The sequence below is a fragment of the Actinoallomurus acanthiterrae genome, from assembly GCF_054775715.1.
Genome location: NZ_BAAHCO010000001.1, coordinates 7,822,681 through 7,878,676 on the forward strand (window position 1 = coordinate 7,822,681; position 55,996 = coordinate 7,878,676).

Consider the following 55,996-nt stretch of genomic DNA (forward strand, 5'->3'; position numbering starts at 1 on the left):
AGCGCGATCGCCGCCGAGGTGGAGTACGAACCGTCGGCGAGCTCGATCCGGTCACCCGGCTGCGCCTGTTTGACCGCGCTCTGCAGCGCGGCCACGGACGAGACCGAGATCACCTTCGTGGGCGCGGGCGCCGCGCCCGCCGGACGTTCGGCCGGGGCGGCGACCGCCCCGATCAGGGTCAGCGCGGTGATGACCGCCGCATGCCGGTTCAGTGCCATGAGGACCGCCTTGAGGGGAGCCGGAATTCGGCATGGTTTTACATCCACCATCACCGGCCGTCAAGACATACACCCGATGTATCGGTCGAGAATGTTCGGATGACAGGTCGATCATCGCAGTTCGCAGGCAGGTCGACGCCCGTTTACATCGGATCTATTGTTCGCCGCCGCGCACTAGGGCTGAGCCGATGCGGGTGCGTCGGTACCGGATCTCGTGGCGATGCCGCTCCCCCACGACGAGGCCCGCCTCGCGAAGCACCTTGATGTGCTCGGACACCGTGCTCGGCGCCAGCGCGTGCCGGTGCGCGAGCCACGTCGTCGACGTGGGCTCCTGAAGGGCGGCGAGCAGCGTGGCGCGGGTCCGGCCGAGGAGCCGCTCGAGCGCAGCGGCCGGGGATCCGTGCATCGGCTGCCAGAGACCGCCGAGGCCGCGCGCCGGGTAGGAGACGGTCGGCTGCCACGGCGGCTGCGTGATCACGATCGCCTCCTCCCACTTGAACACACTGGGCATCAGCAGCACGCCGCGTCCGGCGAGCTCAACGTGCTCATCGCCGCCGGGGTCGCGCACGAGCGTGTCGCCGGTCCAATGCAGCGTCTGGTTCAGATCGGCGAACAAGTGGTCCAGGCCGCCCTCGGCCAGACGTCGCGAGCGGTACGAGATGTCGGCCTCCAGCAGCGCCCGCACCCGCGGCCACACCGGCTCGACGAGCGCCCGCCACGCGGCCCGTACCAGGTTGGTGAGGAAGCTGAGCACGTCCGCCGGGTCGCCGAGCAGCAGCCTCCCCAGCTCACTCGCCTCCGCGCCCGGGGTCTCGCGTAGCGACATCTCGATCTCCTCCCGCACCACCGGCGCGGGCGTCGTGGCGATCCGGGTGAGTTCGGCCTCGATGTCCGAGGACGGGCCGATTGGGGGCGGGGCGAGGAAGTCGGGCGTGTAGCCGCGGCGCGGCTGAAGCATGGTGATCGGCCGCAGGTCGAGCGTCCCTTGGCGCGAGCGAGCATCCTCCAGCCAGCGCCGGTGATGCTGCCCCGGACCGTCCGGACCGGTCGCGACGCGCACCGCGGCGAGCGTCTCGAACACCGGAGAGTAGGCGAACCGGCAGCGCGCCAGGTCGGCCGGGCCGAAGCCGAGACTGATGGCCATGGCCGCCTCCTCGTGCTCTCCCGGGGCACGGATGATTCGGTCCCGCCCGAATGACTGGTGGCGATCCTAGCCGCCCGCCACGATCGACCACGTCGCCCGACGCCGGTCGACTCCCCTGACGATGAGAAGGAACATGATCATGCACGACGTCACCGAACTCGCCGACCTGCACGCCGACGTCAACCGCCGCGCCGCCGCCATCTTCGCGGTCGTCGACGACTACGAGCAGGAGGACGCCTTCTTCGCCGAGATCGACGCGCTCGCGGCACAACTGCCCGCCGGCGACGCCGACGGCCTGTTCCACCGAGCCTGCGCCCGTGACACCTGGGGCCACTCGGACCTCGCTGTCCCGCTGTACCGCGAGGCCCTCGATCGCGGCGGCCTGACCGGCGAGAACCGCCGCCGCGCGGTCATCCAGCTGGCCAGCTCCCTGCGCAACATCGGCGAGACGCAGACCGCGCTCGCGATGCTCGAGGCCGAACGCGCCCACGGCTCCGACCACCTCGACGACGCCCTGGCCTGCGTGACCGCGCTCTGCCTGGCCACCCTCGGCCGGGAGCGCGAGGGCCTGTCCATCGCCCTGGTCGCCTTGGCCAAACACCTGCCGCGCTACAACCGCTCCATGGCCAACTACGGTCGAGCCCTGCTCGAGAGCTGAACCGGCGAGCCCGGCCCGGCATCTCCGCTGTGGGTGGCGAGGAGTAGTCATCGGGCAGTTGGTCAGGCATCCCGCTTTGAGGGGGAGAGCCCGACAGGTACCAGGAGGCCGCTTCCGAAGAATCGGAAGCGGCCTTTCATCTGGCCAAAGGCGAAAAGATCACCGAGCATCCGTAAAGACACCGACGAACCAGACCGCGACCACCGCCGAGGCCTCTCCTGCCGGTGGCCCGTCTCCGTGACGCGGAGCCGCCCTGGTGTGATCCACCAGGAACGCGATCTCCCTCCACGCCGACCTGCCGCGCTTGAAAGCATGGACACCCCTGTCGGTGGAGGAGGACATTCTGGACGTGCTGCGGTTCGTTGGTGAAGGACTTCCGCAAGCGGTGTCTCGCCGAAGACGGGAAAATACCGGAGCAGCGGCGCGGAGAGGATGACCGGGTGCGGGTGTTCAACAGACGGTTCGCCACGGCGACCAGGCGGCTCGGACACGCCAGGACCGCGATGCGGCTGGCCGGGGTGTACGCGCTGGCCGACCTGGCCGACGACTGGGAGGACGGCCGGCAGACCTGCATCGACGAGCTGTGCGCCTACCTGCGGATGCCCTACGAACCACCCCCGGAGGCCGGACCTCCGACCGCCGAACAGCTGGCGTTCGGCGGCAGCCAGGAGGTACACCACACCGTCATCTCGACCATCGCCGCACACCTGCGCGACGACGCTCGGGTCTCCTGGCGAGGCCATGACTTCAACTTCACCGGTGTCCGCTTCGACGGAGGCGACTTCAGCGGTGCGGAGTTCTCCGGCGGCACCGTCGACTTCCGCGACGCCGTGTTCTCCGGCCGCACCCTCGACTTCACCGGCGCCGTGTTCTCGGGCGCCACCGTCGACTTCACCGGCGCCAGGTTCGCCGGCGCCTCCATCGACTTCACGGGCGCGACGTTCTCCGCCGGCACCGTCCACTTCGTCGCCGCGGAGTTCTCCGGCGGCACCGTCCACTTCGGCGACGCGACGTTCTCCGGCACCACCCACTACTTCATCACCGCGGTGTTCTCCGGCGCCTCCATCGACTTCACCGGCGCGACGTACTCCGGCGGCACCCTCGACTTCGCCGGTGCGGAGTTCTCCAGCGGGACCGTCCACTTCGGCGACGCGGCGCTCTCCGGCGGCATCATCGGCTTCACCGGCGTGGAGTTCTCCGGCACCACCGCCCACTTCAACGACGCGACGTTCTCCGGCGGCACTCTCGACTTCACCGACGCGACATTGTCCGGCGGCACCCTCCACTTCACCGACGCGGAGTTCTCGGGCACCACCATCGTCTTCACCGGCGCGAAGTTCTCCGGCGGCACCGTCGACTTCAGCGACGCGACGTTCTCCGGCCGCCGAGGCGGCCTCGGCAAGGACATCGCCACGGATCCGCCCGCGGGGCTACTGCTGCCTCCCGCATAGCCCCCGCGAGATCACGTGCCGATGATTCACGCCGAGGTCGCGATCAAGCTGGAGGCCACCCGTCGCGATCCCCAGGGCCCGTGGCTAGCCGAGTAGCAGGTCAGCAGTCTTAAATGCATTCCACGCTGGCGGTCACATTAAAGCTGGACGGTTCCGGACTTACCGTCACGCCAGGGTCCGTTCGACACTCGCTGGCTCCGAGCCGTAACTGTCATACGGCTTCCATCGACCTCGTGAGTAGCGTCGAATGCCCCTCTGGCCTGCGGTTAAGGCATCTCGGCGCTTCTCGTTGCTTCGTGCATGATCACATGGTCATGTGCCCTGGATCGTCCTTGTCCAGCAGCGCGAGGGCAACCACTTCGGCGCGAGAAAAATTTGGAATGGAGAGGAAAGGCCTGGAGGAGCGAATGGATTACATTCACAATACGAGCATAGAAGTAAAACAAGAGATTGATGCACTAGAATCTGAACTGGCGAAGCTTGGAGCGCCAAACGAAAGTGTTGCTGCTGCCGAACATGCGAATAAAATCGAATTGCTTAAGCAGCAGCTTTCCGCTCTCACCGAAGAGTCTACGGCCATTAGCAAGAGTGTAAAAGATACCAGGCAGCGGGTTGATGAATTTGAGGAGAGGATGAAACCTTGGAGGGATAGATTCACTTCCGCTAAGTCTGTCCTTGACTTTCTTGGTTCGTCTAAGGTTCAGCGTGCTGCCGACGAAGTGGCGGGCGCCTTCTTTGGGGTGTGGGATGGAGCGGACTTCCGGATAAAGCTCCAAAAGTTCGTTATTGCGGCGCGCAAAGACCTGGGTACTGACTGAACGCCTGCGAAGGTGCAATCGGCGATTCCAGTAACTGCGGAGGGGCGGGCACGATCTTTGGCCGGCGGCCTGCCTTGGGGTGGGAGCCCGGGGGCACTCAAGCTGTCCGGCGATCTCGGGCTGGCTTGCCTGCCCGCGTCTACCCGAGTCGTGCCCCCGGGCTTAGGGACTCGCCCCAAGGGAGGTAGGTAAAGATCATGACCGCCCCGGCCGCGCGCGGACACCTCGGCCGGAAGCCTCCCGACGGCGCGCGATGCGGTGGCCGGCACCTGGTCGCCCAGCTCGTCATCCGGCTCTGTGCTGCTGTACCGGATCAGGCGGCCCTGGAAGTCCCCGCTTTCCGCGCCAGCCGACCGGCTGTTTGCCTGGCGACCGGCGTGCCCCAGCTAAGCCGGTCGCCGTGGCGCCGTGTTCGCCGGCCACGCACCCTCCGGGAGCGGAAGATGCGGCCGACGGTCCCGTGACGGCCCAGAGCACGCTGCTCTGACCAGCGACGTTCTCAGACGTCGTAGAACTAATGCGGCGGAACGACGGCCTGTGATCTCTCGCTCAGCTGATCCGCTGACCTGGTGGGATGCCGTCGTTGGGCTGTCGTTGTTGGTCACCGTCGAGTGTCCTTCCACGGCCCGGCGACGGCCCGAGAGCTCGAAGCCGTTCGAACCGGCGCTTCGATCACACTCCCTCGGCCATGGCGATTGCGCCGACTCACCATGGTCTCGGCTGGTGCGACACCTAGACTGTAGGAAGGCTGCATGGATGCTCGACCAGCATGAGGAGGACACGGTCGCGGATGAGCTCAGGTGAGCGGCCTCTCAGTGAGGCCAGGTACTTGACCGTGGCCGAGGTGGCTGCGGTCATGCATGTATCTAAGATGACCGTCTACCGTCTTGTGCACTCAGGGGAGCTGCCTGCGATCCGAGTAGGGCGATCCTTCCGCGTCCCCGAGCTGGCCGTACATGACTACCTGCGTGAACAGGCCGCCCAGGAAGTCGGCGTGACAGGCCGCGGACCGGCCCGCCACGCGAACGCCGGCCAATCGTCCGTCGCACCATCAGGTGCAACAATCGCCCATTCAACTGACCTAGCTCCTACGCCACGAGAGATCCCGCTCGACACGGACGTAAGCTTCGCTGTCGTCGCTCGTCAGGCCGTCGACCGTGATCAGATCATTTACCTGACTGAACACGGCGAGCGACTCGCAGCCGTGGTGCCGGCCGACGTCGCCGCCGAGTTGAGCAGGCTTGACAGCGATGAACTCGCCGAGCTACTCGAAGAAGTCCGGGACACCGCTGCTGCACGCCGCGGGCTGGAGTCCATAGCGGCAGGTGAGCCCGTGATTCCTTGGGAGGACGTCCAGGCCCGGCTGGAGCTGTGAACATGGCGGCGGCTTACAGCATCGCGGTCCGAGCGAGCGTAGAAAAGCAGTTGGCGGCATTAGACAAGCCCGTACGGCGCCGCGTCGTGTCGGCCATTACTGCACTGGCGACCGAGCCACGGCCTCCCGGAGCCATCCCCCTAAAGGGTGCTCCCGGGGTCCTCCGTATCCGGGTCGGGGACTACCGAATCATCTACAGCGTGGATGACGCGGAACTTATCGTCCTAGTCATTGATGTCGGCCACCGGCGGCAGATCTACAGAGGACACTAACGCTGACCCGGTATGGCCAGTTCGTAGCGTTCAGACCGACGCTTTGATTAGGCGCCCTCGACCCAACCGCTGGCGACGCACTACAGAGACCCGCTTGACCGGCGTTGTTATGGCGTGGTGTATTGAAGCTCGCCGTCCTGTTGCACGGACCATCCAGTCGGCCATGAGGAAGGTCGAATGTCTTCAGGCTGTTTTCTGTCCTGATAGGCAGATATTGCCGCGTGAAACGAAGGCTTTATCGAGAATGTCGTGTTACCGAACGAGGCGCTACTAGAGAACCTCACGCATACAAATTCGGCGCCGCCGGAAAAAGTAGTGCCACCGAAACCGGCAAGGCCCGAAAACCTGGCGCCATCAAATATCGCGTCGCCGGAAAAAGTGGCATGCTCAAACCAGGCATCACCGGAGAACGTTGCGTCTGCGAAGTCGGCATTTCCGGAGAAAGTTGCGCTTCCGAATGCGGCCGAGCGAGTAAACGTTGTGCAGTCGAACCTGGCCGTGCTGGAGAAGGTTGTGTACCTAAATCCGGCGATATCGTAGAACGCTGCGCCCCCAAATCCGGCCATGCGGGCGAACCTTGCAGACTCGAATGCGGCTCTGCCACAGAATTTTACGTTGCCGAATCCTGCCAGGCCAGAGAACTTTGCATCCTTGAACTCGGCTCTCCGGGAGAACGTCGCCATCTCAAACCAGACGTCACCAGTGAACGTTGCGTTACCGAATGTCGCGTGGCCCGAGAATATCGCGTCCGCAAATCCCACGTCGCTGCGAAACATTGCTCGGCCAAATTCGACGTTACTGGAGAATTTTATAGTAGCGAATCGGGCTGGGCCGTCAAATGTCGCGTTTCGGAAGTTTGCCTCGCTGGCGAATGTTGCGTCTTCAAATGAAGTTATTCCCCAGAAATCCGTGCCTTCGAATCGGGCATCGCCGACGACGCAGTCTTGAAAGTCGAAGTCAACGAGGGCTGCGCCAGATAGGTCGATACCAATATTGGGCCAGAACGCCGTCTGGATAGCATGCGCCCTCTTGGAATTGTATCGGAGATGCTTGGTAAGTATTCGTTGTGCAGTTAGTCTTACCTGCTTTTCGCCAGATGTATCGATGGGAGCGTCGACGGGGACATGCGCCTCTATCGCTCGGTTGGTCTCGGCGGCTTTGTAGCGACGGTGGTGTTCGCTGATTGAGTCGGTACGCGAGGCGGATGGATCGGTTTCCTCGTGCCCTGAGGTATAGGGCATACGAAGGTAAGCGCAGAGGACGTCGATGACCGTCTGACGCATCTGGGGATTGTCTTGGGCGACCCGTTCCAAGGCGTACAAGCCAGCGAGTCGGACAGCGGCCTGGTCACTACCGAGTTGGTCAGCCGCCTTGGCGTACAGGTCGGTGATGCGTCTCTCGATAGCGTCCATGTCCGAGAGTGCGCTGACCCGCTCCTGATGCTGTTGGCGGCGGAACGCTAGCAGCAAGCCGGCAGCGGCGCCGACGCCAGCACCAGCAGCCAGGCCTGTGCGAACGGCATCGATGCGAGCCCTGGCGCGATCCGTCGCGGTTAATGCCCTGTCGGCTTCGTGGAGCAGCCACGGAGTCGTGATCGCGATCGCGGCGACGACGGCGAAGGCGGCACCGAGCATCCACCAGAACGTGGACCTACCAGGCCCAGAATTGACGGGCAGGCTACCAGCGGCGCGGGTCCTGCGGCGTAGCCAACTCATGCCTTCCTCCTTCATCCGCCGCGCGGTCGGAAGGTGTACGCGGCGGCGTACCGTCTGTTAGACGGTGTTATCGGAGGATCGGTGGCAGCGAGCTAGCGGCCGAACCAGCCTAGGCCGGATGCGGCCACTTGATGGGTATCGACGTCTGCGGGCAACATCGTCCAGCAGCCACCGTAACGCCGAGCGGACGAGGTTCCGCATACCAACTCACAATTCGTTCACCAAGCGGGGCTTTTTCGGGCTGGTAGCCGGGCGCCCGGCGTTTACGAGGTACCGTTTACGAAGTACCTGATCCGCGCGAACTGGCGTTTGTCCGGTTCGTCGTGTGAGGAGGGCCCCCGCGCCGCCCGGGCAGGCATTGACGCGAGGGCCCCTGCTACCGGCCCTGGTCCCTGCTCCTCGTCAGGAGCGCGGACCGGGGCCGTTGCCGTACCAGGTGATCAGCGACTCGATCAGCAGCCTCAACAGCTGCGTCCAAAGCCGCCAGTCGTCGTACGGCTGCGATCGCCGGTGTTTACCGGCCATCGGCATCACCTCCATGGCCACCCGCGCTGCAGGGGCCGATCGGACGACCGACCTCAGGCGGAGATCGGCCGGCCGACCATCCACTCTGGTCGGCCGGGCCCGAACCGGCCAAACGGATGGGTGGCGATGCGAGAAAGACCGTACATGAACTCGGCACCCCGTAACGACAAAATGCCAATAATGGCGAAAGATGGAAAGTGTTGGCGATGAGCTATGTGAGGCCCGACCTGGCGCTATGACGCCATCAAGCCTTCTGATTTTCTAGATCCGTATACGTATCTAGTGATACACGAAAAAGGTGATGTCACTAGTGCCGTATACGTAATGGCTCAAGGAACGGTGACCAGCCCGCCATGACGGCCACCCAACTCGGGCACCTTGCGCCCGTCACCACCACCGGCACTGGCTCCAGCCCTGTCGTCGGTCCCACCCCCGCACCTGCGCCGGACATCACTCCCGCCATCCTCGACACCGGCGACGAGACCGGCGTGGGTGCGGGGGTGGTGTTCGGCGCTGACGGCCTGCCCGCGGGCTATACGACCCCGGACGGATACGAGACCAGTTCGGACGGGGTATGGGCGCTCAAGACCGTCAAGGGCGAAGAGGTTGCCATCCGGATCGCGTGGGCGCCGCTGGTGATCCTGCGGGTCTTCATCGACCCGGCCGGGGACCAGCTGGTGGAGCTGGCGTGGACCGACCGGGGCCGGACCGTGCGGCGGATCGTGCGGCGGATCGTGCCGCGCTCGGTCGCCAAGTCCGGCAAACGCCTCGTGAGCGCGCTCGGCGATGCCGGCCTGCCCGTCATCGAATCCGACGCCCGCGGCGCTGAACGGTGGCTGGCCGCGCTGGAGGCGTGCAACCGGGACGTGATCGAACGCGTGCCGCTGGCGCGCTGGCTCGGCTGGCAAGACGACGGCACGTTCGTCACCTCCCAAGACACCCCCCGGCGCGTCGAAGTCCGCTACGACGAACAAGCCCCCGCGCTGGCCTCGCACCGGCCCGGGGGCACGTTCGAAGACCGGCAGGCCGTCATCAAGCACATCCAGCCCTACCCGGTCGCGCAGATGGCCCTGTACGCGGGCCTGGCGGCGACGCTGCTGCATCCGCTCGGGCTGGACTCCTTCACCATCGACTTCTCCGGCCGCTCCACCCGCGGGAAGACCACCGGCGCGATGGTCAGGCTGTCGTGCTGGGCCGACCCGACCGAGAAAGGCGACGGCATCTCGTCCTGGCGGACCACCATGCTCGCCGTCGAAAAACGCCTCAACCTCGTCCGGGGGCTGCCGGTGGTGCTGGATGAGACCCGGGTGGTCAAGTTCCCCGAACTGGTCGACCAGGTCCTGTATCAGGTGCCGAAGAACCACGGCACCCCGCGCGGCGGCGGCTGGCCGTCTGGGCTCCCGTGGCGGACCATCTTGATCTCCACCGGGGAACAGTCCGCGCTGTCGTTCACCACCCACCAGGGCGCCGCCGCCCGCGTCCTGGCCGTCCAGTCCCCGCCGTTCGGCACCGACGGCCCCGACTCGGCCGCCGCCGCGATCGCCGTACGCGACGGGCTCGCCGAGCACTTCGGCACCGCGGGCCCTGAATTCGTCGCCCGCCTGGTCGAGGGCTTGGCCAAGCCGAACGGGCTGGAACGGTTGATCGCCCGGCACAAGGTCCTCACCGGGACCTACCGCGGCTCTACCGACATGACCGCTCGGCGCGCTCCCATGGTCGCCGCCCTCGCGTTGGCCGCCGACCTGGCCCATCACTGGGGCATCGTCCCGGTCCCTCCACCGGATGAGGAGGTATGGATGCGCCTGTTCACCGCCGTCGATCCCACCGACAACCGCCCCGAGATGGCTCTGGACGTCATCCGCGAGTACATCGCCTCCCGCGGCCAGGACCTGTGGAAGCCCCACACCATGGACGACCAGCCCCACGGCGGATGGATCGGCCGTGAACTGACCATCGACGGCAAACCCACTGTCGGCCTGCTGCCCGAAAAGCTGCGGGAAGCGCTCAGCCGGGCGGGCTACGAGTTGGCCACCGTCGTGCCCGGCTGGCGCGAGATCGGCGCGCTGGTCGACGACCCCAAGTACAGCCCGCCGCCACGGTCGGGGGGACGAACCCCACGTCCCCCTCAACGATCTTGCATCACCACAAGTCACCGCCATATCCCCGGCCGATCCGGCAGGGGGACGAGAACCGGCCGAACACAGAGCCCGTTTTTTCGCGCCACCACCGGCCACCGCCACCCCGCGTGACCACACCACGTCGGTCGCGGGGGATGCCTCCCAGCCCGCACCCGCGCCAGACGGCCACCGTCCGCGCGCCACCGACCCATCACCGCGCGCGGGCATTAGGCATCCCCCGCGCGCCGATCCCACCGTCCGTACAGCCGCCGCCCTGCCCAGGGCAGCGCGCGGACCATTCGAAGGAAGGCCCCCGGAATGAGCGTCCGGTTCATCGACATCTTCTGTGGCGCGGGAGACCGACGCCCTGCTGAGCCCGCCGTACATCGTCGAGGCCCACGGCGGAGGCTCGACCGCACGCCCGACACCCGCTGGCCACCATCACCGCAGGCGGCAATCACCACGGCCTGGTGACCCCCGATGACCGGATCACCTGGGGCGACGGCCACGGCCTGGTCATCCCGTACCGGCGAGGGAAGGCCACGACCACCACGACCCCACCGCACACCGTCGCGACCCTCGACTCGGCCTGTGCCGCCCGGACAAGGCGGTCGACATCTGCGACTTCCGGTTCCGGATGCTCCGGGCCCGCGAGCGCCTGCGTGCCCAGCGCTTCGACGACTCCTACATCGTCACCGGCACGAGCGAGGAGCAGACCATGCAGGCCGGTAACGCCGTCTCGGCCAACGTCGCGCACTGGATCGGCACGAAGATCACCGAAGCCCTGCCATGACCGGCCATCGAATCTGACGCGGTTCATCCGCGCCCCGCCGACTCCACCGCTCCAAAGGAGCCGCCGCATGAGCACACCCACCCAGCCCCAACCGGGCGCACCACTCGCGTCCCACCTCGACCCCGACCGCAGGCCGATGATCGCCCCGGCGAACTGGGCGGCGACGAACGGGGCGACGGAGGTGGGGGCGATCCCGGCGAAGGTGTCGGTGAAGGCCCGGCCGATGGTGACGGCCCGACGACGCGTCAGTCCCCTCTCCTCCGGCACAGGAGGTATGCCACGACCAGAACGACGGTGAGGGAGCCGTCCCAGCCGACGATCGTTGTGGCCTCATCGACGCCGCCATGGATCGCGTACGCCACGCAGGTAATGGTCAGCGCCGCCTTGTTCGCGACCACGACGCCCCAGACGGCGCCATGAACACCTGGGCGCAGGGCGAGCAGTACGAAAAGCGCGGCGCACAGCATCAGCCCGTACATGCGCCACGTCTCCACGACGAGGACGGAACCGTCGGCCTTGAGGACGTCCGACAGGGCGGCAACGCTGGCACCGACCGCCTCGAAGGCAGCGAACCACATCAGCCCACGACCGATCCGCGGCGCGATGGCGGAATGAGGGACTTTGGCGGCTTCCATCGCTCTCCTGTTGTTATGTGGCTATTACCCCGGGAGCCTACGGTGGTGATCTCGGCCCTGCTGGGAAGTTGAGACATGGCGCGGGTCGTCGCGGTCACCGCTCTGGGGGCATCCGGCATTCGCTGTTCGGACGCCGAGCGGGGGCAGCAGTCTCTGCTTCAAGAGGCATTCGCCGAAGGCAGGATCGACCAGAAAGAGCTCGACCTGCGAGTGCAGCGCGCCCTGAGCGCGAAGACGCGCGACGACCTGGCTTTCATTCTCCGGACACGACCCGGTGCCCTCCGCGGAGACGGTTTCGCCCGGCCGGAAAGGTCTGAGCGGGTCGAACTCCGGGTGTGGCCGGACCCGTCGGTGCTAGCGATTTCCGGTCGTTACTCGGCCGGTAACGCCGTCTCGGCCAACGTCGCGCACTGGATCGGCACGAAGATCACCGAAGCCCTGCCATGACCGGCCATCGAACCTGACGCGGTTCATCCGCGCCCCGCCGACTCCACCGCTCCAAAGGAGCCGCCGCATGACCACACCCACCCAGCCCCAACCCGGCGCGCCACTCGCGTCAACCGACCCCATCGGACCCCTCTCGGGGTTCGGGGAGCTGGCCGACGTCTTGGCCGAACGGCTGTATGACGACGCCCACGAAGGATGCGAGACCACCGGCTGCCACGGCACCCCGCGGACCCACTACGACGCCTACGCGCGCGAGCTCCTGGCGGTGATCCTGCCCGTCCACCGCGAGCAGATCGCCCACCAGATCGAGACGCACGGGCTGCCCCTAGTGGCCGACTTCGTCCGCGACGCGAAGTGACCGCCGCGCCGATCTGCCGCCGCTGCCGCTACCCGCTCACCCCGATCCCCCGGGCAGACCGAGCACCCGCTGTGCTCCCTGACCGACACCGGGATGGATCCCCCCAACCGCCTTCGGCGGCCACAGCGGACCGGCAACGGCGACACCGCTCCGACTCGCACTCGAGATGGCCGCCCGCGGCTGGTACGTACTGCCGCTATCGGCGGCCAGCAAACGCCCACTCGGCAACTGCCCCGCGTGCCGGGACCGCAACGGCCGGCCACCACACCGGATCGAAGACTGCCCGTGCATCCCAGCCGGAGCCTGGTGCCACGGCGTCCGCGCCGCCACCCTCGACCCCGAGCGAATCGCGACCTGGTGGCAACACGAGCCCGACGCGATCCCCGGCATCGCCGCCGGACCCTCCGGGCTGGTCCTGCTCGACATCGACACCCACGCCGACACCCCACCCGCTGACCCGGCCACCGGCCTGCTGCCCGGCATCGACCTGACGGCCGAACCGATCTCAAACGCCGTCTGGACAGACGCGAGCGCCTTCCGTGACGGGCGGGACACCTTGCGGCTCCTCGCCCGTCTGCGAGGCGGAGAACGGCCCTGGCCCACCGACCCGGGCCACCGGCCGGTCACCGTCACCACGCCGTCCGGCGGGCGGCACCTGTGGTATCGGGCACCCGCCGCCAATCTCCGCCAGGCGCTCAGCCCACACAGCATCGCCTGGCAGGTCGACATCAAGGCCGGCTGGTCCTACGGCATCGCCCCCGGCGCCACCGCGACCGCCGGGCGCTACCAGATCACCGGCGGTGATCCTGCCCACCCCGGGCTGCTGCCCGGATGGCTCACCCGCGAAGTCCTCCGCATCGCCGCAGCACGCGACCACCGTCCAGCGCCACCGCTGCCTCGGCCCCGCCCGGCCCGTACCGGTGCCCGCGGACCGGCCGCCTACCTCACCACCGTCATCAACCGCGGCGCCGCCGAGCTGGCCGCTCTCACCGACGGCCGACAACGCGCCCTCGCCGCACTCGCCTACCAAACCGGCGGACTCCTCGAATGGTCCGGCCTGGCCCACGACCAGACCACCGAACAACTCATCACCGCCGGAACCGCGGCCGGCCTCCCGTACAACCTCGCCGCCCGCATCGTCCACCGCTCACTCACCCGCGGACTTGATGACCCGCTGCCGGAACCCGGCAGTTCACATCGCTGATCACCTTCGAACGGCCCCGGCGAACAGGCCGCCAAGCACACCCGCCGGGGCCGTTGCCCCTCCGGAAAGGAGCACGTCCATCATGACCGTTGTCACCGTCGATGCTCAGCGGGTTCTCACGAAGGCGCTTTATCGCGTCGCGGAAGCCAGGGAAATCTTGTCCCTCAGCCGAAGCACGGTTTATGAGCTGATTCGCTCTGGCCGCCTTCGCACGGTCAAGGAGGGAGGCGCGCGTCTCGTGCCCGCCTCAGCGATACAGGACTACGTGGCGCTGCTTGAGCGCGAAGCGGAGGACGCCCGCTGATGACGAAGAGGCGAAGCCGCGGGGACGGCGGCCTGCACTGGGACGAGAGTCGGCAACGCTGGATTGCGTCCGTGACCGTTGGCTACACGCCGGGCGGGAAGAGGATCGTGAGAAAGGCCAGCGGGATGACCAAGACGCAGGCCAAGGAGAAGCTCAAGCAGATCATTCGCGACCACGAGGACGGAATCGCGATCACCGGCCACAACTTCACTGTGGGCGACGCCGTCCGCGACTGGTTGAACTTTGGCCTGAGCGGTCGCGATTCCGACACCATCGAGAAGAACCGCATCATGGCCAACGAGCACGTGATTCCGGCTCTCGGAGCAAGAAAGCTCCGGGAACTGTCGGCTGATGACGTCGACAGGTGGTTGGCTGACAAGGCGAAGGCGCTCAGCACGCGGAGTCTGCAGGAGATCCGCTCGATCCTCAAACGCTCCGTCGCGCGGGCTCAGGCACGCGACAAGGTGAAGCGGAATGTGGTCCTCCTCTGCGAGGTGCCGAAGGGCCGTGAAGGCCGGCCGTCCAAGGCGCTCACACTCCCCCAGGCTGAGGCGCTTCTGACCGCGGCCGAAGGCACCTCAATGGAGGCGTACATCGTGCTGTCCCTGCTGATCGGTGCGAGGACGGAAGAGCTCCGGGCGCTCACTTGGTCGCACGTCGACCTCGACGGGAGACGGGACATTCCCGGAACGCCGCCGCTGCCACCCTCGATCATGGTGTGGCGTTCGGTCAGAGCAAGCGGCGATACCAAGACCAAGAAGTCGCGCCGAACCCTCGCTCTGCCGAACCGCTGTGTCGACGCCCTGAGGCGGCATCAGGAACGGCAGGAGGTTGCGCGGAAGGCCGCCGGCGACGCCTGGCAGGACAACGACCTGGTGTTCACGACGCGGGTAGGCACCGGCCTCGACGCGTCCAATGTCCGGCGGTCCTTCCGCCGGGTGGTCAAGGCGGCCGGGCTGAACCCGAAGGACTGGACGCCAAGGGAACTCCGCCACAGCTTCGTGTCGCTGCTGTCCGACGCCGGCGTCCCGATCGAGGACATCTCTCGTCTGGTGGGTCACACCGGGACCACCGTGACGGAGACGGTCTATCGCAAGCAGATCAGACCCGTTCTGCTCGAAGGCGCCCAGGCAATGGATCGCATCTTCCCGAACGGCGATCAAGCGCCATAGTCACTCAATTAGTCACCCGAGCAGCCAAAAGGGCCGGTTCCTTGATCGGAACCGGCCCTTGAGCTGGTGGGCGATACTGGGTTCGAACCAGTGACCTCTTCGGTGTGAACCAGATTCGGTCAATCGATCTTCTCCCTGGTCGACAGGGTTCCAAGCGGGGCGCCTCTCACCTGCGATTACGTCCGGTGGAGTCGCGGTGAGTCTGAGGGAGCCTGAAAGCGTTGGCTCCCAAATTGGCTCCCGTGGCTCCCCTCCCGGACGGGAGAGGAGCCCCTATGGCAATCGAGATCAACGAAGACCAGATGGCCCTCACGGTCGACGGCCGCGAGGTCGCCACGGCGAATCGGACCGGAGACCAGTGGACCGTTACCACCTGGCCGGTCCCCCTCTCTTGCAACCAGGCGATCACAGCGCTGACCCTGGCCGAACGACTCGCCTACGGATACGGCGAGGACGATCCATTCGTCGCCTCCTGGCGCGAGGAGCTGGCCCATGCTTGACCGCATCATCCGGGCCATCACCGCCCTCGCCGTCATCGGCGTGGCCGCGGTCGCCGCTGTCATTTCCTACCGGCACGCCTACGAACTGGTGCGCTCTCACGGCGAGTCGGGCACAACCGCCCGACTCGTACCGCTCACCGTGGACGGCCTCATCTGGGCAGCCTCCATGGTGGTGCTCGACGCCAACCGGCGCACCAAGGCTGTACCACCACTGGCGCTGTGGAGCCTCGGAGCCGGCATCGTGGCGACGGTTGGCGCCAACCCGGCGCACGGCGTGGGACACGGGCCGATGGGTGCCCTGGTCAGCGCCTGGCCCGCCCTGGCTCTCGTCGGCTCCTACGAACTACTGATGATGCTCATCAGAAACGAGCACCGACCCTCTACCGAGAGGGCTACGCACCAGGCCGTGAGCCAGGCCCCGCCACCCGTCGACTTCGACGTACCACCCACGCCATCAGGTGTACCGACGCTGGAACAGGTGGTACGGACGCGATACAGGGCCGGCGATAGCCAACGAGCCATAGCCCGTGCGCTAAAGATCGATCGCCGCAAGGTCAAACGGATCGTCGAACAGACGACATGAGGTTCAGCCCCGCACCATGGCATGGTGCGGGGCTGAACCCTTCACGCGCCGCGAGCAGCGCCCGCCGACGGCACGATTCTCTCGATATGCCCCCTCATGAAGAGTCTGGCTTCGGAATGATGGCCTCAGGTCAAGCGGGAGGTATGGAAGCGATGACGCGGTCGTCAACGGGTGGGGCGGCTACGTCCGGTGGCGTCGGCCATGAGGACCGCTGCTGGGCATGGCTCGCGGCTCATCTACTGACCGAGAACCGGCTCCCAGCGTGGGCCTCTGGCCACCGCTTGGTGGGCGTTGGTAGTCAGACGGCCCGGCCCGTCGACGATGTAGGCGCCCTCACTGACAACGGTGGGTGGTTGATGGTGCAGGCCAAAAAGGGACTCAAACTCAGTGAGTCGCTTGATAGCCCGCTCGCCGAGGCTCTGGCTCAGGCTGTAGAGGTTGTTGCTGTCGGTGTGCCAGACCAGCCACCCCATGGACCGCAGCTTCGGAAGCTCGAGCCCAGTCTTGATCGAGTGTTGATACTGGCGGATGAGCGGGCGCCTGGAACAGTCAGCCGATCGCTGGCGACTGTGACCGAACGACTCCGGACATGGCCTGACGCCGTCCCACTGGTCGAAGCCGTCGCAAGCAAACCCGAGGCCGAAGCCAGGGATGTGCTTTTCGCGCACCTTCGGCGGCTTTGGGAGGAGCGCCAAGATGAGCCAGCGGATGATGCGGTCCTTCGGTGCCTCCTTCGTCCGCTTGTGGTTCGTGCTTTGAACCTGCGCGATGACGGTGAGCATTACTTGTCAGCTCAAGTGATGCTCCGCGATTTGCTTCTCAACGAGGAGAGAGCACAGGATCTCTGGCAGGCGCTAGTCGGTGTAGGACACGGGCTGGCCGAGAAGCAGTCCTGGCTGGACCGCGATGGGCTGGTCGCTGAGCTCGAAGCTCAAGGGTTCCAGCTCAAGCCTGTCACCAGGCTGAGAAGCGACGTCGACCGCTTGCGGCATGTCACCTCAGATAACATCGCCTCGCTGTCGAGCACCGCTGCCATGACTACCCCTGAAGGGCCAGTGCGGCTACTCAGAGAGGTTGGGACAGCCCTGTTCTCTGCCGAAGGCAGCCTCGCGGTGACCGGTGAACCTGGTACAGGCAAAACCGTGCTGCTCTACGGCCTTGCGACCAGTCTCGCGAGCCAACACAAGGATGTTGTACTGCTGACTGCGGAGAACCTGCGGGCCACGTCAGGGCAAACCCGAGATGAGTTGAATCTTGGGCACGATCTGAGGGAAGTCTTGCAGGGTTGGCCTGGTACCCAGCCTGGCGTCCTGCTGCTGGACGGGCTCGACCAAACCCGCGGAGAAGACCCATCACAGTGGCTGCCCCAACTGACGCAGCAACTCAAGGGGAGTCGTTGGCGGATCGTGGCCAGCATCCGGCGCTTCGACCTCCGGAACGGCAGACGGTGGCGAGCCATGTTTCGCGGCGAGCCGGTGGAGACCGAGTATGCAGATGCCAGCTTGACCGGCATACGTCACCTCCTCGTGGGTGACCTTCGCCCGGCCGAGATGGAGCGCCTTCTTGTTGCAAGTCCTGCGCTCGCCGCACTCATCAAAGCTGCAGGTGCGCGCCTTCGGCGCCTGCTAGCTAACCCATTCAACCTGGATATCGCCGCTCAACTCCTTGCTGATGGCGCCCTTGTAGAGCCTGGACATATCGGTAATCGTCTCGACTTGCTCGACTGCTACTGGCAGGTGCGAGTCGCTCAATTCTCAGCTGCTGCTTACGAACGACCTCAAGCACTCGCGCGGGTAGTCGAACAAATGCTCACCGCTCGCCGACAGCAGATCGATAATGTTACCGATCCCGCATTCACCAATTTTGGCCGCGCTCTGAGAGATCTAGTAAGCGATGGCGTGCTTCGTGAACTACCACGTAGGATCGGTCAGCCACAGCCACCGATCGCCTTCGCCCACCCCGTGCTTTTCGACTATGCCGTTGCAATCCTCGCCCTCGGCGACGTCTCCACCGGCGAAAGCCTCGCTGACCGGCTCGATGAGGATCCCAACCTGGCGATGGTCGTGCGGCCTAGCCTCGACTATCGGCTCGCGATCGCGTGGCGCGGGGATCCGACAAGGCAAGAATTCTGGCAGCTTGCATTGCGGCTCACCGCGGCGGCCTCAGGACATCAGTTGGCGGCTGCGGCAGCCGCCACCGCATGCAGCCGAGAGCTAAGAACGACAGATGACCTGAGTCCGCTAATCGATGCGTGCCTTGGAGCCACCCTTGCAGACGGCCCGCAGTGGAGCAAAGAGGATGCGCACCGGCTGGCATTTTTGGTCGCGGCCGCTATCAGCGGCTCGGATACACAGAAGGAACTTCTCGACATATTCACGCCCTTTGCCGGTCGCATCGCGCAGGCGGCTAAGATCGCCTACGATGCCGGCCTTGCTTTGCTGGCAGCCCAGCTACTCGACCGTGCAGCGTCCACACAATTGCCGTTGCCAGATACGATAGCTAGCACCTGGTGGACACAAGTCTTCGTCAACTGCATGACGGTGGCGCTGAAGGATCCAACGGATCCGCGAAGCACCCAGCTCGCACACATCGCAGCTCGACCTCTTGCATATGCAGCCACCCTCGACGGTGCAAGCACGGAAGCACCCGTACGGTCAGCAATTACTCCATCAGCGCTGCGCGCATGGGGCACCAAGGTCGTTCATTGGCTCATCGATCGCCTTCCGGAAGTTGCGGCAGAAAGCCCTGACCTTGCAGTCGAGATTGGCGCAAGCGTCTGGGAATACGAAGAAACGCGAGACCAAGTCACAAATATCACGAACAGTCAGATCCTGGGACTTACGAGCACTGTGACCCAGGATTTGCACCACGCTCGCTGGAGCGTCTGCGAGAAACTTCCCGACCTCGCGACCATCAACCTCGAAGCGACTGCGAAGCTGATCGTCCGTATAACTAATACGCCGCAGATGTTTCCATTCAACGACACACCCGCATCTCACGAGAGACCACATGTCCGATACGGCCAAACTCTGAAGTACGCAGGAGGACTCGCCCATCTAGAAACAGCGGTGAATTCCTTCATTGATCGATTCGAGTTGCAGGCTGCGCAGGTCGGCCCGCGAGAGAACGAGGTTAGCACAGAGAAGCATCATCTCCAGGAGATTGTAAATCTGTTGATCGCCCAACTCTCGCATGGTGAGGTATGGCAGCTCTTGCTCTATCGGGCCGCAACGGCCGAATCGCCAGCGCTAGCCGAGCTCCTTGCGCCCGCATTGGGGATCGCCCTATTCGGATACAGCAAGACCCGAAAACCTGCAGGGCTCCTCGCAGCCCGCCTATCGCCGCTGCTCGCCCCGGACGTACACCGGGCCATCGAGACCGCCATCCTCTACGCAACCAGCGCCGATGGTGATGAGATCAGCGATCCGAGACTCAAGGAGTGGCGACAGCGCGACCGTGACACGCTACTCAGCGCACTCGACCGGGACAAAATCGTCACCTCTGAGGCGCGCCACCATCTCGAGGAACTCACAAGCAGCGGTCGCGAAATTATGCCACTTCCTACAACCTCGCCGGCTGCCTGGAACGACGAGGAAAGTAGCTGGTTCGAAGATCGCCAGACCAGCCTTCCCGGCGAGCGTAGCTTGATCGATAGAATCTCTGACGATGTCACGCAGGCAATCCAGCAAACCGGAGATCGAGACGAAGCCGTACGCGCAGAGGGCTGGGAGCGACTAGCCATAAGCTGGCAGACACTTCGTCAGGAACTCGCCAATAGTACCGATCAAAGCAACGCGGAAACAAGTAAATCTCGCCTCGTCAACGGCGCCAAGCGGCTCGCGCAATCTCCACTAACTCGGCCTGAAGAGGATTTGGGCCAGCATGTCTTTGCCGCTCTTCGCGAGGCGCTCCCTTCTGCTACCAACCCTCCCGCTCGGGACGAAAATGATTGGAACTCGACGGGTTGGGTCGTAACCACCACGACGGAAGCCGTGGAAGGCCTCATATATCTGGCGCGACGAGCCGATTGGCAGGCCATCCATGGAAACGCGCTATCGACAATAGTAAAGCGCTACTTGGACTCCCCAAATCCAATCTACCGGATTCTGAGCACCGAAGCGATTAGCAGCATATTCCCGGAAGCGCAAATACTGGAAGAACTTACGCGAAGACTATCCACCGAGCCCGACCCTCGAGTGCTTACTCAACTGATACTTGTCTTGGGCGCTTATAGGCAGGCGAAACCGCTCGATGTTGACCGCGTTATGCAACAGATCGCCTCTGAGCCACAATGGGCTATTATCACGACAGACGCCGCAACTGACGGCACCCTAAGGAATGACGACCGGACAGAGATCGCCGTGCACCTGATCGTCATTCTTGCGGTTACACATGGCACGCCATATGCGCATAATACAGCGCACGCATGGCTCTCCCTGCCGATGGAACATACTCATCGCGCAGAGCGGGCACCAGCCTGGCTTCGCTACTTTCTCAATCCACCTGACATAGCTGAGACAGAAGCTCAATCACGAGCATTTGAACTACTGACACTTCCCCTGAATTCAATAAAGAAGACTTGGGCGGAACAACTAGTAGCAGAATCAGCTAACGTCGACCATTTGAGGAACGCTCTTAAGGTCGCCCATAACGTAGTCCAGGAGATATACTTCGCTAGTGGTGCAGTAAAGGGCAAAAACGAACCCACCGAAGAACCCTTTACGCCAGGATTGGAAAGGTTCTCCGAACTAGCTCTTCCACTTTTGGAGGAGTACAGCGACATACATCATCCTCAGGTTACCCATTACATTATTCAGACCATAGACCACATAAGTCATTTTGCGCCGAAGCGGGCACTGCTCGCCGCCATGCGAGCTGCAAGCGGTGACCAGGGCTACGCTCAAGAATCCTTGGCCCTCAATGCGGTCCTAAAGCTTATCCAACGCTATCTAGCAGATCGACGTGCGCTCATTGTTGGTGACAGGGAATGCACAACCGCAGTGAGGAAGCTGCTTGAAACCTTCGTCCGCGAAGGCTGGGAAGAAGCAATCCGTTTCGCGGAAAACCTAGAGGATATGTTCAGCTAAGGAGAATGTCATCCCGGACGGCCCAGGTCATAGTGGAAGCGAAACGCCGTCCACCGTTCGGTCTCCACCCGCGCACGGCGCAACCCCAGCACCGAGGCAACCTCCGACTTCAGATTGTCGTAACGGACCTTTCCGGTCGGCACCCCGCCCAGCACGCGAAACGCATGCTCGTGGCCCTCGAAGAACGCCTCCTGGCCACCCGACAGCGAGACCCGCTGCACCGCCTTGCCCAAAAACGACAGCCGGAAGCAGAACAGGAAACACTTGATCTCTTCCCCGGCCAGACGCACCACGACCTCACCGAAGTCGACCTCCGCCTCGGCCCCCGGCCGGTGCCCTGCGGCACGAACGCCTCGGCAGGAGCACGGCCCGCCTCCGCCCTGATCTGCGGCTTGCGCTCCGCGATATAGGCCCGGACCACGGGATAGGACATATCCGACATCCCGTACTCGTCGATCAACCGATGATAGATCCGCGTGATGCTATGCCGCTGCTTGCGCGGCGCGTCCAGGTCCACCCGCAACATCTCATCGATGGCAGGCTTGAACCGGTCCAGCTTCGAGCCCCGAGGTGGCAGCTTCTTCCGCGACTCAGGCCACGCCGACGACAGCGCCTTGACGATCGTCCGTCGGCCCACACGGTACTTCCGCTCTATCGCACGGCCCGACATCCCAGCGCGGGCATCTCGGCGGATCGCGGCGTACAGTTCGACCTTCGAAGGGGACATGAGGACGCTCCTCGACTACGGGACGCATCCAACATTTCACCATACGTCACAGGGTGCGGTCGAAACTCACGAACAACGACTCCACCGCAACACAGCCGCGGTCACACGTGACGAGCAACTGCGGTCAACTCTCGAGCATGTAGCCAGGCTTCCCAGTGCGTGATGTCTCACTGCATCACTCACGCTCATAGGTAGATGGCATGTTGTGGTTTTTTGGATTGGCGCGGCGGTTAGCGCGGTAGGAGTGGTGCATGGGCGGTCGTCGGTGGGGTCGTTTAGCGTCGGGTTTTGGCGCTGTAGTAGCGGTCGTTGCCGGGGTTGCGGTCAATCAGGTTGGCGGTGATTCGGCGTGGCCGTGGCAAGTCACCATGGCTTCCATCGCTGCGATCGCTATGTGGCTGGCAGCGACACTGAGTTACCCTCCGGCCGCGAAGGAACCGGTATCCCCGCCCAGCTCGGGAGAACTTGGGCCGGCACCGGACGTGGTGCCGGTATCTGGCACTACGGACAGTATGGTTCAGGCTCGTGAGATCTGCGGCGGCACCAACATGTCTCACGGCCCGGCCAGCACGTTGCCGGTGCCCCGGCAGCTGCCGACCGATCCAGCATCGTTCGTGGGCAGGGAGACCGACCTAGCCACGCTCGACGCGCTCCTGGCAAACAACGGCGAAGCTCACGCGGTAGTGATCTCAGCCATCGCTGGGACCGGGGGCGTGGGGAAGACAACGCTCGCAGTTCACTGGGCCCACCAGGTCCGTAAGCACTTCCCTGACGGTGACCTGTTCGTGAATCTACGGGGCTATGACCCTGGCCAACCGGTGACACCCAAACAAGCCCTTGACGGATTCTTGCGGGCACTCGATGTACCCACTGAAAAGATCCCTCCGGAACTCGATGCGCAAGCCGCACTGTTCCGCAGCCTGCTCAACGGCCGCCGGACGCTGGTGGTACTAGACAATGCCGCCAGCATCGAGCAGGTCCGGCCCTTACTTCCTGGCACCACTGGCTGCCTCACACTGATCACCAGCCGAAGTCGCCTCTCGGGGCTGGCCACCCGCGAAGGAGTTGCTCGCGTACCCATCGACGTGTTGTCCCCTGAGCACGCTGTGAATTTGTTGCGGCAGGTCATCATCGACTCGCGAGTGGACGCAGAACCGGACAAGGCGGCCGAGCTGGCCCGGCGCTGCGGTTATCTACCCCTGGCGCTACGGATCGCCGCCGACCGAGCGGTCACCCATCCCCACCTGACGTTGGCTGACCTGGTCGAGGAACTCGTGGACGAGTGTGGCCGCCTTGACGTGCTAGCCAGCGAAGACGACGAAACCACTGCAGTACGCGCTGTCTTCTCGTGGTCCTACAACAAGCTGCCGCCGGATGCCGCGCGGGTCTTTCGGCTTCTGGGCCTGAACGCCGGCCCCGACCTGTCGAGTGAGGCCGCCGCAGCCCTGACCGGATTGACCAGACCCCGGGTCCTGCGGCTACTCGACACACTGACGAGCCAGCACCTGCTGGGGCAGACAGGACGAAACCGCTACCGATTCCATGATCTGTTGCGCGTCTATGCGGCCGAACGCGCGATGCTGGAGGAATCTGAGGCCGAACGCTCTATCGCATTGGGTCGGATGCTCGATTGGTACCTGCACACCGCGCGAGCGGCGCGGCGCATCATTCAACCCAACATCTATGAGGCGCCCACCGACGCCCCGGACCCTGCGTATCCACCGCTAACTTTCTCGAGCCATGACGAGGCGCTGGGGTGGTTTGAGCACGAGCGGACCAATCTCGTAACCGCCGTCCGTGAATGCGCAAAGGGTGGCAATGACCCTGCCACCTGGAGACTTGCTAATCTTCTCGTGCCCTTCCTTGCACTGCGTTGGTACCGAGACGATTGGCTAGAGACCCTACAACTCGGTCTTTCGACCGCGCGGAATTTGGGTGATCGGAGCGCACAGGCCTTAATGCTGATAGATCTTGGCGATCTGCATTGGGAGCTGAGGCGTTTCGACGAGGCGATCGAGCACCATCAGCGGGCACTGTCCCTCAGCCGGAACGCTGGTACGCCGTGGACGGAGGGTTTCAGCCACCACGGCCTTGGCTGTTCCTACGCAGATCTGCATCGACCTGACGAGGCGTTCCGTCATTTCCGACAGGCGCTGGAAATCTTCCGCGCTGCTGGGGAGCGCCGAGGTGAGGGCATCGTTCTGACAAATCTCGGAGCCGCCTACCGTAGCGCCGGACAACCGGAAGAAGCGATCGCTTGCCATAGACAAGCGATATCCATCTTGGAGGAGACTGCAAACGACGGAGATCGCGCGGGGTCGCTGCGACTGATGGGCGCCGTCTACTACGATCTGCGACGATTTCCCGACGCTATCGATCACTACCGCCGGGCGCTACGAATCTTCCGCGAGAAGAGGGACCGACGCTGGACCGCTCGTACCCTTTTCGGCCTTGGAGAGGCTCAGTCCGCCGACCACCAGACCGATGCGGCACTCCGCTCCTGGCAGGAGGCACTCGCTATCTTTACCGACCTCGGCGACCCGATGGCCGACGAGATCAAAACCCGCCTGACGGCCCTCACTGCAGACTCATCCGATACCTGACGAGCTCAATGCAAAACAGCACGCTCGTTGCCAGTCACAGTCTGACGCCACAAGCCATGTCGTCTAAACACCCCGGGTGATCTTCGCTGCGGATCAAGTGTGGCTGGCAGGGGCGGGGTCGAACCGAGGCGTCTCGGCGTAGCAGGGCCGCACACTGTCCTGTCGTTTGCCCGTGCGGGGGCGAGGGCTCGTCGGGTGGTCTCACCGTGTACGGCGTCGGCACGAAGTCCCCATATCAACGATCAAGCCACACATGGGCAGAGTGCCATACTCGTTCGAAACTTCCCAGGTACACGTTAGCCAGGTCATTCTCCTCACTGCACCGAACATGAAGTACAGGCGCATTTGAGGCGGCTACACCGTACGCGTGTGGGTTCACCAGAAGCTCGTCATCCGCACCATAAAGTGAGGCGTACAGTACGGTCCGATGTAGCCGGATCTCCATGCAACTGGTTTCTCGCAGCGGCTCGTACAACACAAGGCTGTTTCGTATCTTGGCCGACATCGCATCATCCACACCTTCATCGGCACCGCGTTCAGCAACATGGGTACAATCCGGATCGCCAAGTAGAATGCGCACCGAGACACCAGCATTTGCCTTCGATGCAAGAATTCGGAGTATTCCCACGTCCTCGGCAAGGAAGAGGCCGGAGTAGACGAGAATACGGATCTCCTGTTTGGCTTGACTGAAGAGCAACTGCCACACATGGCGCGGAACAGCCCAGCGGTGGGCGTAAGCCGCTTCAATCACGGCGCTGCCGCGATGTTGTGGCAAAGGCGTCGGTGCTTTACTTCGCCAGATCATCGTCTTATCGATGCCGAGGAAATTCGCCAATTCGGATTGATGGCGGGGATAAGGGCGCCGCCCTTCCAGCCAGCGCCGTACGGTCTTCGGGTCTACACCCAAACGAGCGGCGACTTCCTGCTCTGTCACGTCGGCTTCAGCGAACGCGCGCCTCAAGATCTCGTTCACCGCAATCCTCCAACCGTGCCGGTCTGGACCGACGCTAACACAAGACGTCCCTAGACGTCCCCTAGTTGCCCGTGAGAGGTCCGGGCTCGGACGCGAGCCTGTTTGGACATGTGGCGGATCGCTCTGGTCCGTCGCTCGCGGACGGGTCGCAGGCTGCGAGGCGCAAGATGACTCAACCCTCTCGATCGAGCTGCATGGTCATGCCGGCCTTGCCACACGCGGTCGGCAAGGCGCGGCAGTATGCGCGGTGGCTGCTCGACACGTGGAAGCTGGCATCGATGACGGACACCGTCGAGCTGCTGGTCAGTGAGTTGGTGACGAACGCCATCAACGCGACCGGCGTCACCGACGTACCCGAAGACATCAACCAACTCGTCGGCAAGGTGCAGCCGATCTACCTCTGCGTCTCGGTACGGCCTGAGGCGGTGCTGATCGAGGTCTGGGATTGCAGCAGCACACGGCCACGGCAGCGTGTGGCAGCGGACGACGAAGAGGAAGGCCGCGGGCTGGTGCTCGTACAAGCGCTGTCGAAGGAATGGGGCTGTGTCCTCCTGCCGACGGGCGGAAAGATCGTCTGGTGCGAGTGCCTGATCGAGGGATCGGCATGAGCAGTCGCCGGAAGAGGTACCGCGAGGTCGCGGACGTCATCCGTGATCGGATCGCACGCGGCGAGTGGCAGCCACGAGGCCAACTCCCTTCTCAAGCGGAGATGGCCAAGGAGTTCGGCGTATCGGGCAGTACGGTCTCCGACGCCATCTCCCATCTCCGCGAGCGCGGGTACGTCTGGACGCTGCCGCACAAGGGCAGCTACGCGCGGCCGGCCGAGGACTGGCGAGAGGAGCCCTCGTGAATCCGCGTGACGAGCGGCTACAGCGCTCGCTGGCGGAGTTCTACGCCATGCTCGACAACATGCGGTTCACAGGCGCCTCTCAGGTCGTTGAGGTTCAGCACCTTAAGATCCTGGTCGGCAAGTATCCGGAGCAGGCCCGGAGCTTCCTCGCCGATCACGACGAACGATCGCGCGCAGACTGATACGACTGCCGTGACGCGCGCAGCACGGGAGACGCGTAGTGAGAGGACGACGGTGAGCCCACGAGAGACTGCATGGGGCGCGTACGCGCAGATTGCCGAGGTTCTGCGACAGCTCATCAGCAGCGGAGACCTCGCGCCCGGTTCTCTTATGCCGTCCGAAGCCGCCTTGTGCGATGAGTTCGCGGTTGTCCGTAACACCGTGCGCCGTGCCCTGGCCGCGCTTGAAGACGAGGGGCTGGTCGAGACGCTGCCTGGCAAGGGTCGCGTCGTGCGTGGTGAGGCACCGACGCAGTATGCGTATAGCCGGATCGCTGCCGACCTGCGCGATCGAATCGCGCGCGGGGAACTCGCCACCGGCGACCCGCTGCCCAGTGAGGCCGCGATCGTGGAAACCTACGGCGTCGCGCGTGGTACGGCACGCCAAGCGCTCGCCGAGCTGGAAGCTGCTGGCTTGGTCGAAACGCAGCACGGCAAGGGACGTTTCGTCCGCAGACGTCCGTAGAAGGTGCGCCAACGTCCGTGGACGTCCCTGCGTCGCCTCGTAACGTCGGAGGCATGAGCCAAGCCGACTGGGCCGCTGAGATCGCCCGCAAGCTTCTGCAAGAGCCTCTGCCTCGCCGCTGGGCGCACACTCAGGGCGTCGCCCAGCGTGCGCGCTGTCTCGCACCGGTCCTCGGTGAGGACGGCGATCTCCTCGAAGCCGCCGCTTGGCTGCACGACGTCGGTTACTCCCCTGATCTTGTCGTAACCGGCTTCCACCCTCTGGACGGCGCTCGGTACCTGCGTGACGTCGAGCACGCCGACCGACGCCTGTGTGGGCTGGTCGCTCATCACTCGTGTGCGGCCAACGAGGCCGATGAGCGCGGTCTCCTCGGTGTCTTGATGGACGAGTTCGAGCCCGCGGATGAGCTTCTGGCCGACGCATTGACGTACTGCGACATGACGACGACGCCGGACGGGCGGCCGATCACTGTGGAGCATCGCCTCTCCGAGATTCAGTCCCGCTACGGTGAGGGCCACCTCGTCGCGCGGTCGATCAGGCGTTCGTCACCGCACATCGTGCGTTCTGTGAGGACCATCGAGCGCGTGAAGCACGCAGCCGCGTTCAGTTGATCTCTGGAGTGTCTTCGGCAGACAAGTACCGTTCCAGTCGGCGCCGCATCGATCGATCCATCGTGTAGTCCGGCAGATCGTCGGGGGCGACCCATCGCACCTCGCTCGATTCATCGCTCGGCGTCGGTTGCCCGCCCACTGGGCGGCCGGTGAGAACGATCGTGAACTCCTGGCGTACCTCGTCGTTGCTGGTGTAGTGGAGGACGTGTTTCGGATCGGTGTAGATGCCGACGAGGCCGGTGATCTCGCAGTCGATGCCGGACTCTTCTTTGGTCTCGCGGATGCCGGCCTGCGCGAGCGACTCGCCCAGGTCGATGGCGCCACCGGGGAGGGACCAGTTGTCGTTGTCGGTTCGGCGGATGAGGAGGATCTCGTCTTTGTCGTTGGTGACGACGACGTTGACGGAGGGAACCATGCTGTTGGCTTCGGGGGCGTTGGGGTCGTCGTAGTAGTCGATCCTGCGGCCCATGGCTCAGTCCTCCGGTAGTGGCCTGGCGCCTTCCCAGACCCGTTCGAAGCTCGCCTCATACGTGTTGACCATGTCCCCGCCGGCGACCCTTCGCAGGTGCAGGAAGGGCGCGTTGGAGGCGCTCATGCCGTACACGTGGGTGTTGATGAGGAACTGGTCGTCGGCGCGGTAGATCGAGTTGTACAGGACGGTGTCGTGTAGCCGGATCTCGACGCCTTCCACCTCGCACAACGGCTGGTACATCCGAATTACGCTGCGGACCTTCGCCGCCATGCCCTCATCGATGCCCTCGTCGATGCCGCGTTGAGCAACGTGCTGGCTATCAGGATCACCGAGCAGGATCCGTACTCGCGCTCCAGCGCTCGCCTTGTCGGCGAACAGCCTTTGGATCCCGGAGTCTTCGGCTAGGAACAGTCCGCTGTAGACAAGGACGCCGATCTCCTCTTCGGCCGTTTCGAAGAGTCGTCCCCACAAGTCCCTTGGGACCGACCAACGGTGTGGGAAGACGGAAACGATCTCGCTCGCCGACGCTGCGGTCACCTGCTCGCCGGAAAGTGCGTCAGGCCACAGGTAGCCCTCGTCGAGTCCCAGATGCGTTGCTGCTGCGTAGCGGTGTCGGCGGTAGGGCGTGCGCTCCTGACTGATCCAGCGTTCGACGGTCTTCTCATCAACGGCGATCGCTTCGGCAAGAGCAGCCACGGTGATGCCCTTCTGGAGCAGGGCTGCTCGTAGCCGTTCGTTCGCCATCTACCCGACCGGATCGCAGGACGTCTTGGGACGCCAACACCCTAGTCAGGACGTCATGAACACGTCCAGTCATGTAGGTGCTCGTCACGGGTGATCGGCGCATCCTCGATGGCGTAAGGAAATCCCGATAAGCCAGAGCCCGCGTTCCGGCGAACAACCCAGACCTTGACAGGCGCTAAGACGCCGCACTGTATTTGTAAACATGACTAGTCCTGTTTACGAATAGGGGATCGCTGGGACGCGGGCTCGGAGAGGAGCCCTCGATGCACCTTCGCGCCCTCCTACTGGACAACCGGAGTCTGCAGTGCCCGTGTGGCGCACGCGCCGAGCGCCGGTTCGACCTTTGCCGCAAGTGCCGTGCCCGGGCCGCCTGGCTCCGCCGTACCGCGCGTGCTCGGCGGGGTACACGTGTCCGCCGCACCTTCCGCCGCAACACCGAGGCGGTGAACCGGTAATGGCCATCGCGATCGCCGGACTCGCCCTCGTCCTCGCCCTCACCGCACTCGTACTCATCGGCCTCGTGATCGTCGGTACTCATCGCGAGGCTTCCCGGACCGGACTCGACTCCACCGCTCCGACGCCGCTCGCCACCTTCGCTCGCTGCGTCCTCGGCGTACACGTCCGCAAGAACGCCGAGGACCGGCCCACCGAGCCCACTCAGATCACCGAACTCATCAAAGGACGGAGGTGATGCGTGTGCGCCGGCTCCCGGACGGTTTCTCCGGTCGCCGCTGCCCGTGCGGGGCGCTCGTCGAACTCGGCAACCGGCTGTGCCGCAAATGCCGATGCCGCGCCCGCTGGCAGCGCCGCAAGGCCCGCAACGACTGGTTGTGAAAGGAGGTGACGCCTCTATGACCGTTTCCGTGCCCCTCGTCGTCCTCCTCGGGGCCGGCGCCTGGGTGGCCTGGCGCTACATGGGCCTGCGTGTCTGGCACGCGGTGCTGTGCCTGCTTTTCGGATTCTTCCTCGCCGCGACCAGCGCCGCCCCCGAGATCCATCGCCTGGTGACCGCCGTCGTGCAGTGGCTCACCAGTGCCTGAACAACCCGCAGCCGACCGAAGGAGGCGATGCCTAAGTGCCCGACCATCGCAGCATCAGGCCTGATCATCAGGAGGTCATCACCCGCAACGACACCGCCCGTCACATCGTCGCCGGATTCTCCGACGCACTGCCCACCCTCGCCCGCTACTGGCACACCCTCGATACCGCCCTGTCCGATACTGCGAAGCTGGCCGGCGCGCTCAAGAGCCTCCGCCTCGATTACGCGAACCTTCTCGCCGCTGCCCGCGCGACGCTCAGCGCCTACGCCGACGGGGAAACCGACCACCTGGCCTACCTCCGTGACGAGCTACACGTCCAGACGGAAAGGCGGGCCGAGCGATGAGGAATCGTCAGCTTCGACGCCACGCCCGCAAGATGAGCCGCCACGGCATCCAGCCGATGATGGTCATCAACTCCGACGACCAGCTACCTGACATGATCGGCGTGCTGATCGCCCGCTGGCTGTGGCGCTACCGCTCCGAACTCGCCCCCGTCCACCTGGCCTACCTCACGGCCCTCGCCGCCTGGCTCCTCCATGCCACCCATCCCACGTGGTGGCCCGAACTCCTTTCCGCCGCAGGTGCGGCCGCAGCAGCGCTCGCGCGCTTCGGCCAACGCATCGGTCTAGCCAGGCGCTCCGAACGGTTCTACGCAGCGGTCATCGTCATCGCGGTGGGCGTCTGGCTCACCGCGGCGACCGTCGAAGGACCCGTGCACCGTCCGCTCCCGCAGGCTCTGCTTATCGGCGGAGTCCTGCTATCGGTGCCATGGTGGGCGCACCGGCGCCGGCGCGCACGAGTCCGCGTCGAGCGCGCCCTTGAGTCCTGGCCGCAGATCGCCGAATCGGTAGGCCTGGCTGGCTCTCGCGTGATGTCCGCCGTCGTCGATGCCTGGGGGTGGACCGCCCGTATGGCTCTGCGCCGTGGGCACACCGTCGCCGACGCCATCGGCAAGCTACCCGCGATCGAATCCGCACTCGGCACACGTCCAGGCGCCGTCCGAATCGAAGCCGACGCCGCACGGGCCGACCACTTCCTCATGCGCGTCCTGCACACCGACCCCCACGCACGCCCGATCCCCTGGAAAGCACCCGACATCCGCTCGATCACACAGCCGATCCCTCTGGGTGTGTTCGAGGACGCTTCTCCGGCAACCGTGGTGCTGCTGCGTCGGCACGCGCTGATCGGTGGAGTCGTCGGCTCCGGAAAGTCCGGTGTCCTTAACGTCATCCTCGCGGCGCTGACTGCGTGCGATGACGTGGTGGTCTGGGGCATCGACCTGAAGGGCGGGATGGAACTTCGCCCCTGGGTCCGCGCTCTGGATCGCCTAGCCACCACACCCGAGCAGGCGACACGGCTCTTCCAGGACACGGTGGCCGAGCTGGACCGGCGCGCCTCCGAATCCGGCCACCACGGGGCGCGCGTCTGGGAGCCCACATGCAGACATCCCGCCTTGGTGATCGTGGTCGATGAGTACGCCGAACTGCCCGAGTCCGCGACCGCCTACGCCGACTCGATCGCCCGTCGGGGGCGTGCCGTCGCGGTGACCCTGCTGGCCGCGACCCAACGGCCCACGCAGAAGGCCATGGGACACGGTGCGACACGCTCTCAGATGGACGTCCGGATCTGCCTGCGAGTGCGGGAACGCCGCGACGTCGATCTCATCCTCGGGCAGGGAGCGTTCAACGCAGGCTGGCACGCCCATAACCTCGACGCGCCCGGCAAGTTCCTCATCTCCGATCCCGAACACCCAACCGCCAAACGCGCCCGCGCGTACCTCATCACCGACCAGGACGTCACTGCCACCGCGGACCACTACGTCGCCCAGCGGCCGGTGCTGAACCCACCGCACCCGGTTCCTGAGCCGCCGGACTTCTCCCAGCCGTCCGAGGAGGGCGCTCCCGAGGAACCAGCACCGGAGACGGCGGAGGAGCGCCTCTGGCGAGCACTGCTGTCCGCCCCAGACGGCGGCATCTCCGTCCCCAAGCTGGTCAAGATCACCGGGCTGAGCCGCCCCACCCTCTACCGGCGCCTCACCGAACAGGTGAAGGCCGGCCGAGTGACCCAAGTCGGCCGAGGCCGCTACCGCACCGCAGACCCCGAATCCGGCCACGCGACGTGATCGTCTCAACGTCTCACTCCCCCGCGCGCCTGCACGTACAGGGCCCGAGATGAGACATGAGACAACGCCACCGGCGACCACTCAACGTAACGACAACCCGATGGAGGCGAGCGCGCCAAGAGGAGGTGAGGCAACTGCAGGCGTACACCGTCGAGCAAGTGGCCGAGATGCTGCACATCGGCCGTGACAAGGTCTACTTCCTCCTCCGCACCGGCAAGCTGCGAAGCATCAAGATCGGCAAACTACGCAGGATCACTGATCAGCACCTTGCCGAGTTCATCGAGCGCACAGAGACCAAAGGACTGACCCGACCGTAGAACGCCGTGCTACGTTGCTCTACATGCCTCGGGGCGCGCCCCGGCAGGGAAAGTCCCGAGGCCACGCCTCTTGATAACCGCATCGACGCGAGCGCGCTCTTCGGTCACACGCACAACCCCGATCGACAAGAGAGGACGCTCTACATGACAGGCGACAAGACCACGCTTCCACCCGTACGGGTCGATGCGGCGTTCAAGGAACGCCTCGCGGCATACGCCGCATCGCAGGAGCGCGACGTGTCGTGGGTCATCAGGAAGGCGATCAAGGAATACCTCGACAGACACGAGGAGGGATCCCTTGGCAAAGATCCTGATCGGTAAGTACGAAGCGACCATCTATCCGGAAGGACGCGGATTCACTGGCGCTCTCTCACTCGGCTTCGGCCCTGACGGGAGGCGCCGCCGCATCAAGAGGAAGGGCAAGACCAAGACCGAGGTCAAGACGAAGCTGATCGAGGTCGTCAACGACCTCGAATCCGGCATCGACGGTTCCGCGAACTACACCGTCCGAGACGCCGTCGAGGACTGGCTCACGAAGGGACTCAAGGACCGAGATCCAGGGACGATCACCACGAACCGCATCCTCGCCGAGAAGCACGTGATCCCACTGATCGGTGAGGCGAAGCTCAAGGACCTGCGCGCGGACGACGTCGACGAGTGGCTCGACGGCCTCACGAAGACGCTGTCGACGCGCAGCCTCCAGGGCGTTCACTCGATCCTCAAGCGGGCCATCCGGCAGGCTCAGGCCCGTAACAAGGTGCTGAGGAACGTCGCCGAACTGGTCACCACGCCGAAGGGCAAGGCCGGACGTCCGAGCAGGGCTCTGACACTCGCTCAGGCCACGGCCGTACTGGAGAAGTCCAAAGCCTCTCCGCTCCACGCCTACGTCGTGCTCAGCCTCATGACCGGCGTCCGGACCGAAGAGGCACGGGCGCTCCGCTGGGATCACGTCGTGGCGTGGGTCGACGACCGAACCGGCTGGGGCCCGGTGACCGAGGCCGGCTTCGATCACAAGCGGTTCGCCATCTACGTATGGCGTTCCGTACGGGCGCACGGCGACACCAAGACGGAAGAGTCACGCCGAACGCTCGAACTGCCCGAAGAGGTCGCCCAAGCGCTCCGCCTCCACCACAAGCGCCAAGCGGCACAACGACTCAAAGCAGGAAAGGACTGGCAGGATCACGGCCTCGTCTTCTGTACCCGCACCGGCGCTCCTCTGGACGCCGGCAACGTCCGGCGGGCGTTCCGCGGGATCACCAGGAAGGCAAAGATCGGGGAGAAGTGGACTCCCCGCGAACTCCGTCACTCGTTCGTGTCGATCATGAGTGACAACGGCGTGCCCATCGAGACGATCGCCGATCTCGTCGGGCACGCGGGCACGGCGGTGACCGAGAAGGTGTACCGGCACCAGCTCAAGCCGGTCATCACCAAGGGTGCCGAAACGATGAACACCATCTTCAGTCAGCACAAGTCCGCGTGAGACTGGCTCCCCGTTTGGCTCCCCGACCAGGGTTGAAGATTGAAAAAGGGCTCCGGAGTTATCTCCGAAACCCTCTCTGACCTGCTCTCACACTGGGTGGGCGATACTGGGTTCGAACCAGTGACCTCTTCGGTGTGAACGAAGCGCTCTCCCACTGAGCTAATCGCCCCAGGCGGCTCAACCGCTGCCAGCACAGACTAGCGCATCCCCACCCCTCTCCGCGCATCGACGATCAGACGCGCCACGGCAGGTTTAGACCGAAGGCCTGGAGGTAGGCCACGATCACGGCGGCGATGATGACGCCGGCGCAGATGGCCAGGAGCTGGTTCCGGCGTCGGACTTTGGGGTCGAGGGCCTTCTCCTTCGCTTTGCTCGCGGTTTGCTTCGCGGAGGTGAGGGCACGTTGCGCCCAGGCGAACTCGGTCGCCAGGATGGCAAAGCCTACGAAGATCGCTGCCCATCCCGGTCCCGGCAGTACGAGCATGGCGACGCCTGCCACGAGGACCGAGACTCCCACGGTGAACACGGCCAGACGCCACACGTTGTTGAGGAGCCGACGCTCGCGGATGCGCTCGCGCCAGGCCTTCAGGGTCTCCTTCACGCTATCGACCATAGATCACCTCGCTTCCGCGCAGGTCAGAGCGGGTATGACTCCGGTGAGGTAGGTCACATGACGTACGGGGGGCGGAATGTTCTTAGGACTTTTGGCAGTTACCCGTCACAGAGCCAGGGGGACACCCGTTGGAGGGAGCGAGGTCCTCACCGAGAAACCCGCGACGCGGGACTGACGCCTGAAGGATGACCGATGAACAGCAGCACCACTGCCTCCGCCGAGGTCGGCCTTCGGCTCATCGTCCCGGATAAAACAATCATCCCATTGCTCGCGACCTGGGACTACTCCGCTGATGATCCTTATGCCGTCCGTGTGGCGTTCCATGTTGGAAACGACGCACCGGTGGAGTGGATCTTTGCTCGTGAGCTGTTGACCGTCGGAATTGTGCGCAAGGTCGGCAGGGGTGACGTGCGGGTGTGGCCGGCGGATAAGGACGGCGAACGAATCTTGAACTTGACGTTGTCGTCGCCGTTCGGCCGGGCGCACTTCGAGGTCCCGCTGACCCCCCTCACGGGCTTCCTGGACCGGACCTATGAGATCGTTCCGGCCGGCCGTGAAGCTGACTTCATCGACATCGAAGCGGAGCTCGACGACCTCCTCTGGCACACCTGAACACCCCCGCACGGACCGTACGGCCCCGCACCAGGCGCCTCCCAGCGCTGGCCCACACCCATGGCGCGGGGCCGTACGCCTGTCTGTCACGGGTCGAGGTCGGCGGCACCTCGCTCGGCGAAGACCTCCATGGCCTTGCGGGTGACCGATCCGGGCGCGGCGGGGAAGACTTTGCCGTCGACGGCGCGGATCGGCTGGATGTCGCGGGTGGTGGAGGTCAGGAACGCCTCGTCCGCGGCGGTGAACTCCTCCAGCGGCAGGTCCTCCTCCTCGCCTCCGAACCATTCCAGCACGAGCGCCCGGGTCACCCCGGCGAGGCAGCCGGAGGACAGCGGCGGGGTGGTCAGGCGCCCGCCGCGGACGATGAAGACGTTGGAGCCGGTGCCCTCGCAGAGGTTCCCGGCCAGGTTGCCGAAGATCGCCTCTGCCCCGCCGCGCTGGTGGGCGTAGTCGAGGGCCTTGGCGTTGTCGCCGTACGAGGTCGTCTTGAGGCCGGACAGGGCGCCGCGCTCGTTGCGGGGCCACGGCACTACGGAGACGTCGGCGGTCGACGGGAAGGGCTTCTGCTCGGCGACGGCGACGATGGCGGTGGCGCCCTCTGAGCCGCGGTCGGAGCCGAGAGGGCCGGCGCCGCTGGTGTACGTGATCCGGATCCGGGCGAGGTCCCAGGACGGCGCGGTGGCGAGCAGGGCGAGCGTGCCCCGGCGGATGGCGTCGAGATCGGGCTCGGGCAGGCCGAGACCGGCCGCGGAGACGGCGAGCCTCCGGAGATGACGGGTCAGCGCGAACGCCTGGCCCCGTACGGCCTTGACCGTCTCGAACACGCCGTCGCCGACGAGGATGCCGTGATCGAACACTGACACCCGCGCGTTCTCCGGGGCGTACAGTTCTCCATTGATCCAGACCGGGACGTTCCCGGTCTGTGGGCTGATCTCGACCACTGTGAAAGCCACCTCTCCAGACCGGGCCCTGGCCCGGTCATCCCTGCGCCACCGGAGCCGGCGGCCCCGGCCGATGGCCCCACACTACGACCCGCCGCTGCGCGATTCGAGTCAATACCCGCCGTCGCCCGGCATGCGCCGGAAGGCGCGAGTTCGTACCAAGACGGGGAAACCGGGAACGCTCGCGGGCGTCCCGACGTCGATGGTCACGGCGGTACGGCCCGTTGCCGCCGGAAGACCTCGCGAGTGAACACGGCTCACTCGATGAGCGGACGGAAACAGGCATTACCATCGACACGAGACTTCCCCGCATCCCCAGCCGCCCCGACGAAGAAGAGACCGAATGATCGACCAGGTGCCCGGCTACCGCATCCTGGAGCGGGTCGGTGAAGGCGGGTTCAGCGTCGTCTATCGCGCCCAGCAGGAGCGCCTGGATCGCGTGGTCGCCCTGAAGGTGCTGTCCGTGGACGCCGTCGACGCCGACACGATGCGCCGGTTCGAGAGGGAATGTCAGATCACCGGGCGGCTCACCGGCCACCCCAACGTCGTCACCGTCCTGGACACCGGGATGACGAGCGGCGGACGGCCGTTCATCGCGATGGACTACTTCCAGCGCGGGTCCCTGCGGGACCGGCTGTCACGGGAGGGTCCGCTCCCTCTGCAGGACGTCCTGCGGGCGGGCGTGAAGATCGCCGGCGCGCTGGCGGCGACGCACGAGGAAGGCGTGCTGCACCGTGATGTCAAGCCGCAGAACATCCTCGTGTCCAAGTACGGCGAGCCCGCGCTCGCCGACTTCGGGATCGCCCGGCTGACCGGCTCGTCGGAGGCCACGCACACCACCGCGTTCACGCCCCACCACGCCGCGCCGGAAGTGGTCAACGGCGACCAGCCGGGTGAGACCGCGGACGTCTATTCGCTGGCCTCGACGATGTACCAGCTCCTCGCGGGCAGCCCGGCCTTCAAGGCCGGCTCGGCCGCCGGGATCGGCGCCCTGATGATGCGGATCCTCAACGAGCCGCCGCCCCAGATCGCGCGTCCGGACGTCCCGCACCAGGTCTATGACGTCATCGCCAAGGCGATGGCGAAGACCCCGCCACAGCGCTACGCCGACGCGGTCGCGTTCGCGACGCGGTTGCAGCAACTGCAGGCCGAGCTCGGGTTGCCGGTGACGGAGCTGGCCGGCAGCGACTCGGTCACCGGGCCGCCGCCCACGCCCACCCCGTACATCCCGGAAACGGATCACTCCGGCCTGACCGGGCCCGGCTTCGAACTGCTGGCCCAGCAGTACGGTCCGCCGCACCTGCCGGCCGTACATCCGGACGCCCCGGCACCGGGCACCTCGGCACCGGCCACGGGACCCGGCCGTCCTGGCGCCGCGGCGGCCCCACCATCCGCGGCCTCCTCGTCGCCCCCGGCCACGTCGAAGCCCGCTCCGCCCCGGACCCCGAACTCGGGACCGGCTCCGACCGCGAGCTCCGGTCCGGCCCGGGGACCGGCGGCGCGGCCGACGGCGGCGTCGCCGATGCCCGGGCCGCACTTTCGCGAGGCCACCCCCCAGACACTTCCGAAGACCGCCGAGCAGCCCGATCCGTTCCCTCCGCGCACGGAGGATCGGAAGAGCCGGCAGGGCGCCGTCGTCGCCGGGGTGCTCGCCGCCGTGGTCCTGGGGGCGGGGGTCGGCATCGGCGGGTTCCTGCTGCTCGGCAGTGGCGAGAAGAAGCACGACGCATCGCCGACGGCGTCGACGTCGACTCCTCCGCCGACGGCCGGTTCGTCCGCTCCGGTCCCGGTTCCGGCCGGGGTGATTCGTGCGGCGAAGCCACGTGACCTGCGTGCTCTCGACAAGGGCCAGATCGTCACGTTGCGCTGGAAACTCGCCAAGGGCAACGACTACCCGATCTGGGTCCAGCAGTCCGACGGTTCGCCGGAGAAGTCCGCCCCGCAGGCCTTGGCGCCGCACGCGACGACCGTGACGCTGTCCGGCCTCGACGCCCGGAAGGGATACTGCTTCACGGTCGGCGCGCTGGTCGCCATCGGGCAGGGCGACGGGCAGCCCGCGACGATCGCGTGGTCCGCTCCGAAGTGCATCCGCAACGCCACCGCGCAGTGACGGCCGACCACCGGCTCTGACGCGTCGTGACGGCGCTCCGCGCGGAGCGCGACGCTCGACGCGGGTACGACGTGCGGGACGCGCAGCTCTCGGCGCGGAGCGCGGTACTCGGCGCAGGCGCGACTCTCGGACGCTCGGCAGAAGCGCAGGCGCGACGCTCGGCGCGGACGGCACTCTTCGCGGGCGCGAAGGACCGCGGGGGGCGGTTCGCTGCAAACGCCGCCGGCCGGGTTCAGCGTGGGCTCAGGGAGCGGGGGTGCAGTCGGCGGCCGAGGCGTCGGAGCGGGCCGGTGGTGCGCCGGACCAGGCGGGTGATCTCGGTGGCATGTTCCCAGGCGGCCTGGGCGGCGGCGGGCGCGGGCGGTGTCGCGGCGTACTCGGAACGGTTTACCAGGTCGGCGAGGGGGCGCAGGTGGGGTTCGGCCCCGGCGACCCGTTCCGCACCATACTCGGCGATCTCGTGGGCGGCCAGCGTCGACGTGGCGGGCAGGCCGACCGCCCGCAGTTCCTCGCGGGTCTGTTCCCAGGCGCCGGTGATCCGCGCGGCGGGCGTGTCGCCGCGGCGCCTGCGGCGTCGCCGGAGCACCGGGACGGTCAGCACGCCGAGGACGTACAGCGCCGGCAGTGCCGGGCTCGCGGCGAGGACGTACACCCACCACGGCGTCGACGCGGCCGCGGGCGCTCGCCGGGGCGGTGTCGTGGGCGGGGACGCGCCCTGGCCGTTGCCGGTTCCGCCGCCTTTCTTCCGGGCCGCGGCGTTCTTCTGCGCCGCCTCGAGTTTCTGTTGCGTCTCCCCTGCCGGCACCCCGTCGGACTTGCCCGAGGTACCGGTCTGTTCGGGCGTGGGGAAGAACGGCACCCAGCCGAGGCCGGCGAAGTCCACTTCGGGCCAGACGAGCACGTCGCCGGAGCGGACCTGCCAGGCTCCGTTGCCGCCGATACCGGGCCGGAAGCCGACGACGATCCGGGTCGGCAGCCCGAGCGAGCGCGCGAGGACGGCGTACGCGGTGGCGAACTGTTCGGAGGTGCCGCGCTTGGACCGGGCGAGGAAGTAGCGCAGCTGCGCGTACGTGTGGCCGGGCAGGCCGGTCACGTCGTACTTGGCCGCGGTCCGCAGGTAGTCCGCGAGCCCCGCGGCGCGCTGGAACGCCGTGTCCTGGTCCTTGGTGATCTGCTCGGCGAGCTTGCGGAACTCGGGCACCTGGGCGGTCTTCGCGGTGGTCCCGGGCGACTCGGGCAGGGCGGTGGCGGCCTGGGCCTCGGCGTCCCGGGCGGGTTCGGCCGCGGCGAGCCGGTCGGGGTCGTAGTCGCGCACCATCGAGGTCACCGTGTACGCCTGGCCGGAGCGCAGCGGCTGCCCCGCGGTCAGCACTCCGCTGATGGGGTCGGTCGTCACGGCGAGGCCCTCGATGGACCAGGGGCGGTCGGCGGCGGGCACCCACACGCCCGGCAGGTCCTGGATGGCGAAGCGCTGCACGACGCGCGTACGGCGGACGTGGTCGTCGTCCGGGATGCGGCTGCCCGCAGGGACGAACCGCGCGCCGGAGGTCCAGGTAACGCCGTCGAAGCGGTCGAGGACGGCGAGCCGCCAGTCCTCGGGCGCGCCGGCGTGGACGGTGAACATCTGCTGGTCCGGGGTCTGCAGCCAGGCCGACACCCGGTCGAGGGGGCTGATGCTGTCGCGCTGCTGCGGCGGCGGGGCCTTGACGGTCGCCCGCGGATCGTACGCCTCGCCCTTCATGGGAAGGTACGGTCCGACCGCCGCGGCCAGCAGGCCCAGCGCGGCCGCCGCCGGGACTCCGGTGAGCAGCCACAGGGGCCGCCCGCCGCTCCGTACGATCGTGAGCGCGCCGACGAGCCCGACGAGGGCGGCGGTGACGGGAAGGTTGGAGCCCGGACCGCCCACGCCGAGCAGCAGGGCGACACAGAAGACGGCGACCGAGGGCAGCGCGGGCGCGGCCTTCGTCTCCGTGCGCAGGGTGAGCTCGGCGCCCGCGAAGCCCGCCAGCCAGAGGAGCACGTGCGGCAGGACGAGGAGCTCGGGCCGCCCGGGGGCGGGCAGCAGCGAGGTGAGCGTGCCCTTCCACGAGTCGCGGAGCGCGCCGCCGATCACCGTGAAGTCGCCGTGGAAGAGGGTCAGGCCGGCCACGAGCGTCCAGGCTGCGGCGGTGGCCACGATCGAGATCCACAGGGGCCAGGTGCGGCGGCGCGGCCAGGACGCCAGGGCCGCGAGCAGGACGGGCGTGACGGCCGCGACCGTGATGACGGGCACCAGGTCGCCGAGCGCGAAGACCCGGTGGAACGCCATTCCGCCGGTCGCGGAGAGGGCCACGACGATGATGAGCGCGGTGATGAGCCGTACCCGCAGGCCGGGGCCGCGCACGGGCGTGGGCGTGTCGTCTGTCCGCGGTTCCGCGGGGGCCGTCGTCGTCATCGCGCGGCGCCCTTCCAGGCCGCGCGCAGCTCCTCCAGGTCGGAGATCTCGATGAGCGCGACGCCGGGCAGGCCCGGGCCCGGCGCCTCGGGGCGGATCCGGACGCACACCACGCGGTCGAACCGGCGGCGCAGCGCCCCCGCCCCCGAGATGTCGCCACGACCGCCGGTGACGAGCACCAGCGCCCCGCCCGCCCGTACGCGGCGGGCCACTTCGACCGCGGCGTGCGCCACGTCCGTACGGGACAGGCGCGCCAGCCGGTCGAGAATGGCCTCGACGTCGTGGGCGCCGCCCCGGGTCTCCACGAGCGGCCCCTCGCCGGTGAGGACGCGGACCGGGAAGTTCATGCGTGCCGCGCCGGCGGCGACGGACGCCGCCGCGTCGATGGCGAGCTCGAAGTCGTCCGGGTCGGTGTAGGCGGCGGCGCCGGTGTCGACGACGATCGTCGTCTGGGGCATGCTCGCGTCGACGAGCTGGCGGACCATCAGCGTGCCGGTGCGGGCGCTGGAGCGCCAGTGGATGTGGCGCAGGTCGTCGCCGACGACGTACTCGCGCAGCGCGTGGAAGGTCACCGTGCCCGCCGGCGCGGTGTCCGACGTGGGCCCTTCCAGGTGGTGGTTGCGCCCGGAAGGCAGGAGCGGCAGCGGGATCGTCTTCGGGCGGACCAGGAACGTCCGCGGCTCGCCGTACTCCCGGACCCGGCGGGCGAGCCCGAACGGATCGGCGCGGACCAGCCGCAGCGGCCCCACCGGGATCTCCCCACGCCGTTCCGTGGGCAGCCGGTAGTCGATCGTCTCGGTCGCGCCGGGCCGCAGCACGGGCACCCGTACCTCGATCCGCCCGTCGCCGCACGCGTCGTACGCCCGCATCCCCGCCCGGCGTGCCCGGCCGGTGTTGGTGACGTGCAGGACGCCGTTGGCCGGCTCGCCGCGCGCCACCCGCAGCGGCGTGATCTCCCGCTCGACGGTGAGCCTCGGCTGTGGGAACGTCCACAGCAGCGCCACCACGACGGCGAGGAGGCCGCCGACCGCGAGGGCGACCGGTTCGGGGTAGCCCAGGAGGGCACCGGCGGCGTACAGCACCGCCGACGCCGCGGCGACCCCCCAGCCGACCGGCGTGAGCACCCTCAGACCCCGGCGGACTGCGGCACCGGGATCCGGGACAGGGCCTCGGCGACCAGTTCCGGAGCGGTACGGCCACGCAGCTCGGCCTCGGGCGTGAGCATGAGCCGGTGCGCGATCACATGGGCGGCGAGGGTCTTGACGTCCTCGGGGACGACGAAGGACCGGCCGGCGGCCGCCGCCCGCACGCGTACGGCGCGCAGCAGCGCCAGGCTCGCCCGGGGGCTCGCGCCGAGACGGATGTCGGGATGGTGACGGGTCACCGCGACGATCTGGACCAGGTAGTCGTACAGCTGCGGCGCGACGTGGATCCGGGACGCGAAGTCGATCATGTTCTTGACGTCGTCGCGGCCGGCGACCTTCGGCAGCTGGTCGATCAGCGGCCCGCTCGGCGTCCCGGCCAGCACGGCGACCTCCGAGGCGTGGTCGGGGTACCCCATCGAGATCTTCATGAGGAACCGGTCGAGCTGCGCCTCCGGCAGCGGGTACGTGCCGTCCATGTCGACCGGGTTCTGCGTCGCGATCACCATGAACGGCCGCGGCACCGGATGCGGCCGGCCGTCCACGGTCACCCGCCGCTCCTCCATGACCTCCAGCAGCGCCGACTGGGTCTTCGGCGAGCCGCGGTTGATCTCGTCGGCGACGACGATGTTCGCGAAGATCGGGCCAGGGTGGAACTCGAACTGGCTGTTGGACTGGTTGAAGATCGAGACGCCGGTGACGTCCGACGGCAGCAGGTCGGGCGTGAACTGAATCCGCGTCCAGCGCGCGTCCACACTCGCCGCCACAGCGCGCGCGAGGGTCGTCTTGCCGACCCCCGGCACGTCCTCCAGCAGCAGGTGACCCTCGCTGAGCAGGCACAGCAGGGCGAGCTCGACGTTCTCCCGCTTGCCGCGGATGACGCGCTCGATGTTGCCCGCGAGCGCGCCGAACAGCTGCGCGAACCGCCCTGCCAGTGCCTCCGCGTCAGGCGCCCCGTACGCCTCCGCCGTCATCAGCCGGCACACTCCCAGATGGTCGGCCCGGCCAGCTCCTGCCACGGGCTGTGCGGCGTGTTCGGCAGGTAGCCGATCATGTAGCCGACGTGCCCGTTGTGATTGACGTGGTCGTACAGCTTGCCGCTGAAGGCCGCCTTGCCGTTCGGGTGGTTGTACTGGGCGCCGATCTTCTGGCAGTCCACCTGCACCGTCTGGGTGTTGGCGTTCTTGACCGCCTCGACCTCCGTGCCGCCCGGCGACGCCTGAGCCCAGATGTAGCTGGTGTCGGTCGCGTTGCCGCCGTTGTGGATGCCGTACGTCCGAACCGGGCCCGCGAGCGTCTTGGTCGCGCTGCCGGACTTGCCGCCGGCGCCGTTGGAGGCAGTCACGTTGATGGTGTACGAGCCGTTCTTCCAGATGCTCGGGATCGTCACGGACGTGCCGGAGAAGTTGTCCTTGGTGAAGGTCTTCGGGCCGGTCACCTGGACCTTGTAGGTGACGCCCTTGGCGTTCGGCGGGGCCTGCCAGCTCACCTGCGCGCCCTGCGCGGTGCCGGTGCCCGTGATGCCGCTCGGCGCGTCCGGCTGCGTGCAGGACAGGGTCGGGTCGGTGTACTCGGACTGGATCTCCGACTGGTGGTCGCCGTTCTTGTACTGCGCCGCCACCGCGAACACATACTCCTGGCCACAGGTGCCGCCCTTGGCGGTGAACGTGTAGTCCGGCCCGTCCGCGGAGATCCGCGCCGGCGTCGCGGTCAGGCCGGCCGGCACGACGAGCCGGTAGCCGGTCGCCGTCCCGCCCCCGCCGGGCTGGAAGTCGATCTTTATGCTCCCGTCGGACTGCGGTGTCGCCCGCAGGTTGGTCGGCTGGTTCGGCGGCGTCACCTTCGGCGGGTCCGGCTTGTGCTTCGGCGGGGTGATCGGCAGCTTCGGCAGCCTCGGGTGCACGGGCAGCTTGGGCGTCGGCAGACCCTCGTCCCCGCCGCCGGCCTTCGGGATCGGGTTCTCGGCGCCGCCGGGCACGTCACCGGTGTACTTCTGGATCGGCTTGTGGGCGCCGGAACCGTCGACGACGACCGCCTTCGGGCTGTTCGGATTGTTCACCCACAGCAGGCCGTCCTTGACGAACGCGTCCAGCGGGCCCGGCTTGCCGGTGACCGGCACCTGGGGGTCCATCCGGTTGGTCGCGGCGTCGTACACGACGAGATTGCCCGAGCTCTGGTCCGGGATGTAGACCTTCTGGCCCAGCACCTGAGGTGTCTGCAGGTCGTGGTTCGGCAACTGAAGCGCGACGCTACTGAGCGAGCCGCTGCCCGAGTTGAGCACGATGAGCGACTTGCCGGCCAGCATGGGCACCAGCTGCCCGTCCGTGCTCGTCGGCGCGTGCACCTTGTACTTGCCGACCTGAGACACGATCGAGGGCAGCTTCACCTTCACCTGCACGCCGTTCGCGCCGAGGATGAGGCTCTCGGCCGTGGTGAAGTCGGTGACGACGGCGGTTCCGCCAGCGACGGTGAGTTGCAGGTCGTCGCCGGCCCGGCCGACGCCGACGGGCTGCCCGGGACGGCCGCCCTGCACGTTCGCCGCCTGCCCGTTGGCCGTCGTCGGCACCCACAGGGTCGCCTTGGCGTCGATGGCGGCCGCGCCCAGCGGCCCGGTCAGGCTGATCGGGTCGCCCTGGGTGGCCAGCGTCATCGGGTCCAGGCGCTGCACGCTGCCCTTCTGATCGAGCGCGTACGCCGACCCAGACCCTGAGACCACCTGCATATTGGCCGCGCCCCGGTAGGCGACGCCTTGGACGACGTTGAGGTGCGCCGGGTCGACACGGCTGACGACGCCGGTCGTCTCGTCGATGATCAGGACGACGCCGCCCTGCTGGACCACCTTCATCTTGTGGCCCGCCGTACCCGACAACGTCACCTTGCCGTCGACCTTGCCCGACAGGCCGTTGACGTGAACGACCTCGCCCTTCTTCGACGAGGTCAGCCAGCCTCCCACGTCGGCGAGGTGGTACTTGGCGCTGGCCATGCCCACGCCGAACACGACGGCGGCCACGCACAACACTCCGACCGCACCGATCGCGATCAGCCCGGTCAGCCGATCACGACGGAAGAATCTACGCTCCCCGCTCACCGCTTTGTCACCTCTCCGCGCCCATACGTCGCTAGGGCGCATGCGACACCTTAATGTGTCCAGGCCCCTCAAACATCGTGAGTGCCAGATATCGGACGCAGCCACGTGACCAGTGGTTCAACCGTTCCCACGGACACCCACGTACGCCGAGCCGCCGAACGCCGCGTACACCGAGCCCTCGAACGCCGCACTCACCGCACCGAGAGAGACGCCAGAGCGGCGGCCGGCGCGGACTCTGCCGGGGCGGACCCGCCCGGAGCCCACCCGTAGTCGGCCCGTAGTCGGCCCGCCGGGAGCCGGCCCGCATGGGGCCGACCCGCCCGGAGCCGACCTGCTTGGGGCCAGCCCGGAGCCGACCCGTCCTGAGCGGGCGGCTCAGCCGAGGACGCAGCCGAACACGTCGGCCAGGCGGCCACGCCCCTTCTCCGTCACGAACAGAGCCCGCCGCGCCGACCCGCGTTCGAACCAGCCGTCCTCGATGAGCCGGGCGGTGAGCGCCGCACCGAGCGCGCCGTTCAGATGCGGACGGCGCTCGGTCCAGTCGAGGCAGTGCCCGGCGAACCTCCGGCGCGCCCGTCGGATCGCGCCCACGTCGATGCCGATCGACTCGAGCTGCCGCTCCCCCTTGTCGGTCACCTCGTACGCGGCGTTCGCCGGATCGTCGTACGAGGGGTCGACGACCTCGAGGAGATCGCGGCTCAACATCGCCTCGAACAGCGCGGAACCGGCCCGGCCGGCCAGGTGGTCGTAGCACGTACGGGCCTCTTGCAGGGCGCGCGCCTGCCGCGACTGACGGAGACTGCGCACCTCGACGTCGGGGCTGATCCGGCTGATCGCCTCGATCACGGCGGCCACCTCGGCACCCTTCAGGCGGTAGTAGCGGTGCCGCCCCTGACGTACGACGGTGACGAGATCACCGTCGAGCAGCTTGGCCAGGTGAGAACTCGCCGTCGCCGCGCTGACCCCCGCCGTCCTGGCCAGCTCCCCCGCGGACAGCGGACGCCCGTCGAGGAGAGCCGTCAACATGGAGGCGCGGGTCCGGTCCGCCAGCAGGGCCGCCACCGGCGCGATGTCCGAGTCGTACGGTGCTCGCATGCTTCGACCGTACGCCCGGCACATTTCGACGACCGTCGAAGGATCGACCCGACGCCGCCAGGGGCAATCGAGTTGGGGGTTGGGCCGAGTATCCGCTAGTGTTTAGCCCGTTGCCGGAGGGGGGACGCCCCACCGACACGCGGACGTGGCTCAGTTGGTAGAGCATCACCTTGCCAAGGTGAGGGTCGCGGGTTCGAATCCCGTCGTCCGCTCGGAGAGGCCCCTCAAGGCCTCACTCGGTGGAGTGGCCGAGAGGCGAGGCAACGGCCTGCAAAGCCGTGTACACGGGTTCAAATCCCGTCTCCACCTCTGAAGCACACTCTGCTTCGCGAGGGCGATTAGCTCAGTGGGAGAGCGCTACCTTGACACGGTAGAGGTCACTGGTTCAATCCCAGTATCGCCCACCACTTAAAGGTGCAGGTCAGAGGCCCTGTCCCCCATCAGCGGGGATGGGGTCTCATGCTGTATCTGGAGATATTTTGGAGATCATCTTCGGTTGAGCGCTACCGCTCGTCTCCACTCCCCCGTTCCGTCCCTCACAGGTCATGCTCTCGCGTAGTTTGGGCGGGACGATGGCGATGAGCCGTTGGCGCTCCGCTTCGGCCAGCTGGGCGACCGAGGACTCCCAGCGAGCCTGTAGCACGTTCAGCGTACGCCGCTTCATCTCTGGCGTGAGGTGTTCGTACACGTCGGCCATGCCCGGAAGCCGGTGTCCCAGCCGGGCCGCGCGGCCGATGTCGGAGATCCCGTCGTCGGACAGCCAGGTGCGGTGGCTGTGCCGGCCTTCGTGGAAGGTGAAGCCGGTCAGGATCGATGAGACCCGCTTTTCCGGGTCCCGGTTCTCTGGGTCGCCGTCCCAGGCCGGGCGCCAGAACCGGCGGGTGAAGTTCCCGCGGCGCAGGACGGCACCGCGTGCCCCGGCGAACACGCGGGCGCGGGGACAGTCCTCCAGCAGCGCCTCGTACAGGATGGCCAGGAACGGCGGGAGCTGGATCCAGCGTCTGCTGGCCGGGCTCTTGGGCCTGGGAGCTTCCTCGATCTGACCGCGGGCCTCGCGGATCGGTCGCCGAACCGGGATCTGGTGGTTGACCTGGTCGTACTGGCCGGGCTTTTGGGAGATGAGCTCGGACCAGCGGGCGCCGGTGTAGCCGTTCATCAGCGTCAGGACGAATCCCTGGAAGCCGGCCAGGTCGTACATGCGCAGCGCGGCGCGCAGGAACTGCACCGGTGTGGCCACCTGGCGCTCGGTCTCGTAGTCGCCGGTGGTGACCCGGATGCCGTGACAGGGGCTGACCGGGATCTTCCTGGCCCGTACAGCCGCGTTCATGATGGTGGAGAAGAGCGCGAAGATCGAGGCGACGGTCGGCTCTGCCAGCTCGTCGTGGAGTTCGTTGACCCAGCCCTGGATCTCGAGGTGGTTGTTGAAGATCACGATCAGTGGCCACCCCTCCCACTGAGGGAGGATGTGATTCTTCAGGTAGGACCGGTACTTGGCCTCGGTGTTGATCGCCAGCCGGGTCGTCTTGATCCACTGTTCGCAGAAGTCCCCGAACGGCGTTTCGGCGTCGTCCGGGTCGATCCAGGTATGGCGCTTGATCTGCCCTTCCTGCTCCCTCCCCCATTCCACGGCGGCGTTTTTGGTCTCGAACCCGGGTTCTGATGCCCAGGTGCCGTCGGGTTTCTTGTAACGGGCGCGCCATTTCTTTCCGCACCTTTCGGCGTAAGCCATCTGTTCTTCCTCCTACTGTCTCCGAGCGCGGAGTCACGTCGGTCTGCGGACCGCTCGTCGCCCTCGAGTCACGGGCTCTTTGCAACCGGACTCCACGATCCGACGGAGATCGTCGTCGCTGAAGCGCAGATGCTTGCCGAGGAACGTGCAGGGAATCAGTCGCGCCGCAGCCTTCTTCCGCAGCCACGACTCCGGAACCTTTAGCAGCTCTGCCGCTTCAGCCGGCGTGTACAGCTGGGGCGCACTCATCGCGCTGTCCCCACCCCATGACCGACGTCTCCACTCTGCGCGGCCGGCGGCTCAGGTGAATCGAGAGCTAGAGCGTATACGTCTCTTCGCTGCTCGCGGGATTCTTTTGCGCCAGTCAGATGGCAGCTCTTTTGTGGCCGGTTTGGAGCAATCCTTGGCGACCGGATACGCCAGACTGAAATCCGAAGCGTTACCGCTTTGGCGAACGAGTGCCGTGCCGCGCCGGCCGCGCGGCATGCCGCGGCGATAGGAAGCATGCGCCCGGGTATATGCCGTCTCATCGCCTGCCGCCGTTTCCATCCCCCACGTCGAGCCGGAGTCGCTGCGCGGCCATGCGGCATAGCGTCTGTGTCTCCTCGACGCCGACGAAGGAGCGCCCGAGGAGTCGAGCAGCCAACCCGGTGATGGCGGTGCCGGCGAACATGTCCAGCACGGTGCCGCGTGGCCGGCACCCGGCGGCAATACAGGACAGCGGCACCTCGATCGGCAGCCTGTCCCGATCGGATCGTGCCGGAACTACCCAGACGTCTGCCGGATGGCTGCCGCCCCAATGTGCCGCGGCACCTTGCGATTCGCCCTCTGCTGCCGTCCCGTACTGGCCCCGGCAGCTGCCGACGGCACGCACGCTGTTGCCGCTGCCGTGCCGCCCGGAGCGCCACCTCGCGTGCCGAGTCTGGTCGGCGGCATCAGGCCGTCCGGCATCGTTCGGCTGGCACAAGAGGCGGTTGTCGAAGTGGTAGCGCTGCTGTTTGACCAGCAGAAAGATCAGCTCGTAGCTGGTGACGAACCGATCTTCGGGAAACGGACCGGATTGGGTGGTGGGGTGGTGGCAGACGATGGAGTTGCGGATGATCCAGCCGTCGTCGTGGAGCGCGAATGCGAGTTGCCAGGGCAGGCCGATAAGCGACGAGGCGGGGAGGCCGGTCATCGCTGGATCGGGGAGGGCGCGGCGATGCTTACCCTGCGAGGCGCCGGCCCAGCCGGTCTGGATCGCGTACTGATCGCTGATGGCGATCCATGCGGTCCCTTCGTCAGCGAGCACGCGGTGGACCTCGGCAAAGACACGGCGCAGTGCCGCGATGTACAGGGTGGCCGTGGGCCGATGCCCGTAGGTGGGCGAGGCGTGGGTCTGGATGTCGCCGGGTGTCCACGGTGGTGGGCTGGTCACGATGCAGTCGACCGAGCCGTCCGCCAGTTCCGCCAGGACTTCCCGGGCGTCCCCGAGGTACAGTGTCGCCGTTTTATCGTGCCAGTAGGGTTCGCGCACCGGATCGGTCCTTCCTGTGAGCCCCGGCGGTGGTCCGTTCGGACGTGATTGTCGGTAGGGGCCTCATAGGAACCTCATACGAACGGCAATGACCTGGGCTTCATGCCGCAGGCGCCTGCCGCTCGGCTTCACAACGGCACGGCATTTCGACACCGCACTGCCCCCGATGCCGCATGCGCTCCGTGGCGTAATGCCGCGACGGCACCGTGACGGTGCCGGCACGCGCGGCACCTCGGGGCGGCACGCCGACGATGGCGCTGGCGGCACCTGGCTGCTGCCGTATGCCGCCTCGGTCGGCATCCGCGCTGAGCGTGAGGCCGTCGGCAGTCGTCTCGGCGTACCGAACTCAACTTGGTGTGCCGGTGGGCGAGGTTCAGGCGGTCATCGCATATGAGGTTCTGAGGATCTTCACACGAGTCGTCGGCCGAACTACGCCGTCTGAGGTTCCTCTGCGCAGGTGTGGCGCCATGGGGACGCCGGGGCCCTGGGCTCCAGGCCGCTCGGACCGACCGGACGGGAACGGTCGCGTACGTCTGCCCCGTCCGTGGCCCGACCGGAAGGGAGGTGAGATCCCCCGCCGGTCGGTCCGTTCAGCGGATCGCGCCCGGGGCCCCGGCCACATCTGATGAGGAGGTGGCCGATGCGTTCGAAAATCTCATGCGCCGCCATGGTCGCCGTCGTAGTGCTGGTGGTGTTCGCCACACCGGAGGCCTTCGCTTACGCCGGGGTCGCGGCACCGCCGAAGGACCTGAACACGGTGATCAACAACATCACCAAGTGGCTGGTAGGTCTGCTGGTCGCACTGGCGACCTTGTTCTTGACGGTCGGCGGTGTCCGGTACCTGCTAGCCGGCGGTGACCCCGGTGAGGTCAACCGGGCCAAGGAGACCTTGAAGTACGCCGCGATCGGTTACGGCGTCGCCGTGCTCGCCCCGCTCCTGGTCAGCATTCTCAAAGGCTTCGTGGGCGGTTGATCACCATGCCGCGAGCTCTTCCCGCCCTCACCGCAGTCGGCCTGGCTATAGCCGTCCTAGCTCTCGCAGGTCTGGCAGCGTCCCCATCTCACGCGGTCGGCCAAACGCCCGTACACGCCGCTGCGACGCGGGTGCCCACGTCGGTGCCATCGCACGCGTCGCCGTCATCATCACGGTCGACAGCATCGCCGTCACCCAGTACGACGCCCTTCAGCACACCGACGACCGCGCCGAGTACTCCTCCGGCGGGGCAGGGCTCGGGCGGGTGTGGCTGGTTCGACGTGCCGTGCAAGGTCAAGCAGGCGATCAATAACTGGTTTAAGGACCTGGTCAAGTCCGCGATCAATCCGGTGTTCGGCATGCTCGGCAAGAGCCTGCTGGCCACTCCGCAGCTGGATGAGATGGGCCGGGTCCAGGACCTGTGGACCGGGTCTTTGGTGGTCGCCAACGCCTGCTTCGTGCTGCTGGTGGTGATCGGCGGGCTGACCTTGATGGGACGCCAGACGCTTCAGAGCTCCTACACGGTCAAGGACATCGCGCCGCGACTTGTGATCGGCATGGTGGCCGCGAACGTGAGCCTGTTGCTGGTCGGCAAGGCCATCGGCCTCGCCAATTCACTGTCGGTCGCGCTGCTGGGCCAAGGTGTGGATCCGGCCCAGGCAGCCGGGCAGTTGCAGAAGATCGTCGTCCACGCGATCAATCCCACCGACGTGGGGATCTTCATCGTGCTGGTGGTGATCTGGGCGGTGCTGCTCGGCACGGTCCTGACCTTCATCTACGTGGTCCGGGTCATGCTCACGATCCTGCTGATCGCCGCGGCTCCCCTCGCCTTGGCCTGCCATGCCCTCCCGCAGACCGAAGGGATAGCGAAGCTGTGGTGGCGCGCGTTCGCCGGTGTGCTGGCGGTCCAGATCGCCCAGGCGCTGGTGTTCATCGTCGCGATGAAGGTCGCGTTGACCACCGACATGGTCACCTGGTTCGGCGTCCGTACCCCCGGCGATCAGGTCGATCTGTGGATCACCGTCTGCCTGCTGTACATCCTGGTTCGGATCCCGTCCTGGATCTCGCGGTGGATCTGGCAAGGCGGGCTGTCGCGGAGTCCGCTCGTGCGCGCGGCCAAGACGATCGCCATGATCGTGCTGTTCCGCGGCATGTTCGCCAAAGCCGGTGCCGCCAAGCCCGGCACCGCCACGTCATCACCGCGCTCGGTGCCTCCGGGCGGCACGTCGCCGCGGGCGCTGCCGCCCGGGCCTACCCAGCCTCCGCCGCCGACCCCGCCGCCAGAGCCTCAACCACAGCCGCGGTGGGCGCACCCAGACCAGCGGTGGATGCCACCGGATCCGGATTGGTACGCCCGGGTTCACCACGGGCGCCCCGACCCCGACAGCGTCGCTGAGCAGCAGCGGTGGGGCCATCCGGATACGACCTGGCGGCCGCCGCACACCGGCGACTGGCGCAAGCCGCCTCCCCCGCCGCCCAAGCGGACGCCTCCCCGCCCGCCGTATCAGCCGGATCCCAACCGGCCGTGGAAGCGACCGAACTAGAGCCGAGGTGACCAGGTCATGTCCGATAACTACAGCGTCCGGATTCCCGCCGACGTCGAGCGTGAGGACCGGATCCTCGCCGGCCTGACGGCGCGGCAGGTGGCGATCCTGGCCGGCGCTGCGGCGGTGCTATGGCTGGCCTACACCGCCACCCGGCAGCTGCTGCCGCTTCCGGTCTTCGCAGTGATCGCTTTCCCCTTCGGGGCAATCACGGCCGTCCTGGCCCTCGGTCGGCGCGACGGGGTGTCGCTGGACCGCCTGATGCTGGCGGCGATCCGGCAACGCCGTTCACCACGCAAGCTCGTGCTTGCACCTGAAGACGTGACCGCGCCTCCGGCATGGGTGGATGCCGGACGGCCGGTGGCGCTTCCGGCCCCATTGCGGCTGCCGGCCGACGCGATCTCCGTCGACGGGGTGATCGACCTAGGCGCCGACGGCGCCGCCGTGGTTTGCATAGCCTCCACGGTCAGCTTCGCGCTGCGCACCCACGAGGAGCAGGCGGCGCTGATCGGGGTGTTCGGCCGGTGGCTGAACTCCCTGTCCACCGGCCCAGTGCAAATCGTGGTGCGGGCTGAACCGGTCGATGTGGATCCGCTGATCAAGGGCCTGCGTCGTCGCGCGATGGCGTTGCCGCACCCGGAGTTGGAACAGGCGGCGTTCGAACACGCCGATTTCCTGGTCGACCTGGCGCGGCAGCGGGACCTGCTGCGCCGTCGCGTACTAGTCGTGCTGCGCGAGCCCCGCCATGGCGGCACCAGAAGCCTTGGTCCCGGCAGCCGGCGCCCGGTGCAGCGTCCGGCCTGGGATGGTGGGTCCGCTCAGCGAGTCCTGCGCCGCGCCGAGGAAGCCGCCAGAGCGCTCGCCGGCGCCGGAATCACGATGCAGGTCTTGCCCGGCGATCAGGCCGCCGCAGTGCTCGCAGCGTGCTGCAACCCCTGGCGCACCACCGTTTCGTCCGGGCGGGCGGCGCCATCGGACGTGATCACCTCGACCGGAGGTTCCGTATGAGTCTGCTCTCGGCCATTCGCACCCACCGGCGTCATGGCGCCGCAATCGGTCCGGTCGCGGGTTCTGTCGGTCCGGACGCGGTCGAGGTCGGTGCCCGTACGCTCACTCTGGCCGATGGAATGTGCGCCTCGTTCTCCATCACCGGCTATCCCTCCGAGGTCGGTCCTGGCTGGCTCGAGCCCTTGCTGACCTACCCAGGCCGGGTCGAGGTCGCCGTGCACATTGAGCCCACCCCGCCGACCGTCGCGGCCGACCGGTTGCGCCGCCAGCTCGCCCGGCTGGAATCCTCCGCCCGCTCGGACGCCGAACACGGCCGCTTGGAGGACTTCCAAGCCTCCGCAGCCGCCGATGACGCCCGCGGTTTGGCCGCCGCACTCGCCCGCGGGCAGACCAAGCTGTTCCGGGTCGGCCTGTACTTCACCGTCCACGCCCCCGACGCCGAGGCACTGGAAGCGGAATGCTCCCAGGTCCGGGCCCTGGCGTCCTCACTACTGCTGGACGCCGCCCCCGCTACCTTTCGCACACTCCAGGGCCTCACGACGACGCTCCCGCTCGGGGTCGACAGCCTGAACACCCGGCCCCCACCATCGACGGGCGCCAGTTGTCTTTAGGAAACAGCCCTCCCGTGAAGCTTATTCGGGGGTGTCTCTCTGCAGGTGTGTAAGGAGAGGGTCTGAAGGAGAGCATGTGACAGGCGGGGAGCCACCGGTCACTTCGGGGGAGCACAGGGATGTCCCTGATCGAAGGTGTCGCAGACCCAACATCGACTACGGAAAGTGACAGATCATCTACGGTGAGGGACGTGGAGAAACGCCCGCAGCGGGAGCTGATCGATGACCGGCGGCTGGACGAACTGCTGGCACGCTCTCGTGATGAGGCGGGCGGGCTGCGGCTGACCGGCGAGGGCTCGATGCTGGGTGAGCTGGTCAAGGCCGTGCGGGAACGGGCCCTGGAGACCGAGCTGACCGCGCTCTGGCTATGACAAGCACGCCAGCGCCGGTGACAACTCCGGCAATTCCCGCAACGTAACGATCCGCAAGGACGGCGCAGACCGGGGTCGGGCCGGTCCAGCTGGCGGTGCCCCGGGACCGGGTCGGCACGTTCACCCCGGTGCTGGTGCCCAAACGCGCCGGGCGGGTGGCCGGCGGCCTGGATGACATGGTCATCAGCCTTTACGCGCACGGCATGACGGTCCGTGACATCGTCCATCACCTGGCCCAGGTCTATGGCACCGAACTGTCGGCCGAGATGGTCTCCCGCATCACCGAGCAGGTGATGGAGGAGGTCAAGACCTGGCAGAGGCGGCCTTTGGACCCGGTCCGGCATGACCGACCCCGAACAAGTCGTCGCCCACCTCGTCGACGCCGCCAACGCCGGCGGCCGACAACATCACCTGCATCCTCGCGCCGACGTCATCGACCTCAACAACCAAGAAGCCGGTCCATAGCGCCGCAAACGGTCTGCCCAAAACGTGGCATGCGACACCCCCGGTGCGAACCGCGGTCGCGGCTCTCTTCCCGGATCATAGTAATTACGACGTTTCAAGGATTACCGCTGACGCCTCGATACCGGTGCTCAGCGAATTCCGGATTTGCTCATTCAGCGCTCATGATCACGCGGATTTGCTCGCTTATTTCCGGATCCTACACTGCTGTAGGATCCGGATGATCACGAGCGACCGCGCGCCGCTGACCTGCAGTGTTCTTGCCGGTGAGCAATGCGGTCGTGCTGGGATTCCGCGTGATCATGAGCACTCGAGCGTGGCGGCGGTGGAAGTGAGGTCGGCTCGAGGGGGCAGGCGCGGAACTTGCCCGCACTGACAGTTACCGAGAACTGTCCGTTGCCTGCCGACGGCAGGCGATCAGTGTTTCGGTCAGGTGAGTGGCTACCAGAGGCGGAATGTCGCGCCCTGGTTGTCGATGCACTCGGCGAGCAGCCCGTACGGCTTGCGTTCGGGCTCGTCCGCACGGGCCGGGGACCGCGCGGACGAGCCCATCGTTGGTGCTCGCCCCGATCAGCTCGCACTGAAGCTCGGCCAGTACGGACAGCATGCCGAACATCGCCCGGCCCTCCATGGTGGCGGTGTCGATGCCCTGCTCGATGACGTGCAGCCCGATGCCCCACTCGCGCAGCTCGGCACCGCACCCCGGGTTGAGGAGAGCGCGTCCCCTTCCGAGTGAGCGCCGATGTTTCGGAAGTGTTTTGTGTTTTTGGTCATGATCCGGCCATCCCGCCCAAAAGGCAGGGCATTGACCCCGCAATCATTCCAGGCTTCCATGAAGCGCCGGACACGGGGCCGATGGGGAGACCATGAGAAACGTACAGGGCACGGAAGTCGCCGTGCTGAACGAGCTCATCGAGAAGGTCGAAGAGATCGTGGACGCGGGCGGGGCGCCGGGAGCGCTGGCCGCGACGGGGGTGTTGGACGCGGGGTTCGGATTCCAGCTGGCCGACTACACGGTGTTCGGGCGGAGGTTCGCCCTGCTGCATCAGCGGCTCGTCGAGCTGAACAAGTCGGGCAAGGTCGTCGTGAACCCCGACCTGCCCGACTCCGTCGGCGCGCAGACCCTCTCGGCGGTGGACGAGGCCCATGTCCAGGTCCAGCTCAGTCCGGCCGCGCTGCGAGCGGACTCGGCCGAGCCGCTGACGCTGCGGGCGCTGACCTTGATCCACGAGCTCTCCCACGCGCTGCGCGAGTACGGAGACCACCCGGTGAAGGACTACACGTACCGGAACTCTTGGGGGCAGGGCTACCTGGCGGCGGAGATCGGCACTCGGAACGCCGACACCTACTTCGAGGCGGCGGCGCGCCTCGCCGAGCGGCTCGAGAAACTCCCGCCGGGCATCTACCGGGAACGCGGGCTCGTGCAGGCGCAGCGGCGCGCGCTCCAGCCGCCGCGCCCAGTGGGCAACCCGCTCGGACCGGCGCTGGCCTGGGCCGACATCAAGCTCAACCGGGTCTGGCTGCGGGCCTACGACGCCCAGGTCCATGTCTGTACCGCTACCTCGGTGTGGGACCGGCGTAGCGGTGAGGACGTGGCGGCGATGCAGAAGGTCGAGGGCCGGCTGCAGGAACTCGGCATCCTGGGCAGCCGCAGCTACTGGGTCTCCGGTGAGCACGGGCCGGAGTCCGTGGCGGCGGCGCGGCTGCTGGAGCACTTCACGAGCGGGCTGAAGAGCCGCCTGATGAGG

General features: G+C 66.6%; 56 protein-coding genes, 4 tRNA genes and 2 pseudogenes (2 of these 62 running past the window's edge). 41 read left to right on the top strand and 21 right to left on the bottom strand.

Translation table 11 applies throughout. The annotated features are described in order from the left end of the window. Positions 1-218, bottom strand: the beginning of a protein-coding gene (locus tag ACYVF7_RS36855) for a polysaccharide lyase 6 family protein (RefSeq protein ID WP_460349823.1). Its footprint begins 1,204 nt before the window's first position; 218 of the gene's 1,422 nt are visible here — the first part of the coding sequence; it begins with the start codon at positions 216-218; the stop codon falls past the left edge of the window. A 154-nt stretch (positions 219-372) separates the two neighbouring features. Beyond that, on the bottom strand, positions 373-1,362 hold the full coding sequence (locus tag ACYVF7_RS36860) for an ArsR/SmtB family transcription factor (RefSeq protein ID WP_460349825.1): 990 nt from the start codon (positions 1,360-1,362) through the stop codon (positions 373-375). A gap of 139 nt (positions 1,363-1,501) precedes the next feature. Between ACYVF7_RS36860 and ACYVF7_RS36865 the strand changes: the two genes are divergently transcribed. The 5 genes and pseudogenes from ACYVF7_RS36865 to ACYVF7_RS36885 all read left to right on the top strand — a co-directional run bounded on the left by ACYVF7_RS36865 (position 1,502) and on the right by ACYVF7_RS36885 (position 5,936). Next, the gene (locus ACYVF7_RS36865) at positions 1,502-2,020 is read left to right on the top strand and encodes a tetratricopeptide repeat protein (protein ID WP_460349827.1); all 519 of its coding nucleotides are present in this window, start codon (positions 1,502-1,504) and stop codon (positions 2,018-2,020) included. A gap of 440 nt (positions 2,021-2,460) precedes the next feature. Then, positions 2,461-3,471: a pentapeptide repeat-containing protein gene (locus tag ACYVF7_RS36870; protein WP_460349829.1), complete on the top strand. Its 1,011-nt coding sequence runs from the start codon at positions 2,461-2,463 to the stop codon at positions 3,469-3,471. Between the two features lie 407 nt (positions 3,472-3,878). After that, positions 3,879-4,289: a hypothetical protein gene (locus ACYVF7_RS36875; protein WP_460349831.1), complete on the top strand. Its 411-nt coding sequence runs from the start codon at positions 3,879-3,881 to the stop codon at positions 4,287-4,289. Positions 4,290-5,079: 790 nt separating this feature from the next. Further along, positions 5,080-5,262, top strand: a pseudogene (locus ACYVF7_RS36880) (helix-turn-helix domain-containing protein); the annotation flags it as partial. 404 nt (positions 5,263-5,666) lie between these two features. Next, the gene (locus tag ACYVF7_RS36885) at positions 5,667-5,936 is read left to right on the top strand and encodes a type II toxin-antitoxin system RelE family toxin (RefSeq protein ID WP_460349833.1); all 270 of its coding nucleotides are present in this window, start codon (positions 5,667-5,669) and stop codon (positions 5,934-5,936) included. Between the two features lie 107 nt (positions 5,937-6,043). Here the strand turns inward: ACYVF7_RS36885 and ACYVF7_RS36890 are convergent, their stop codons facing one another. After that, entirely contained in the window at positions 6,044-7,651 is a 1,608-nt protein-coding gene (locus tag ACYVF7_RS36890; protein ID WP_460349835.1) for a pentapeptide repeat-containing protein, read from the bottom strand. Positions 7,652-8,053: 402 nt separating this feature from the next. Further along, on the bottom strand, positions 8,054-8,176 hold the full coding sequence (locus ACYVF7_RS36895) for a hypothetical protein (RefSeq protein WP_460349837.1): 123 nt from the start codon (positions 8,174-8,176) through the stop codon (positions 8,054-8,056). A 353-nt stretch (positions 8,177-8,529) separates the two neighbouring features. On the opposite strand from ACYVF7_RS36895, the gene ACYVF7_RS36900 reads away from it, so the two are divergent. After that, complete coding sequence (locus ACYVF7_RS36900; RefSeq protein WP_460349839.1) at positions 8,530-10,425, top strand: DUF927 domain-containing protein; 1,896 nt, start codon at positions 8,530-8,532, stop codon at positions 10,423-10,425. Between the two features lie 484 nt (positions 10,426-10,909). Further along, positions 10,910-11,086: a DNA cytosine methyltransferase gene (locus ACYVF7_RS36905; protein ID WP_460358332.1), complete on the top strand. Its 177-nt coding sequence runs from the start codon at positions 10,910-10,912 to the stop codon at positions 11,084-11,086. A 245-nt stretch (positions 11,087-11,331) separates the two neighbouring features. Here ACYVF7_RS36905 and ACYVF7_RS36910 read toward each other — a convergent pair whose 3' ends face one another. Next, positions 11,332-11,721 carry a hypothetical protein gene (locus ACYVF7_RS36910; protein WP_460349841.1) on the bottom strand — a complete coding sequence of 130 codons (390 nt, stop codon included), beginning with the start codon at positions 11,719-11,721 and terminating at the stop codon, positions 11,332-11,334. A gap of 75 nt (positions 11,722-11,796) precedes the next feature. On the opposite strand from ACYVF7_RS36910, the gene ACYVF7_RS36915 reads away from it, so the two are divergent. From ACYVF7_RS36915 to ACYVF7_RS36945, 7 genes are all read left to right on the top strand, one after another. After that, complete coding sequence (locus ACYVF7_RS36915) at positions 11,797-12,168, top strand: DUF1707 SHOCT-like domain-containing protein (RefSeq protein WP_460349843.1); 372 nt, start codon at positions 11,797-11,799, stop codon at positions 12,166-12,168. A 67-nt stretch (positions 12,169-12,235) separates the two neighbouring features. Then, positions 12,236-12,526 carry a hypothetical protein gene (locus ACYVF7_RS36920; protein ID WP_460349845.1) on the top strand — a complete coding sequence of 97 codons (291 nt, stop codon included), beginning with the start codon at positions 12,236-12,238 and terminating at the stop codon, positions 12,524-12,526. Positions 12,527-12,692: 166 nt separating this feature from the next. Further along, entirely contained in the window at positions 12,693-13,730 is a 1,038-nt protein-coding gene (locus tag ACYVF7_RS36925) for a bifunctional DNA primase/polymerase (protein ID WP_460349847.1), read from the top strand. 82 nt (positions 13,731-13,812) lie between these two features. Continuing rightward, on the top strand, positions 13,813-14,034 hold the full coding sequence (locus ACYVF7_RS36930) for a helix-turn-helix domain-containing protein (RefSeq protein ID WP_460349849.1): 222 nt from the start codon (positions 13,813-13,815) through the stop codon (positions 14,032-14,034). A 125-nt stretch (positions 14,035-14,159) separates the two neighbouring features. Then, positions 14,160-15,206, top strand: a complete 1,047-nt coding sequence (locus ACYVF7_RS36935) for a site-specific integrase (protein ID WP_460349851.1) — start codon at positions 14,160-14,162, stop codon at positions 15,204-15,206. 275 nt (positions 15,207-15,481) lie between these two features. Then, the gene (locus ACYVF7_RS36940) at positions 15,482-15,706 is read left to right on the top strand and encodes a hypothetical protein (RefSeq protein ID WP_460349854.1); all 225 of its coding nucleotides are present in this window, start codon (positions 15,482-15,484) and stop codon (positions 15,704-15,706) included. Further along, positions 15,699-16,289: a DUF2637 domain-containing protein gene (locus tag ACYVF7_RS36945; RefSeq protein WP_460349856.1), complete on the top strand. Its 591-nt coding sequence runs from the start codon at positions 15,699-15,701 to the stop codon at positions 16,287-16,289. Before ACYVF7_RS36940 ends, ACYVF7_RS36945 begins: the two co-directional genes overlap by 8 nt. A 236-nt stretch (positions 16,290-16,525) precedes the next feature. Here ACYVF7_RS36945 and ACYVF7_RS36950 read toward each other — a convergent pair whose 3' ends face one another. Further along, complete coding sequence (locus tag ACYVF7_RS36950; protein ID WP_460349858.1) at positions 16,526-17,071, bottom strand: hypothetical protein; 546 nt, start codon at positions 17,069-17,071, stop codon at positions 16,526-16,528. On the opposite strand from ACYVF7_RS36950, the gene ACYVF7_RS36955 reads away from it, so the two are divergent. Then, positions 17,045-21,376, top strand: coding sequence for an NACHT domain-containing protein (locus tag ACYVF7_RS36955; protein ID WP_460349861.1), 4,332 nt, complete (start codon positions 17,045-17,047; stop codon positions 21,374-21,376). The two genes, ACYVF7_RS36950 and ACYVF7_RS36955, sit on opposite strands and share 27 nt — an antisense overlap. An 8-nt stretch (positions 21,377-21,384) precedes the next feature. Here ACYVF7_RS36955 and ACYVF7_RS36960 read toward each other — a convergent pair whose 3' ends face one another. Beyond that, positions 21,385-21,669, bottom strand: a complete 285-nt coding sequence (locus tag ACYVF7_RS36960) for a hypothetical protein (protein ID WP_460349863.1) — start codon at positions 21,667-21,669, stop codon at positions 21,385-21,387. Between the two features lie 685 nt (positions 21,670-22,354). Between ACYVF7_RS36960 and ACYVF7_RS36965 the strand changes: the two genes are divergently transcribed. Continuing rightward, a complete protein-coding gene (locus ACYVF7_RS36965; protein ID WP_460349865.1) occupies positions 22,355-24,706 on the top strand; it encodes an ATP-binding protein in 2,352 nt (783 codons plus the stop codon). A gap of 235 nt (positions 24,707-24,941) precedes the next feature. Here ACYVF7_RS36965 and ACYVF7_RS36970 read toward each other — a convergent pair whose 3' ends face one another. Then, on the bottom strand, positions 24,942-25,679 hold the full coding sequence (locus ACYVF7_RS36970; protein ID WP_460349867.1) for a helix-turn-helix domain-containing protein: 738 nt from the start codon (positions 25,677-25,679) through the stop codon (positions 24,942-24,944). 194 nt (positions 25,680-25,873) lie between these two features. Here ACYVF7_RS36970 and ACYVF7_RS36975 point away from each other — a divergent pair, with 194 nt between their 5' ends. Genes ACYVF7_RS36975 through ACYVF7_RS36995 form a run of 5 tightly spaced genes read left to right on the top strand, consistent with a single transcriptional unit; the run spans position 25,874 to position 27,824 of the window. Then, positions 25,874-26,287, top strand: a complete 414-nt coding sequence (locus ACYVF7_RS36975) for an ATP-binding protein (protein WP_460349869.1) — start codon at positions 25,874-25,876, stop codon at positions 26,285-26,287. Continuing rightward, a complete protein-coding gene (locus ACYVF7_RS36980) occupies positions 26,284-26,529 on the top strand; it encodes a winged helix-turn-helix domain-containing protein (protein WP_460349872.1) in 246 nt (81 codons plus the stop codon). The genes ACYVF7_RS36975 and ACYVF7_RS36980 overlap by 4 nt, the downstream gene beginning before the upstream one ends. Then, positions 26,526-26,711 (top strand): hypothetical protein, encoded by a 186-nt coding sequence (locus tag ACYVF7_RS36985; protein WP_460349874.1) that lies wholly within the window; start codon positions 26,526-26,528, stop codon positions 26,709-26,711. The genes ACYVF7_RS36980 and ACYVF7_RS36985 overlap by 4 nt, the downstream gene beginning before the upstream one ends. A gap of 52 nt (positions 26,712-26,763) precedes the next feature. Beyond that, the gene (locus tag ACYVF7_RS36990) at positions 26,764-27,213 is read left to right on the top strand and encodes a GntR family transcriptional regulator (protein WP_460349876.1); all 450 of its coding nucleotides are present in this window, start codon (positions 26,764-26,766) and stop codon (positions 27,211-27,213) included. A gap of 53 nt (positions 27,214-27,266) precedes the next feature. Then, positions 27,267-27,824 carry an HD domain-containing protein gene (locus tag ACYVF7_RS36995; RefSeq protein ID WP_460349878.1) on the top strand — a complete coding sequence of 186 codons (558 nt, stop codon included), beginning with the start codon at positions 27,267-27,269 and terminating at the stop codon, positions 27,822-27,824. On the opposite strand, the gene ACYVF7_RS37000 is transcribed toward ACYVF7_RS36995, so the two are convergent. After that, positions 27,817-28,293 (bottom strand): NUDIX domain-containing protein, encoded by a 477-nt coding sequence (locus ACYVF7_RS37000; RefSeq protein WP_460349880.1) that lies wholly within the window; start codon positions 28,291-28,293, stop codon positions 27,817-27,819. The genes ACYVF7_RS36995 and ACYVF7_RS37000 overlap by 8 nt on opposite strands. 3 nt (positions 28,294-28,296) lie before the next feature. Next, positions 28,297-29,040: an XRE family transcriptional regulator gene (locus ACYVF7_RS37005; protein WP_460349883.1), complete on the bottom strand. Its 744-nt coding sequence runs from the start codon at positions 29,038-29,040 to the stop codon at positions 28,297-28,299. Between the two features lie 454 nt (positions 29,041-29,494). On the opposite strand from ACYVF7_RS37005, the gene ACYVF7_RS37010 reads away from it, so the two are divergent. The 8 genes from ACYVF7_RS37010 to ACYVF7_RS37045 all read left to right on the top strand — a co-directional run bounded on the left by ACYVF7_RS37010 (position 29,495) and on the right by ACYVF7_RS37045 (position 33,999). After that, the gene (locus ACYVF7_RS37010; RefSeq protein ID WP_460349885.1) at positions 29,495-29,731 is read left to right on the top strand and encodes a hypothetical protein; all 237 of its coding nucleotides are present in this window, start codon (positions 29,495-29,497) and stop codon (positions 29,729-29,731) included. Further along, positions 29,731-29,874 (top strand): hypothetical protein, encoded by a 144-nt coding sequence (locus ACYVF7_RS37015; RefSeq protein WP_460349886.1) that lies wholly within the window; start codon positions 29,731-29,733, stop codon positions 29,872-29,874. Before ACYVF7_RS37010 ends, ACYVF7_RS37015 begins: the two co-directional genes overlap by 1 nt. Before the next feature lie 17 nt (positions 29,875-29,891). Beyond that, on the top strand, positions 29,892-30,080 hold the full coding sequence (locus ACYVF7_RS37020) for a hypothetical protein (RefSeq protein WP_460349887.1): 189 nt from the start codon (positions 29,892-29,894) through the stop codon (positions 30,078-30,080). Between the two features lie 35 nt (positions 30,081-30,115). Continuing rightward, positions 30,116-30,424 carry a hypothetical protein gene (locus ACYVF7_RS37025; RefSeq protein ID WP_460349890.1) on the top strand — a complete coding sequence of 103 codons (309 nt, stop codon included), beginning with the start codon at positions 30,116-30,118 and terminating at the stop codon, positions 30,422-30,424. Then, complete coding sequence (locus ACYVF7_RS37030; protein ID WP_460349892.1) at positions 30,421-32,202, top strand: FtsK/SpoIIIE domain-containing protein; 1,782 nt, start codon at positions 30,421-30,423, stop codon at positions 32,200-32,202. The genes ACYVF7_RS37025 and ACYVF7_RS37030 overlap by 4 nt, the downstream gene beginning before the upstream one ends. A gap of 125 nt (positions 32,203-32,327) precedes the next feature. Beyond that, positions 32,328-32,519, top strand: coding sequence for a helix-turn-helix domain-containing protein (locus tag ACYVF7_RS37035; protein ID WP_460349894.1), 192 nt, complete (start codon positions 32,328-32,330; stop codon positions 32,517-32,519). Between the two features lie 144 nt (positions 32,520-32,663). Continuing rightward, a complete protein-coding gene (locus ACYVF7_RS37040; protein ID WP_460349896.1) occupies positions 32,664-32,840 on the top strand; it encodes a CopG family ribbon-helix-helix protein in 177 nt (58 codons plus the stop codon). Beyond that, positions 32,818-33,999, top strand: a complete 1,182-nt coding sequence (locus ACYVF7_RS37045; RefSeq protein ID WP_460349898.1) for a site-specific integrase — start codon at positions 32,818-32,820, stop codon at positions 33,997-33,999. Before ACYVF7_RS37040 ends, ACYVF7_RS37045 begins: the two co-directional genes overlap by 23 nt. A gap of 97 nt (positions 34,000-34,096) precedes the next feature. On the opposite strand, the gene ACYVF7_RS37050 is transcribed toward ACYVF7_RS37045, so the two are convergent. Both ACYVF7_RS37050 and ACYVF7_RS37055 read right to left on the bottom strand, forming a co-directional pair. After that, a tRNA-Val gene (locus ACYVF7_RS37050) sits at positions 34,097-34,168 on the bottom strand. Between the two features lie 63 nt (positions 34,169-34,231). Next, a complete protein-coding gene (locus ACYVF7_RS37055; protein WP_460349900.1) occupies positions 34,232-34,600 on the bottom strand; it encodes a TIGR02611 family protein in 369 nt (122 codons plus the stop codon). Positions 34,601-34,804: 204 nt separating this feature from the next. Between ACYVF7_RS37055 and ACYVF7_RS37060 the strand changes: the two genes are divergently transcribed. Continuing rightward, positions 34,805-35,224: an SsgA family sporulation/cell division regulator gene (locus tag ACYVF7_RS37060; RefSeq protein WP_433187722.1), complete on the top strand. Its 420-nt coding sequence runs from the start codon at positions 34,805-34,807 to the stop codon at positions 35,222-35,224. 86 nt (positions 35,225-35,310) lie between these two features. On the opposite strand, the gene ACYVF7_RS37065 is transcribed toward ACYVF7_RS37060, so the two are convergent. Beyond that, positions 35,311-36,177 carry an aminotransferase class IV gene (locus tag ACYVF7_RS37065; protein WP_460349902.1) on the bottom strand — a complete coding sequence of 289 codons (867 nt, stop codon included), beginning with the start codon at positions 36,175-36,177 and terminating at the stop codon, positions 35,311-35,313. 331 nt (positions 36,178-36,508) lie between these two features. Between ACYVF7_RS37065 and ACYVF7_RS37070 the strand changes: the two genes are divergently transcribed. Then, on the top strand, positions 36,509-38,275 hold the full coding sequence (locus ACYVF7_RS37070; protein WP_460349904.1) for a protein kinase domain-containing protein: 1,767 nt from the start codon (positions 36,509-36,511) through the stop codon (positions 38,273-38,275). A gap of 232 nt (positions 38,276-38,507) precedes the next feature. Here the strand turns inward: ACYVF7_RS37070 and ACYVF7_RS37075 are convergent, their stop codons facing one another. The 5 genes from ACYVF7_RS37075 to ACYVF7_RS37095 all read right to left on the bottom strand — a co-directional run bounded on the left by ACYVF7_RS37075 (position 38,508) and on the right by ACYVF7_RS37095 (position 46,034). After that, positions 38,508-40,709: a DUF3488 and transglutaminase-like domain-containing protein gene (locus ACYVF7_RS37075; protein WP_460349906.1), complete on the bottom strand. Its 2,202-nt coding sequence runs from the start codon at positions 40,707-40,709 to the stop codon at positions 38,508-38,510. Then, the gene (locus tag ACYVF7_RS37080; RefSeq protein ID WP_460349908.1) at positions 40,706-41,833 is read right to left on the bottom strand and encodes a DUF58 domain-containing protein; all 1,128 of its coding nucleotides are present in this window, start codon (positions 41,831-41,833) and stop codon (positions 40,706-40,708) included. The genes ACYVF7_RS37075 and ACYVF7_RS37080 overlap by 4 nt, the downstream gene beginning before the upstream one ends. Positions 41,834-41,835: 2 nt before the next feature. Continuing rightward, positions 41,836-42,837, bottom strand: coding sequence for an AAA family ATPase (locus ACYVF7_RS37085; protein WP_460349910.1), 1,002 nt, complete (start codon positions 42,835-42,837; stop codon positions 41,836-41,838). Next, the gene (locus ACYVF7_RS37090) at positions 42,825-44,939 is read right to left on the bottom strand and encodes a fibronectin type III domain-containing protein (protein WP_460349912.1); all 2,115 of its coding nucleotides are present in this window, start codon (positions 44,937-44,939) and stop codon (positions 42,825-42,827) included. The genes ACYVF7_RS37085 and ACYVF7_RS37090 overlap by 13 nt, the downstream gene beginning before the upstream one ends. 375 nt (positions 44,940-45,314) lie before the next feature. Then, entirely contained in the window at positions 45,315-46,034 is a 720-nt protein-coding gene (locus tag ACYVF7_RS37095) for an ArsR/SmtB family transcription factor (RefSeq protein WP_460349914.1), read from the bottom strand. A gap of 139 nt (positions 46,035-46,173) precedes the next feature. Between ACYVF7_RS37095 and ACYVF7_RS37100 the strand changes: the two genes are divergently transcribed. From ACYVF7_RS37100 to ACYVF7_RS37110, 3 genes are all read left to right on the top strand, one after another. Next, positions 46,174-46,246 (top strand) — tRNA-Gly (locus ACYVF7_RS37100). Positions 46,247-46,272: 26 nt separating this feature from the next. Beyond that, positions 46,273-46,343 (top strand) — tRNA-Cys (locus ACYVF7_RS37105). A gap of 23 nt (positions 46,344-46,366) precedes the next feature. Then, positions 46,367-46,441, top strand: a tRNA-Val gene (locus tag ACYVF7_RS37110). A 50-nt stretch (positions 46,442-46,491) separates the two neighbouring features. Here ACYVF7_RS37110 and ACYVF7_RS37115 read toward each other — a convergent pair. From ACYVF7_RS37115 to ACYVF7_RS37125, 3 genes are all read right to left on the bottom strand, one after another. Beyond that, complete coding sequence (locus ACYVF7_RS37115; RefSeq protein ID WP_460349916.1) at positions 46,492-47,763, bottom strand: tyrosine-type recombinase/integrase; 1,272 nt, start codon at positions 47,761-47,763, stop codon at positions 46,492-46,494. A gap of 33 nt (positions 47,764-47,796) precedes the next feature. Then, positions 47,797-48,012: a helix-turn-helix domain-containing protein gene (locus tag ACYVF7_RS37120; protein WP_460349918.1), complete on the bottom strand. Its 216-nt coding sequence runs from the start codon at positions 48,010-48,012 to the stop codon at positions 47,797-47,799. A 277-nt stretch (positions 48,013-48,289) separates the two neighbouring features. After that, positions 48,290-49,279: a DNA-methyltransferase gene (locus ACYVF7_RS37125; RefSeq protein ID WP_460349920.1), complete on the bottom strand. Its 990-nt coding sequence runs from the start codon at positions 49,277-49,279 to the stop codon at positions 48,290-48,292. 640 nt (positions 49,280-49,919) lie between these two features. On the opposite strand from ACYVF7_RS37125, the gene ACYVF7_RS37130 reads away from it, so the two are divergent. From ACYVF7_RS37130 to ACYVF7_RS37160, 7 genes and pseudogenes are all read left to right on the top strand, one after another. Then, the gene (locus ACYVF7_RS37130; protein ID WP_460349922.1) at positions 49,920-50,252 is read left to right on the top strand and encodes a pilin; all 333 of its coding nucleotides are present in this window, start codon (positions 49,920-49,922) and stop codon (positions 50,250-50,252) included. Positions 50,253-50,533: 281 nt separating this feature from the next. After that, complete coding sequence (locus tag ACYVF7_RS37135) at positions 50,534-51,796, top strand: hypothetical protein (RefSeq protein ID WP_460349924.1); 1,263 nt, start codon at positions 50,534-50,536, stop codon at positions 51,794-51,796. 18 nt (positions 51,797-51,814) lie between these two features. Further along, a complete protein-coding gene (locus ACYVF7_RS37140) occupies positions 51,815-52,804 on the top strand; it encodes a PrgI family protein (RefSeq protein WP_460349926.1) in 990 nt (329 codons plus the stop codon). Beyond that, positions 52,801-53,415 (top strand): hypothetical protein, encoded by a 615-nt coding sequence (locus ACYVF7_RS37145; RefSeq protein WP_460349928.1) that lies wholly within the window; start codon positions 52,801-52,803, stop codon positions 53,413-53,415. The genes ACYVF7_RS37140 and ACYVF7_RS37145 overlap by 4 nt, the downstream gene beginning before the upstream one ends. A 119-nt stretch (positions 53,416-53,534) precedes the next feature. Further along, positions 53,535-54,121: pseudogene (locus ACYVF7_RS37150) on the top strand (transposase); the annotation flags it as partial. Positions 54,122-54,128: 7 nt separating this feature from the next. Beyond that, positions 54,129-54,251: a hypothetical protein gene (locus tag ACYVF7_RS37155; protein ID WP_460358652.1), complete on the top strand. Its 123-nt coding sequence runs from the start codon at positions 54,129-54,131 to the stop codon at positions 54,249-54,251. Between the two features lie 863 nt (positions 54,252-55,114). Beyond that, positions 55,115-55,996: the 5' portion of a hypothetical protein gene (locus tag ACYVF7_RS37160; protein ID WP_460349930.1), read on the top strand. It continues 714 nt past the right edge of the window; 882 of the gene's 1,596 nt are visible here — the first part of the coding sequence; its start codon is at positions 55,115-55,117; the stop codon falls past the right edge of the window.

Excerpts from the sequence above, each read along its gene's own strand:
- ACYVF7_RS36860 (WP_460349825.1), bottom strand. The coding sequence starts at position 1,362 with ATGGCCATCAGTCTCGGCTTCGGCCCGGCCGACCTGGCGCGCTGCCGG.
- ACYVF7_RS36865 (WP_460349827.1), top strand. The coding sequence starts at position 1,502 with ATGCACGACGTCACCGAACTCGCCGACCTGCACGCCGACGTCAACCGC.
- ACYVF7_RS36875 (WP_460349831.1), top strand. The coding sequence starts at position 3,879 with ATGGATTACATTCACAATACGAGCATAGAAGTAAAACAAGAGATTGAT.
- ACYVF7_RS36885 (WP_460349833.1), top strand. The coding sequence starts at position 5,667 with ATGGCGGCGGCTTACAGCATCGCGGTCCGAGCGAGCGTAGAAAAGCAG.
- ACYVF7_RS36890 (WP_460349835.1), bottom strand. The coding sequence starts at position 7,651 with ATGAGTTGGCTACGCCGCAGGACCCGCGCCGCTGGTAGCCTGCCCGTC.
- ACYVF7_RS36895 (WP_460349837.1), bottom strand. The coding sequence starts at position 8,176 with ATGGCCGGTAAACACCGGCGATCGCAGCCGTACGACGACTGGCGGCTT.
- ACYVF7_RS36900 (WP_460349839.1), top strand. The coding sequence starts at position 8,530 with ATGACGGCCACCCAACTCGGGCACCTTGCGCCCGTCACCACCACCGGC.
- ACYVF7_RS36910 (WP_460349841.1), bottom strand. The coding sequence starts at position 11,721 with ATGGAAGCCGCCAAAGTCCCTCATTCCGCCATCGCGCCGCGGATCGGT.
- ACYVF7_RS36915 (WP_460349843.1), top strand. The coding sequence starts at position 11,797 with ATGGCGCGGGTCGTCGCGGTCACCGCTCTGGGGGCATCCGGCATTCGC.
- ACYVF7_RS36920 (WP_460349845.1), top strand. The coding sequence starts at position 12,236 with ATGACCACACCCACCCAGCCCCAACCCGGCGCGCCACTCGCGTCAACC.
- ACYVF7_RS36925 (WP_460349847.1), top strand. The coding sequence starts at position 12,693 with ATGGCCGCCCGCGGCTGGTACGTACTGCCGCTATCGGCGGCCAGCAAA.
- ACYVF7_RS36930 (WP_460349849.1), top strand. The coding sequence starts at position 13,813 with ATGACCGTTGTCACCGTCGATGCTCAGCGGGTTCTCACGAAGGCGCTT.
- ACYVF7_RS36935 (WP_460349851.1), top strand. The coding sequence starts at position 14,160 with ATGACCAAGACGCAGGCCAAGGAGAAGCTCAAGCAGATCATTCGCGAC.
- ACYVF7_RS36940 (WP_460349854.1), top strand. The coding sequence starts at position 15,482 with ATGGCAATCGAGATCAACGAAGACCAGATGGCCCTCACGGTCGACGGC.
- ACYVF7_RS36945 (WP_460349856.1), top strand. The coding sequence starts at position 15,699 with ATGCTTGACCGCATCATCCGGGCCATCACCGCCCTCGCCGTCATCGGC.
- ACYVF7_RS36950 (WP_460349858.1), bottom strand. The coding sequence starts at position 17,071 with ATGCTCACCGTCATCGCGCAGGTTCAAAGCACGAACCACAAGCGGACG.
- ACYVF7_RS36965 (WP_460349865.1), top strand. The coding sequence starts at position 22,355 with ATGGGCGGTCGTCGGTGGGGTCGTTTAGCGTCGGGTTTTGGCGCTGTA.
- ACYVF7_RS36975 (WP_460349869.1), top strand. The coding sequence starts at position 25,874 with ATGGTCATGCCGGCCTTGCCACACGCGGTCGGCAAGGCGCGGCAGTAT.
- ACYVF7_RS36980 (WP_460349872.1), top strand. The coding sequence starts at position 26,284 with ATGAGCAGTCGCCGGAAGAGGTACCGCGAGGTCGCGGACGTCATCCGT.
- ACYVF7_RS36995 (WP_460349878.1), top strand. The coding sequence starts at position 27,267 with ATGAGCCAAGCCGACTGGGCCGCTGAGATCGCCCGCAAGCTTCTGCAA.
- ACYVF7_RS37000 (WP_460349880.1), bottom strand. The coding sequence starts at position 28,293 with ATGGGCCGCAGGATCGACTACTACGACGACCCCAACGCCCCCGAAGCC.
- ACYVF7_RS37005 (WP_460349883.1), bottom strand. The coding sequence starts at position 29,040 with ATGGCGAACGAACGGCTACGAGCAGCCCTGCTCCAGAAGGGCATCACC.
- ACYVF7_RS37010 (WP_460349885.1), top strand. The coding sequence starts at position 29,495 with ATGGCCATCGCGATCGCCGGACTCGCCCTCGTCCTCGCCCTCACCGCA.
- ACYVF7_RS37015 (WP_460349886.1), top strand. The coding sequence starts at position 29,731 with ATGCGTGTGCGCCGGCTCCCGGACGGTTTCTCCGGTCGCCGCTGCCCG.
- ACYVF7_RS37020 (WP_460349887.1), top strand. The coding sequence starts at position 29,892 with ATGACCGTTTCCGTGCCCCTCGTCGTCCTCCTCGGGGCCGGCGCCTGG.
- ACYVF7_RS37030 (WP_460349892.1), top strand. The coding sequence starts at position 30,421 with ATGAGGAATCGTCAGCTTCGACGCCACGCCCGCAAGATGAGCCGCCAC.
- ACYVF7_RS37040 (WP_460349896.1), top strand. The coding sequence starts at position 32,664 with ATGACAGGCGACAAGACCACGCTTCCACCCGTACGGGTCGATGCGGCG.
- ACYVF7_RS37060 (WP_433187722.1), top strand. The coding sequence starts at position 34,805 with ATGAACAGCAGCACCACTGCCTCCGCCGAGGTCGGCCTTCGGCTCATC.
- ACYVF7_RS37070 (WP_460349904.1), top strand. The coding sequence starts at position 36,509 with ATGATCGACCAGGTGCCCGGCTACCGCATCCTGGAGCGGGTCGGTGAA.
- ACYVF7_RS37075 (WP_460349906.1), bottom strand. The coding sequence starts at position 40,709 with ATGACGACGACGGCCCCCGCGGAACCGCGGACAGACGACACGCCCACG.
- ACYVF7_RS37095 (WP_460349914.1), bottom strand. The coding sequence starts at position 46,034 with ATGCGAGCACCGTACGACTCGGACATCGCGCCGGTGGCGGCCCTGCTG.
- ACYVF7_RS37115 (WP_460349916.1), bottom strand. The coding sequence starts at position 47,763 with ATGGCTTACGCCGAAAGGTGCGGAAAGAAATGGCGCGCCCGTTACAAG.
- ACYVF7_RS37120 (WP_460349918.1), bottom strand. The coding sequence starts at position 48,012 with ATGAGTGCGCCCCAGCTGTACACGCCGGCTGAAGCGGCAGAGCTGCTA.
- ACYVF7_RS37130 (WP_460349922.1), top strand. The coding sequence starts at position 49,920 with ATGCGTTCGAAAATCTCATGCGCCGCCATGGTCGCCGTCGTAGTGCTG.
- ACYVF7_RS37140 (WP_460349926.1), top strand. The coding sequence starts at position 51,815 with ATGTCCGATAACTACAGCGTCCGGATTCCCGCCGACGTCGAGCGTGAG.
- ACYVF7_RS37145 (WP_460349928.1), top strand. The coding sequence starts at position 52,801 with ATGAGTCTGCTCTCGGCCATTCGCACCCACCGGCGTCATGGCGCCGCA.
- ACYVF7_RS37155 (WP_460358652.1), top strand. The coding sequence starts at position 54,129 with ATGACCGACCCCGAACAAGTCGTCGCCCACCTCGTCGACGCCGCCAAC.